The 57,671-nt window shown below is 44.8% G+C and carries 50 protein-coding genes and 1 tRNA gene (1 of these 51 running past the window's edge); 23 read left to right on the top strand and 28 right to left on the bottom strand.

The window, feature by feature from the left end:
• From QUB66_RS19115 to kaiC, 4 genes are all read left to right on the top strand, one after another.
• A protein-coding gene (locus tag QUB66_RS19115) for a circadian clock protein KaiA (protein ID WP_265233655.1) crosses the window boundary here: on the top strand, positions 1–30 show its end. The gene continues 918 nt to the left of window position 1, outside the view; only the last 30 of its 948 coding nucleotides appear in the window; its start codon lies off the left edge, out of view; its stop codon occupies positions 28–30.
• A gap of 83 nt (positions 31–113) precedes the next feature.
• Complete coding sequence (locus QUB66_RS19110; protein WP_332969246.1) at positions 114–275, top strand: hypothetical protein; 162 nt, start codon at positions 114–116, stop codon at positions 273–275.
• Positions 276–352: 77 nt separating this feature from the next.
• The gene (gene kaiB / locus QUB66_RS19105; protein WP_265233654.1) at positions 353–667 is read left to right on the top strand and encodes a circadian clock protein KaiB; all 315 of its coding nucleotides are present in this window, start codon (positions 353–355) and stop codon (positions 665–667) included.
• 144 nt (positions 668–811) lie between these two features.
• Positions 812–2,374 carry a circadian clock protein KaiC gene (gene kaiC / locus QUB66_RS19100; protein WP_332969244.1) on the top strand — a complete coding sequence of 521 codons (1,563 nt, stop codon included), beginning with the start codon at positions 812–814 and terminating at the stop codon, positions 2,372–2,374.
• Positions 2,375–2,508: 134 nt separating this feature from the next.
• Here the strand turns inward: kaiC and QUB66_RS19095 are convergent.
• Together QUB66_RS19095 and QUB66_RS19090 are read right to left on the bottom strand one after the other, a co-directional pair.
• Positions 2,509–2,581, bottom strand: a tRNA-Arg gene (locus QUB66_RS19095).
• Between the two features lie 24 nt (positions 2,582–2,605).
• A complete protein-coding gene (locus QUB66_RS19090; protein WP_332969243.1) occupies positions 2,606–2,758 on the bottom strand; it encodes a hypothetical protein in 153 nt (50 codons plus the stop codon).
• Between the two features lie 195 nt (positions 2,759–2,953).
• Here QUB66_RS19090 and QUB66_RS19085 point away from each other — a divergent pair, with 195 nt between their 5' ends.
• From QUB66_RS19085 to QUB66_RS19065, 5 genes are all read left to right on the top strand, one after another.
• Positions 2,954–5,821: an ATP-binding protein gene (locus QUB66_RS19085; protein ID WP_332969241.1), complete on the top strand. Its 2,868-nt coding sequence runs from the start codon at positions 2,954–2,956 to the stop codon at positions 5,819–5,821.
• The gene (locus QUB66_RS19080; protein WP_265233651.1) at positions 5,814–7,250 is read left to right on the top strand and encodes a hybrid sensor histidine kinase/response regulator; all 1,437 of its coding nucleotides are present in this window, start codon (positions 5,814–5,816) and stop codon (positions 7,248–7,250) included. The genes QUB66_RS19085 and QUB66_RS19080 overlap by 8 nt, the downstream gene beginning before the upstream one ends.
• 128 nt (positions 7,251–7,378) lie before the next feature.
• Positions 7,379–7,774, top strand: coding sequence for a response regulator (locus tag QUB66_RS19075; RefSeq protein ID WP_265233650.1), 396 nt, complete (start codon positions 7,379–7,381; stop codon positions 7,772–7,774).
• A complete protein-coding gene (locus tag QUB66_RS19070; RefSeq protein ID WP_332969239.1) occupies positions 7,771–10,380 on the top strand; it encodes a PAS domain S-box protein in 2,610 nt (869 codons plus the stop codon). Before QUB66_RS19075 ends, QUB66_RS19070 begins: the two co-directional genes overlap by 4 nt.
• Entirely contained in the window at positions 10,347–10,502 is a 156-nt protein-coding gene (locus tag QUB66_RS19065) for a hypothetical protein (RefSeq protein WP_332969237.1), read from the top strand. Before QUB66_RS19070 ends, QUB66_RS19065 begins: the two co-directional genes overlap by 34 nt.
• 52 nt (positions 10,503–10,554) lie before the next feature.
• Here the strand turns inward: QUB66_RS19065 and QUB66_RS19060 are convergent, their stop codons facing one another.
• The 6 genes from QUB66_RS19060 to tkt form a co-directional block, all read right to left on the bottom strand.
• Entirely contained in the window at positions 10,555–11,643 is a 1,089-nt protein-coding gene (locus tag QUB66_RS19060) for a hybrid sensor histidine kinase/response regulator (protein WP_265233647.1), read from the bottom strand.
• A 125-nt stretch (positions 11,644–11,768) separates the two neighbouring features.
• Positions 11,769–13,271: a sensor histidine kinase gene (locus tag QUB66_RS19055; protein WP_332969235.1), complete on the bottom strand. Its 1,503-nt coding sequence runs from the start codon at positions 13,269–13,271 to the stop codon at positions 11,769–11,771.
• 365 nt (positions 13,272–13,636) lie between these two features.
• On the bottom strand, positions 13,637–14,086 hold the full coding sequence (locus tag QUB66_RS19050; protein ID WP_265233645.1) for a response regulator: 450 nt from the start codon (positions 14,084–14,086) through the stop codon (positions 13,637–13,639).
• A 49-nt stretch (positions 14,087–14,135) separates the two neighbouring features.
• Entirely contained in the window at positions 14,136–16,928 is a 2,793-nt protein-coding gene (locus QUB66_RS19045; RefSeq protein WP_442923307.1) for a PAS domain-containing sensor histidine kinase, read from the bottom strand.
• Positions 16,929–17,071: 143 nt separating this feature from the next.
• The gene (locus tag QUB66_RS19040) at positions 17,072–17,419 is read right to left on the bottom strand and encodes a hypothetical protein (protein ID WP_332969233.1); all 348 of its coding nucleotides are present in this window, start codon (positions 17,417–17,419) and stop codon (positions 17,072–17,074) included.
• 19 nt (positions 17,420–17,438) lie between these two features.
• Positions 17,439–19,457 carry a transketolase gene (tkt, locus tag QUB66_RS19035; protein ID WP_332969232.1) on the bottom strand — a complete coding sequence of 673 codons (2,019 nt, stop codon included), beginning with the start codon at positions 19,455–19,457 and terminating at the stop codon, positions 17,439–17,441.
• Positions 19,458–19,482: 25 nt separating this feature from the next.
• Between tkt and QUB66_RS19030 the strand changes: the two genes are divergently transcribed.
• Together QUB66_RS19030 and lysS are read left to right on the top strand one after the other, a co-directional pair.
• The gene (locus tag QUB66_RS19030) at positions 19,483–19,899 is read left to right on the top strand and encodes a hypothetical protein (RefSeq protein ID WP_332969230.1); all 417 of its coding nucleotides are present in this window, start codon (positions 19,483–19,485) and stop codon (positions 19,897–19,899) included.
• 20 nt (positions 19,900–19,919) lie between these two features.
• Positions 19,920–21,473 carry a lysine--tRNA ligase gene (gene lysS, locus QUB66_RS19025; protein WP_332969229.1) on the top strand — a complete coding sequence of 518 codons (1,554 nt, stop codon included), beginning with the start codon at positions 19,920–19,922 and terminating at the stop codon, positions 21,471–21,473.
• Positions 21,474–21,586: 113 nt separating this feature from the next.
• On the opposite strand, the gene QUB66_RS19020 is transcribed toward lysS, so the two are convergent.
• The 6 genes from QUB66_RS19020 to QUB66_RS18995 form a co-directional block, all read right to left on the bottom strand.
• A complete protein-coding gene (locus QUB66_RS19020; protein ID WP_332969228.1) occupies positions 21,587–22,186 on the bottom strand; it encodes a TerD family protein in 600 nt (199 codons plus the stop codon).
• Between the two features lie 207 nt (positions 22,187–22,393).
• Positions 22,394–22,966, bottom strand: coding sequence for a TerD family protein (locus QUB66_RS19015; RefSeq protein WP_332969227.1), 573 nt, complete (start codon positions 22,964–22,966; stop codon positions 22,394–22,396).
• A gap of 55 nt (positions 22,967–23,021) precedes the next feature.
• A complete protein-coding gene (def, locus tag QUB66_RS19010) occupies positions 23,022–23,555 on the bottom strand; it encodes a peptide deformylase (protein ID WP_332969226.1) in 534 nt (177 codons plus the stop codon).
• Positions 23,556–23,707: 152 nt separating this feature from the next.
• Positions 23,708–23,830 carry a hypothetical protein gene (locus tag QUB66_RS19005; protein WP_332969225.1) on the bottom strand — a complete coding sequence of 41 codons (123 nt, stop codon included), beginning with the start codon at positions 23,828–23,830 and terminating at the stop codon, positions 23,708–23,710.
• A 133-nt stretch (positions 23,831–23,963) separates the two neighbouring features.
• Positions 23,964–24,338 carry a nuclear transport factor 2 family protein gene (locus tag QUB66_RS19000; RefSeq protein WP_265233637.1) on the bottom strand — a complete coding sequence of 125 codons (375 nt, stop codon included), beginning with the start codon at positions 24,336–24,338 and terminating at the stop codon, positions 23,964–23,966.
• Between the two features lie 45 nt (positions 24,339–24,383).
• The gene (locus QUB66_RS18995; RefSeq protein WP_332969224.1) at positions 24,384–25,625 is read right to left on the bottom strand and encodes an HhoA/HhoB/HtrA family serine endopeptidase; all 1,242 of its coding nucleotides are present in this window, start codon (positions 25,623–25,625) and stop codon (positions 24,384–24,386) included.
• Positions 25,626–25,916: 291 nt separating this feature from the next.
• On the opposite strand from QUB66_RS18995, the gene dnaA reads away from it, so the two are divergent.
• Positions 25,917–27,287: a chromosomal replication initiator protein DnaA gene (gene dnaA / locus QUB66_RS18990; RefSeq protein ID WP_265233635.1), complete on the top strand. Its 1,371-nt coding sequence runs from the start codon at positions 25,917–25,919 to the stop codon at positions 27,285–27,287.
• Positions 27,288–27,738: 451 nt separating this feature from the next.
• On the opposite strand, the gene QUB66_RS18985 is transcribed toward dnaA, so the two are convergent.
• Positions 27,739–27,861 carry a hypothetical protein gene (locus QUB66_RS18985; RefSeq protein ID WP_332969222.1) on the bottom strand — a complete coding sequence of 41 codons (123 nt, stop codon included), beginning with the start codon at positions 27,859–27,861 and terminating at the stop codon, positions 27,739–27,741.
• A 128-nt stretch (positions 27,862–27,989) separates the two neighbouring features.
• On the opposite strand from QUB66_RS18985, the gene dnaN reads away from it, so the two are divergent.
• Positions 27,990–29,129, top strand: coding sequence for a DNA polymerase III subunit beta (dnaN, locus tag QUB66_RS18980; RefSeq protein ID WP_265233633.1), 1,140 nt, complete (start codon positions 27,990–27,992; stop codon positions 29,127–29,129).
• Positions 29,130–29,233: 104 nt separating this feature from the next.
• Here the strand turns inward: dnaN and QUB66_RS18975 are convergent, their stop codons facing one another.
• Positions 29,234–30,670: a sensor histidine kinase gene (locus tag QUB66_RS18975; protein WP_332969221.1), complete on the bottom strand. Its 1,437-nt coding sequence runs from the start codon at positions 30,668–30,670 to the stop codon at positions 29,234–29,236.
• A gap of 816 nt (positions 30,671–31,486) precedes the next feature.
• Between QUB66_RS18975 and QUB66_RS18970 the strand changes: the two genes are divergently transcribed.
• From QUB66_RS18970 to QUB66_RS18950, 5 genes are all read left to right on the top strand, one after another.
• Positions 31,487–32,563, top strand: coding sequence for a permease (locus QUB66_RS18970; RefSeq protein ID WP_332969220.1), 1,077 nt, complete (start codon positions 31,487–31,489; stop codon positions 32,561–32,563).
• A gap of 71 nt (positions 32,564–32,634) precedes the next feature.
• The gene (locus QUB66_RS18965) at positions 32,635–33,432 is read left to right on the top strand and encodes a TIGR03943 family putative permease subunit (protein WP_332969218.1); all 798 of its coding nucleotides are present in this window, start codon (positions 32,635–32,637) and stop codon (positions 33,430–33,432) included.
• Between the two features lie 186 nt (positions 33,433–33,618).
• A complete protein-coding gene (locus QUB66_RS18960; protein ID WP_265233629.1) occupies positions 33,619–34,995 on the top strand; it encodes an oligosaccharide flippase family protein in 1,377 nt (458 codons plus the stop codon).
• A 290-nt stretch (positions 34,996–35,285) separates the two neighbouring features.
• A complete protein-coding gene (locus QUB66_RS18955) occupies positions 35,286–36,854 on the top strand; it encodes a hypothetical protein (RefSeq protein WP_265233628.1) in 1,569 nt (522 codons plus the stop codon).
• A 53-nt stretch (positions 36,855–36,907) separates the two neighbouring features.
• Entirely contained in the window at positions 36,908–37,513 is a 606-nt protein-coding gene (locus QUB66_RS18950) for a hypothetical protein (protein WP_332969217.1), read from the top strand.
• A gap of 67 nt (positions 37,514–37,580) precedes the next feature.
• On the opposite strand, the gene QUB66_RS18945 is transcribed toward QUB66_RS18950, so the two are convergent.
• Positions 37,581–39,056 (bottom strand): RNA-guided endonuclease InsQ/TnpB family protein, encoded by a 1,476-nt coding sequence (locus tag QUB66_RS18945; RefSeq protein WP_332969216.1) that lies wholly within the window; start codon positions 39,054–39,056, stop codon positions 37,581–37,583.
• Positions 39,057–39,657: 601 nt separating this feature from the next.
• Between QUB66_RS18945 and QUB66_RS18940 the strand changes: the two genes are divergently transcribed.
• Together QUB66_RS18940 and QUB66_RS18935 are read left to right on the top strand one after the other, a co-directional pair.
• Positions 39,658–41,013, top strand: coding sequence for a sensor histidine kinase (locus QUB66_RS18940; protein WP_265233625.1), 1,356 nt, complete (start codon positions 39,658–39,660; stop codon positions 41,011–41,013).
• 109 nt (positions 41,014–41,122) lie between these two features.
• On the top strand, positions 41,123–42,499 hold the full coding sequence (locus QUB66_RS18935; RefSeq protein ID WP_265233624.1) for a sensor histidine kinase: 1,377 nt from the start codon (positions 41,123–41,125) through the stop codon (positions 42,497–42,499).
• Between the two features lie 224 nt (positions 42,500–42,723).
• Here QUB66_RS18935 and QUB66_RS18925 read toward each other — a convergent pair whose 3' ends face one another.
• Positions 42,724–43,503, bottom strand: a complete 780-nt coding sequence (locus tag QUB66_RS18925) for an ion transporter (protein ID WP_265233623.1) — start codon at positions 43,501–43,503, stop codon at positions 42,724–42,726.
• A gap of 45 nt (positions 43,504–43,548) precedes the next feature.
• On the opposite strand from QUB66_RS18925, the gene QUB66_RS18920 reads away from it, so the two are divergent.
• Positions 43,549–45,123, top strand: coding sequence for a TerD family protein (locus QUB66_RS18920; RefSeq protein WP_332969212.1), 1,575 nt, complete (start codon positions 43,549–43,551; stop codon positions 45,121–45,123).
• 155 nt (positions 45,124–45,278) lie between these two features.
• Here QUB66_RS18920 and QUB66_RS18915 read toward each other — a convergent pair whose 3' ends face one another.
• Positions 45,279–45,905: a DUF4276 family protein gene (locus tag QUB66_RS18915; protein WP_332969210.1), complete on the bottom strand. Its 627-nt coding sequence runs from the start codon at positions 45,903–45,905 to the stop codon at positions 45,279–45,281.
• Positions 45,902–47,098: an AAA family ATPase gene (locus QUB66_RS18910; RefSeq protein ID WP_332969208.1), complete on the bottom strand. Its 1,197-nt coding sequence runs from the start codon at positions 47,096–47,098 to the stop codon at positions 45,902–45,904. The genes QUB66_RS18915 and QUB66_RS18910 overlap by 4 nt, the downstream gene beginning before the upstream one ends.
• A gap of 223 nt (positions 47,099–47,321) precedes the next feature.
• Here QUB66_RS18910 and QUB66_RS18905 point away from each other — a divergent pair, with 223 nt between their 5' ends.
• Complete coding sequence (locus QUB66_RS18905) at positions 47,322–47,666, top strand: NAD(P)H-quinone oxidoreductase subunit M (protein ID WP_265233619.1); 345 nt, start codon at positions 47,322–47,324, stop codon at positions 47,664–47,666.
• 121 nt (positions 47,667–47,787) lie between these two features.
• Here QUB66_RS18905 and QUB66_RS18900 read toward each other — a convergent pair whose 3' ends face one another.
• The gene (locus QUB66_RS18900; protein WP_265233618.1) at positions 47,788–48,093 is read right to left on the bottom strand and encodes a hypothetical protein; all 306 of its coding nucleotides are present in this window, start codon (positions 48,091–48,093) and stop codon (positions 47,788–47,790) included.
• A 749-nt stretch (positions 48,094–48,842) separates the two neighbouring features.
• Between QUB66_RS18900 and QUB66_RS18895 the strand changes: the two genes are divergently transcribed.
• Positions 48,843–51,146: a PP2C family protein-serine/threonine phosphatase gene (locus QUB66_RS18895; protein ID WP_265233617.1), complete on the top strand. Its 2,304-nt coding sequence runs from the start codon at positions 48,843–48,845 to the stop codon at positions 51,144–51,146.
• Positions 51,147–51,320: 174 nt separating this feature from the next.
• Here the strand turns inward: QUB66_RS18895 and QUB66_RS18890 are convergent, their stop codons facing one another.
• The 7 genes from QUB66_RS18890 to QUB66_RS18860 all read right to left on the bottom strand — a co-directional run bounded on the left by QUB66_RS18890 (position 51,321) and on the right by QUB66_RS18860 (position 57,551).
• Positions 51,321–52,016: a CsgG/HfaB family protein gene (locus QUB66_RS18890; RefSeq protein WP_265233616.1), complete on the bottom strand. Its 696-nt coding sequence runs from the start codon at positions 52,014–52,016 to the stop codon at positions 51,321–51,323.
• Positions 52,017–52,358: 342 nt separating this feature from the next.
• Positions 52,359–52,733 (bottom strand): DUF1823 family protein, encoded by a 375-nt coding sequence (locus QUB66_RS18885; RefSeq protein WP_332969206.1) that lies wholly within the window; start codon positions 52,731–52,733, stop codon positions 52,359–52,361.
• Positions 52,734–52,862: 129 nt separating this feature from the next.
• Positions 52,863–53,894, bottom strand: coding sequence for a type I glyceraldehyde-3-phosphate dehydrogenase (gene gap, locus QUB66_RS18880; protein ID WP_265233745.1), 1,032 nt, complete (start codon positions 53,892–53,894; stop codon positions 52,863–52,865).
• 680 nt (positions 53,895–54,574) lie between these two features.
• On the bottom strand, positions 54,575–54,883 hold the full coding sequence (locus tag QUB66_RS18875; protein WP_265233614.1) for a P-II family nitrogen regulator: 309 nt from the start codon (positions 54,881–54,883) through the stop codon (positions 54,575–54,577).
• Positions 54,884–54,887: 4 nt separating this feature from the next.
• Positions 54,888–55,859: a sodium-dependent bicarbonate transport family permease gene (locus QUB66_RS18870; RefSeq protein WP_265233613.1), complete on the bottom strand. Its 972-nt coding sequence runs from the start codon at positions 55,857–55,859 to the stop codon at positions 54,888–54,890.
• Positions 55,860–56,047: 188 nt separating this feature from the next.
• On the bottom strand, positions 56,048–56,782 hold the full coding sequence (locus QUB66_RS18865) for a glutathione peroxidase (protein WP_265233612.1): 735 nt from the start codon (positions 56,780–56,782) through the stop codon (positions 56,048–56,050).
• 127 nt (positions 56,783–56,909) lie between these two features.
• Positions 56,910–57,551, bottom strand: a complete 642-nt coding sequence (locus tag QUB66_RS18860) for a Uma2 family endonuclease (protein WP_332969203.1) — start codon at positions 57,549–57,551, stop codon at positions 56,910–56,912.
• Positions 57,552–57,671: the final 120 nt, after the last annotated feature.

Raw genomic sequence — 57,671 nt, 5'->3', positions numbered from 1 at the left:
TCTCAAGTTCAGTTGAAAGTTGAAAGTTGAAAGTTGAAAGTTGACAGCTTGCTCGAAGAGCGCAGTCGAAGGGATGAGGGCGACCTCTACCTGGAAGTCCCAGGATTGGAGTAATGAATAGTCTGATTTTAATTTCTCCCTACAAGGGTTCCGGCTTTAAACCAATTCTTTCTGGAAGAAGGAAGAAGGAAGAAGGAAGAAGGAAGAATTTAACAAATAAGAAAGGAGAAGAGAGCCGGCAGCGCGATCGTGATGCTGAAATTATTATAAAATAACAAAGAACAGCGGATTTAAGACAAATAACAACTACAACTAATATCTGACAACTAATACTCAACATTATAAAAAGTTCATGAGTCCTCTGAAGAAAACCTACATTCTCAAGCTGTACGTTGCCGGGAATACTCCCAACTCAGTACGAGCTTTGAAAACCCTAAAAGACATCCTAGAACAAGAATTTCAAGGAGTCTACGCGCTGAAAGTCATCGACGTTCTCAAAAATCCTCAGCTAGCAGAAGAGGACAAAATTTTGGCAACCCCGACTCTAGCGAAAATCCTGCCACCGCCGGTGCGAAAAATTATTGGCGATTTGTCCGATCGCGAGAAAGTTCTGATAGGATTAGATTTGCTCTATGAAGAACTCCGCGAAGAAGACCTGAATTCATAAGACAATCAGGTGACAGTCATTAGTCCGCAGTCCGCAGTCATTAGTTATCGAGCAACAGCCCAAACTAAAAATTGAGTACAAAGACTCATGAGCTGCGGTTAATGAGTAACAACGAAATAATACTGAAAATTGACAAAAATCGAAATGAATGAAATTAGTCAAACACTGCAACCAGAAGGATTTGTAACGGCAGGAGTTGAAAAAATTCGCACGATGATTGAGGGTTTCGATGACATCAGTCACGGCGGAATGCCCATTGGCAGAACCACTCTAGTCAGCGGCACATCAGGAACGGGAAAAACTTTATTTGCCGTACAATTCATCTATAACGGAATCACCCATTTTGACGAACCTGGAGTGCTCGTAACTTTTGAAGAATCTCCCACAGATATTATTAAAAATGCTTGCAGTTTCGGTTGGGATTTGGCACGGTTAATAGACGAAGGTAAGCTATTTATTTTGGACGCTTCACCCGATCCCGAAGGTCAAGATATCGTCGGAAATTTTGATTTATCTGCCTTAATCGAGCGAATTCAGTACGCCATTCGCAAGTACAAAGCCAAGCGCGTTTCTATAGATTCAGTGACAGCCGTATTTCAGCAGTACGAAGCTGCCTCTGTAGTGCGCCGAGAAATTTTTCGCTTAGTGGCGCGCCTCAAACAAGTAGGCGCAACTACAGTTATGACTACCGAAAGGGTGGAAGAATACGGCCCGGTGGCGCGGTTTGGAGTGGAAGAATTTGTATCGGATAATGTGGTAATTGTTCGCAACGTATTGGAAGGAGAACGCCGCCGCCGCACCATCGAAATTTTGAAGTTGCGCGGTACAACTCACATGAAGGGCGAATATCCTTTTACGATGACTAATGACGGTATTAATATTTTTCCACTGGGGGCGATGCGATTAACTCAAAAGTCTTCTAACGTGCGGGTTTCTTCCGGCGATAAAATTCTCGACGAGATGTGCGGCGGCGGGTTTTTTAAAGACTCGATTATTTTGGCTACGGGTGCGACGGGAACCGGCAAAACGCTGTTGGTAAGTAAGTTTTTGCAGAATGCTTGTATGAACGGAAATCGGGCGCTGCTGTTTGCCTATGAAGAGTCGCGAGCTCAGTTGTTCCGCAATGCTTATTCTTGGGGCATTGATTTTGAGGAAATGGAACAAAAAGGACTGCTGAAACTGCTATGCACTTACCCAGAATCTGCGGGTTTGGAAGACCATTTGCAGATGATTAAATCAGAAATTGCTGAATTCAAACCTTCTCGAATTGCCATAGACTCACTTTCGGCTTTAGCTAGAGGTGTCAGCAATAATGCTTTCCGGCAATTTGTGATTGGGGTGACTGGTTTTGCAAAGCAGGAAGAAATTACTGGCTTTTTCACGAATACCAGCGACCAGTTTATGGGTTCTAATTCGATTACGGACTCCCATATTTCTACGATTACTGACACGATTATCATGTTGCAGTATGTAGAAATTCGCGGGGAAATGTCGCGGGCACTTAATGTGTTTAAGATGCGCGGTTCGTGGCACGACAAAGGGATTCGGGAATACACAATTACTGAAAATGGCCCGCAAATTAAAGATTCGTTCCGCGGTTACGAACGGATTATCAGCGGTTCTCCGACTCGGATTACGGTTAATGAGAAGAGTGAGTTATCGCGGATTCTTCAGGGTGTGCAAGGTCAAAACGATGACGATATTTAATAGTGAACAGTATGCTTGTAGGTGGCGCGGCGCGCACCGCTGTGGTGTGAGTTCGCCCAAACAGCCATCACTTCTTAACCATTGGTCATAAAAAAAGATCGATCGTTCGCGATCGATCTTTTTATTCACTTAAATGAGCACGGAGGGACTCGAACCCCCGACCCTCAGGACCGGAACCTGATGCTCTATCCACTGAGCTACGTGCCCTCGACTTTTGCGAGTATAGTCCGACTATAACACGTCTTGCGGAAAATGGCTAGTGGATCGAGCAAATTCGATCGCCTGTCTCCAAACCACTGGGCTGATGGGGTGCAAATCGCGCTTCCAGCCTGCATCAGGCAGTTCTAACAGCCACAGACGGTCAATTTTACGTAAATTTTCCAAATAATACGACAATGGGTAAAATAATAGACTTTAACATAGCAAAATTAGGCTCACAGTCGATCGGCGTTAAGCATCTACAGTCGCTAAGTTGACCCGCATCAATGCCCTCTAGCTAGCCGGCTATAAATGCTGCTGCTGTTAAGACAAGCTCTGCAAAGACGGCTTTAAACTAAGTTCACTAAACCTGTAAATCTTATGGTCTCTAAAATTTTAGATAAATTACCGCTGCGAACAGTTCTCATAGTTCCATTTGTACTGCAAATCGTGGGAGCAGTGGGACTGGTAGGATATTTGTCTTTTAGAAACGGACAAAAAGCAGTTAATAACCTTGCCAGTCAGTTAATGAGCGAAGTAAGTTTGCGTGTCGAGCAAAACCTGCAACTTTACCTGAACACTCCCCATCAAATCAATCAAAGCAAGCTCGATACTGTCAAACTGGGCTTGTTAAAAATGGAAAATTTATCAGATTGGGAGAAATATCTTTGGCGACAAGTACAATTATATCCTTATATAAATTTTACGGCTGTTGGCAACAAGAAAGGAGATTATAGATCAGGAGAACAACTGTCTAACGGTTCCCGAACCATGAATGTGATAGAGAAATCTACCGGATTCAATTTTTATTCTTACCATACGAACGAGCGAGGCGATCGCACTACCGTAGCAACAGTTGTCAAGGCTGTTGACAATCGGCAACATCCTTCCTACAAAGCTGCCGTAAAAGCAGGCAAACCCACTTGGAGTTCGGCTTATGTTTCCTTCCTAGAACCGACATTAATTATCAGCGCTATCCAACCTGTATACAGCGACAAAAATCAGCTAAAAGGAGTATTAATTGCTGCCTTACGTCTCGACTATATTGGAAGATTTCTCAACAGTCTCAAAGTTGGCAAATCCGGTCAAACATTTATTATCGATCGCCAAGGCACTTTATTAGCAACTTCCACCCCCGAAAAACCGTTTCGCACTCGTGGCAATGAAAAACAATTATTTAAAGTCGAAGAAAGCAGCAACCCTTTTACTCAAGCAACAGGTAAATACTTGACTGCACATTTTAGGGAATTCAACAAACTTGAAAAAGCGGAGTTATTAAACTTTGAAATAGATGGCAAACGACAATTTTTAAAAGTCCTGCCGTTCCAAGATGGCAAAGGTTTAGACTGGCTAATTGTAGTAGTTGTTCCCGAAGCAGATTTTACCCAAGAAATCGATGGCAATACCCGCACGACGATTTGGCTGTGTTTCGCAGCTTTAGTAGTAGCTGTCTCTATTGGCATTCAAACTTCTCGCTGGGTAACAAATCCTATTTTGCGCTTAAATACAGCAGCAAAAAATATCGCTAAAGGTGAATGGGACACCACAGTAGAAAGTCAACGCTCCGACGAATTGGGGGAATTAGCCAAGTCATTTAACAGCATGGCTCAACAACTGCAACAATCTTTTGAAACTTTAGAACAGCGAGTGCGAGAGCGGACTGCCGAATTGGCTGTAGCTAAGGACAAAGCCGAAGTAGCAAATCAAGCTAAAAGTACGTTTCTAGCCAATATGAGTCACGAATTGCGATCGCCCCTGAATGCAATTCTCGGCTTTTCCCAACTGATGACTCGCAGCCAAACTCTATCCCCAGAACATCAAGAAAATATTAGCATAATTAACAGCAGCGGAGAACACCTGCTCACCCTGATTAATAACGTGCTCGATTTATCTAAAATTGAATCGGGGCGTACCACTCTCAATCCCAAAAAAATCGACCTCTATCGCCTGCTCAATGACTTAGACGATATGTTTCAACTTAAGGCAGATGACAAGCACTTGCAGTTAGTTTTTGACCACAGTCCAGACGTGCCACAATACATAGAAACTGACGAGTTGAAGTTACGACAAATATTGATTAATCTCCTCAATAATGCTCTTAAATTTACAAAAAATGGCGGTGTCATTGTCAGAGTCAGCAAGCAGTTAGACGGTCTAATTCAGCAAGAAGAATCAGCAAAAAAAAATACATCAAAAGACTATAAAAATACAGAAAAAATAGCAATTAATGGTGTTAAAACATCCCATTTAAGTCATTCAGAAAATGCGAGTTATGCAGCCCACAATGACCATTCAGCTTCTGCCTATTCCTTCTTCCTCCATTTTGAAGTCGAAGATACTGGGCCTGGTATTTCTGCCAATGAATTAGACAATCTTTTTGAAGCTTTCGTGCAAACCCAGACAGGCAAAGATTCGCAAGAAGGTACAGGTTTGGGATTGCCAATTAGCCGCAAGTTTGTGGAATTAATGGGGGGCGAAGTGAGCGTCAGTTCTGCTGTCGGTAAGGGGACTAATTTTAAATTTGACATTCAAGTTGTTGCAGTCGATGTGGCTGATATTGAAGTCCCAAAACTGATTCGCAATGTGATTGGCTTAGAACCAAATCAACACCCCTATCGAATTTTGATAGTAGACGATAAACCGCTCAACCGCCAACTGTTAATAAAACTTCTCAATCCTCTGGGCTTTGAACTGAAAGAAGCTACTAACGGTCAAGAAGCTATTGACATTTGGGACAGTTGGGCACCGCATTTAATTTGGATGGACATGAGAATGCCCGTGATGGACGGCTACGAAGCAACAAAACACATTAAAGGCACGATTAAAGGTCAAGCTACCGCGATTATTGCGCTGACTGCGAGCGTTTTGGAGGAAGAAAGAGCAGTTATTTTGTCGGCTGGTTGCGATGCTTTTATGCGGAAACCTTTCCGGGAAGCGGATATTTTCGATGCTATGCACAAACATATCGGAGTGCGCTATATTTATGAAGATCCGGGTCAAGCTAACTTATCGGTAATCAAAGAGCGCGATCGCGAAATGACTGCGACTGACTTCGTGAAATTGCCTGAGTCGCTGCTAGGGGAGTTAAAGCTGGCAATCCTAAATGCAGATATGGATTTGATTGAAAGTGCGATCGACCAAATTAGATTAAAGGATACAGTAACGGCTGCTGCGATCGCCAATTGTATAGAAAATTTCGAGTACGACAAAGTTTTAAAGTTAATCTCTCAAGCAACATCACATGAATAACGACATTCCTAGCACAGATCGCGGTAATATTTTAGTAGTTGACGACACCCCAGCTAATTTGCGACTGCTAGCCGGAATTTTGAATGGCAAGGGCTACAAAGTCCGCCCCGTACCTAGCGGCGAGTTAGCGCTTTCGGCAGCAAAAGGTATGCCGCCCGATTTAATTTTGCTGGATATTATGATGCCCGAAATGAATGGGTATGAAGTTTGCGAAAAAATCAAAGCTGATGAACGCACTCGCGACATTCCGGTGATTTTTATTAGCGCGATAAATGACGTACTAGATAAAGTCAAAGCCTTTGCTGTCGGCGGAGTAGATTATATTACCAAACCCTTTCAGGTGGAAGAGGTTCTAGTGAGGGTAGAAACGCATTTAGCCATGTGCCAATTGCAAAAAAAACTTAGACATAAAAACGATGAACTGACAGTCACTTTAGAGCAATTGCAAGCAACTCAGGAGCAATTAGTTCAATCAGAAAAAATGGCCGCCTTAGGGCAACTGATTGCAGGCATTGCTCACGAAATCAATACGCCACTGGGGGCGATTCGATCGTCTATTGGCAATATTACCAGCTTTTTGGATAACAATATCGAAAGTTTGCCAGTTTTTTTTAAAGAATTGTCAGCCGAACGCCAGAAGGATTTCTTGAGTTTAATGTACAGTTCCCGCCAACAAAATCACTCTTTATCTACGCGAGAAAAACGGGAATTTAAAAGAGGCGTGAAGCAGGAACTAGATTCGGCAGGGATTGATAATGCTGACAGCCTTGCTAGCATTTTAGTAAATATCGGATTGCAGGGAAACCTGCAAGAATTTTTGCCGTTGCTCAAAGACCCTGATAGCGAAAATATTATCAAAACCGCCTACGATTTTGCTAGCATTCAGAGAAGTGCCCGAACCATCGCTACCGCTACAGAACGCGCTGCAAAAGTCGTCTTTGCCCTGAAGAGTTATGCGCGTTACGATGTAAATGGCGAAAAAATAGAGGTGAATATTACTGAGGGAATTGAAACTGTATTAACTCTTTATCAGAACCAGCTAAAGCAGGGTGTGGAAATCGTCAGAAACTATCAAGATCCATTGCCTGCGGTACTGTGTTATCCCGACGAACTCAATCAAGTTTGGACAAATTTAATTCATAATGCCTTACAAGCGATGGACAATCAAGGAACTTTAACAATTGACGCCTTTCAGCAAGATACCAACGTTGTTGTAAAAATTACCGACACCGGCAATGGAATTTCACCGGAGATTTTGCCGAAAATTTTTGAACCATTTTTTACTACGAAACCAGCGGGAGAAGGCAGCGGATTAGGATTGGATATTGTCAAAAAAATAATTGGAAAACATCAGGGTAAAATTGATGTGGAGTCGGTGCTCGGTAATACTGCATTTACAGTGTCTTTGCCGATGAATTTAATTGAGTAGGTAAAGCGTCCCATACTTCAGTCTGGGGCTAAAAAATTGCAATCTACCTACGCAGAATGTAGAATTTGGAAAACGGTGTGCTTACCCATCGGGGTTCACCCTGCCAGACTAAAGGAGGAAAACTAGCGATGTCTAAACCAGCAATTTTGTGTGTTGATGATGAAGTAGCGGTGTTGGAAAGTCTGGAAATTGAACTGCAACAGGCATTTAACGGTAAATATCTTTGCGAATTTGCTGAAAGTGCTGCCGAAGCACTGGAGATTATTCAAGAGCTATGTGAAGATGAGATTAACATTCTAGTAATTGTCTCTGATTGGTTGATGCCCGGAATGAAAGGAGATGAGTTGCTGATTAAAATTCATCAAAAATATCCGCAAATTGTGACAGTGATGCTGACGGGCCAAGCAGATAAGGAAGCAATCGAACGCACAAAAGCTCACGCAAATCTTCATGCTTTTATACAAAAACCCTGGCAAAATCAAGAATTAATTGAAGCGATTAAGTCTGGTCTAGCAAAGTTATGAAAAAACCAGTTATTATTTGTGTCGATGATGAGCAGACTATACTCGATAGTCTGGAAATAGACCTGCTAAAAGCCTTTGAAGATAAATATTTAATTGAAACTGCCCAAAGCGGCGAAGAAGCTTTGGAGTTGCTGTCTGAACTTTTAGCAGAACAGTATGAAGTTCCTTTGGTTATTTCCGATCATATCATGCCGAATATGAAAGGAGACGAGCTATTGAGGAGCGTTCATGCTATCTCGCCGAACACTCTCAAGATCATGCTGACAGGGCAGGCTGATTTGGAGGCGGTAGCTAATGCTATAAACTATGCTAAATTGTACCGATATATACCTAAACCTTGGCAATCTGATGACTTAAAATTAACTGTTACTGAGGCAATATATAAATATTTTCAAGATAAACAATTAGCTGAAAAACAAGTAGAACTTCAGGAGATGAATCAGGAGTTGGCAAAATTAAGCCGCAAGCAGGCGATGCTGATTGCTAAACTCCACGAGAACGAAAGTCGGTTGACGCAATATCTGGAAGCTATGCCATTGGGTGTGTGCGTGCTGGATGCGAATGGTCAATCTTTTTACGCAAATCAGAAGGCGCGGGAGATATTTGGTAAAGGCACTGTGCCACATATTAATTCGGAGCAGAAAGCAGCAATTTATCAATTTTATAAAGCCGGAACTAATCAGAGATGTCCTGTGGAAGAGTTGCCAATTATGCAGGCGCTCCGGGGCGAAACAGTGCGGACTGAGGGTGTAGAAATTCGGACTGGGAATAAGGTTATTCCGGTGGAGAGTTGGGCGACTCCTATTTATGATTCTATCGGCGATATTTGCTACGGGATTATTGCTTTTACTGATATTACGGAACGCAAGCAAGCTGAAACCGCGCTGGTGCAAGCTGAAGAGAAGTATCGCCAGATATTTGAAAATGCTCTTGAAGGTATTTTTCAGACTGCACCTGATGGAAAGTTGCTCAGCGCTAATCCTGCTCTGGCTCAAATTTACGGCTATGATTCCCATGAAGAATTGATCGCAAGTGTTAATGATATTCAGCGGCAATTGTACGTGCAACCGCACCGCCGTCAAGAGTTTTTTGCGCTGATGGAACAGTACGGTACTGTGTCTGAGTTTGAGTCGGAAGTTTACCGCCGAGATGGTAGTATTATCTGGATTTCTGAGGACGCGCGCACTGTTTTTGATGCTAGTGGTGAACTGCTTTACTATCAGGGTTTTGCTGAGGATATTACTTTGCGAAGACTGGTTGATGTGGAACGGCTGAGGTTTACGAATGATTTGGAAAAAGCTTTGGTAGCTGAAGAAAAGTTAAATGAAGCGCTGTTAGAAAGCGAAAGTCGGCTGACTCAATTGCTGGAAGCTGTGCCTGTGGGTATATTTGTGGTAGATGGTATGGGGAAGCCTTGCTACATGAATTCTTGGGCTGATAAAATACTTGGCAAAGGCTTAGTTTCTGATGTTAATTCTACCAATTTGCCGGAAGTTTATCAAACTTACTACGCCGGAAGTAATGAGCTTTATCCGGGCGAAATGCAACCGATTAGGCGGGCGCTGCGGGGAGAAGTGGTACACGCTGATGATGCAGAAATTCACCGCCCGGAGAGGATTGTGCCGATCGAGGTTTGGGCGACTCCAATTTACGATGAACGGAAAAATATAGTTTATGCGATCGCAGCTTTTCAAGATATCACAGAGCGTCAAGAGGTAGAAACCGAGCGCCGCCAATTCACAGACGAGTTGGAAAAAGCTTTAGCAGCGGAAGAAAAATTAACAGATGCTTACGGGCGGTTTGTACCGCACCAATTTCTCCACTTTCTGGGATATGAAAGTATTCTGGATGTAAAACTAGGCGATCAGGTACAGAAAGAAATGTCGGTGCTGTTTTCAGATATTCGCGATTTTACGGCTCTTTCTGAACTGATGAATCCCGAAGAAAATTTTCAATTTATTAATGCTTATTTGTCGCGGATGGAACCCGCAATTACTGAAAATTTTGGGTTTATTGATAAATACATCGGCGATGCAATTATGGCGCTGTTTAATGGCAGTGCGGATGATGCTGTGAAAGCTGGAATTGCGATGCTAGAACAGCTTAATGATTATAATAGTAGTCGCAGTCAGCCCGATCGCCCACCGCTGCAAATTGGCATTGGGATCAATACAGGTTCTTTGATGTTAGGCACGGTTGGCGGCCAAAATCGGATGGATAGCACGGTGATTAGCGATGCAGTAAATTTAGCCTCTCGCGTGGAAAATTTGACAAAAGAGTATGGAGTTTCGATGTTAATTACTCACAATACTTTTATACAGTTGACCGATGTTTATGATTTTAGATTGATCGATCGCGTTACAGTGAAAGGCAAATCGCGCATGGTCACAATTTATGAAGTATTTGCAGCAGATCCGCCGGAGTTGCGACAGAAAAAGTTAGAGACAAAGACAATCTTTGAGCAAGGTTTGGTCTTCTACAATAGTGACAGGTTTGTCGAAGCTACAAGATTGTTTTCGGCGTGCCTGCAAGTCAATCCTAGGGATAAGGTAGCTCAAATTTATATGCAGCGATGTGTGAAACGGGCGATCGCTCCGGCACAATGAAGGAAGAAGGAAGAAGGAAGAAGGAAGAAGGAAGAAGGAAGAAGGAAGAAGGAAGAAGGAAGAAGGAAGAAGAAGGCTTTAGTTATCGTCGCGAGAGAAGGAAGAAGCAATCGATCGCATAGGGAAAGTGCAATGCCAGAAAGTCCTAAACATCGGGCGCAGTCGCTATATTATTTAGACTGGCAGGGAAACGCAAACTATTGTTTCTTGCTGCGGCAAACTTTCTATTTTAAATTTTCCTCCGTGCAATTCTGCTAGGCGTTGAACGATGGCTAAGCCCAATCCCAAACCTGCTTGTTGGTAAAGTTTGCGATCGAACTGCCTGTAAGCTTGTAGCTGTGCAATCTGATCGGCAGTCATCCCACGCCCTTGGTCTTTGACAGATAGAATAAAAGTCTGATCCTCTATAAAAGTGCTTAAAAAGACTGGCGTTCCTTCTAAAGAGAATTTGAAGGCATTGTCCAACAGTTCCTCAACAATTTTTGTGAGTCTGATAGAATCAATGGCAACGGACGAATCCTGCAAATTTAATTGTAAATCGTCTGTTCTATTCACCAGTTTTGCTTGCTGCCGCGCTTTTTGACTCAGCAAAGATTTTACGCAGCTAAATTCGCTGTTTCGCATCTCAAGAAGCAGTTCGGGATTTGTAGCTGCCATCTCCAATTCTGCATATAGCAAAAAGTTCTGAATCAGCCGATATAAACGATGACCTGAAGTATTAATTTGACCGATCATTTCTAAGATATCTGATTCCTCGAAAACCTGATATTCTGACATAATTAGCTCGGAAAAACCCAGAATAGCATTCAAAGGAGTCCGCAATTCGTGGGGGAGCGACATACTAATATTGGTGCGCAATTCGTCTAGGGTTTTTTGAGACTGTCTGCTAATTGTTTTGTGTTTCTCAAGTCGAATAGCAATTGCTTTTAGCAGTTCTTGCGGCGTACAGGGCTTAGTGATATAGTCGTCTGCGCCCAGTTCCATGCCCGTGCGAATGTCACTTTTATCGACTTTGGCTGTGAGAAAAATAAACGGAATTGTGGCAGTTAGTGGTTCGGATCGCAAAGCTTCGAGGACGCCGTGACCGTCAATTTCCGGCATCATCATGTCGCACAAAATTAAATCCGGGATTTGTGCGATCGCCAATTTGATGCCAATTTTACCATTGGTCGCTCCAATTCCTTGAAAATTCTCGGCTTCCAGCAACTCTAAAATATTTTCTCTAATTGATTCTTCGTCTTCAATTACCAAAATTTTAACCACGGTGATTGCTCCTTTTAGTTAGTAGTTTTTTGAAAAGATTTGCGTTTATACACTTGATAAACTTGTTTTTTTATGCACTTAAATTAGCGTTAAACTGCGGATATTTATAGTTGATAATTTAGTTGTTATTGGCTGGGAGCGCAAATTAAAGGCAAGGTAATCGTGAAAGTTGTGCCGTTTCCTTCTTGACTGTCGATCGCCAGTTGACCGCCGTGAAGTTCCACAGCCCTTTTGACAATTGCTAAACCGAGACCGGTACCGGAAATAGTGCCGACATTTGTAGCTCGGTAAAAAGTTTCTAAGATCCTCTCTAAATCGGCTTGGGGAATCCCAATACCCTGGTCTTGAACTTGCAAAATAGCTTCTCCGTTTTGACAGTTGAGCTGCAAGGAGACTGGACTGCCAGTGGGGGAATATTTGATGGCATTTGAGAGGACATTTCCCAACATTTGCCGCATCAGTTTTTCATCCATTTGAGCGTCGCAGTTGTCACTTTTAAGAATAAAGGCGATCGGATGTTGGTTGCTGTCGTTGAGCTGCTGTTCTTCTACCAGTTGACGGCAAAATTTTTCCAGGTTTAATGAGACGGGTTGAAACTGTAAGCTATTTGCTTCTATTTTGCCAATTACGAGGATATCTTCTAATAACTCTGTCATGCGTTTGATGGCTAATTGAATCCGCACAAAATGAGTAGATCTTTTTTCTTCTGGCCACTGAAAACTGTAATTTTGCAGTAATCCAGTTGAAAATTGGATGGTTGTCAAGGGTGTTCGGAACTCGTGGGAAACCATTGTCACAAATTTAGCTCGCAGTTCGGAAAGTTCCTTTTCTCGTGCGAGGGCTTTGAGAGTTTCGGATTCTGCACGTTTGCGATCGCTAATGTCGCGGGCTTCAGCAATCAGCAGCAAAACTTGTCCTGTCTCATTTTTAACAGGTTTCACTGAGAAATCAACTGTCACAATGTGGCCACTTTTTCCTAACAAGTCTATTTCGCGACGAAAAAACTCGCCCATACCAGCTTTGGCGATCCCTTCTTTTAATTGTTCTTTACCATTTGGTGACAGTTGCCAATTCGGCTGTTCCCAAATCAGGCGGCCGATAATATTTTGCGATCGCATTCCTGTAAACTCCAGGGCTGTCTCGTTCACTTCCAGCACGACTCCTTCGGGAGTGAGCAGCTTGGTTAGCTGAAACGAAGAGTCAAAAATCGCCCGAAAACGGCGCTCGCTTTCCCGCAGCATTTGAAATGTTTGCGATCGTTCGATCGCGTAGCGGATCGTCCGCACTAATAATTGAGTAGTAATTTGACCTTTAACAATGTAATCTTGGGCACCCAAGCGAACTGATTCAAGTGCGATCGCCTCATCATCCAAGCCGGTCATTACCACCATTGGCGTATCCGGGGCAACTTCTTGCAGGCGAGTTAGGGTTTCCAAACCGTGGCTGTCGGGCAAAGAAAGGTCTAGCAAGACTATATCAAAGGATTGTTTGCACAATTGGGCGATCGCCTCATGGAGGAACTCAACAGGCACGAGTTCCCACTGGACTGCGACAGATACTTCTAACAGTTCTGCAAGCAAATCAGCATCAGCCGGATTGTCTTCTACTAACAGAATTTTAATCCACATAGCTTTGACCTTTTTGACTATAAAATTTTTACTTTACCCATTTCAGCTTAAACTTTTTTGCTTGATCTTGCCATTTTTAACTTGAAAGTTATTATTTGGTAACAGTCAGTCGATTTTAGATTTTAGATTTTAGATTTTAGATTTACTCCACAGATAAAATCGAAAATGATATAAATTGGGGGATTGCATCCGTTTTTGATAACTTTCATTACCAAAAACAATTGGTTTAAAGCCGGAACCCTGATCGGGGAGAAATTAAAAGAAAACTATTCATTACTCCAATCCTCTTCCTTTTAGGTAGAGGTCGCACTCAAGCAGTCAACTGTCAACTGTCAACTGAATGAACGCCAGCCACAAATCATCAATTAATAATTTACTGGAAGTTTGACGACTGCGAGCCAGAATTCCTCAAGTAACCTGACTACTTTAGTAAATTGTACGAAGTCTACAGGCTTGGTTATGTAACAGTTGGCGTGGAGCGAGTAGGACTTAAAAATATCATCGGGAGCGGCTGAAGTGCTGAGAATCACTACAGGAATTAATTTTAACTTCGGGTCAGTTTTAATTTCTTCTAGCACTTCAATACCGCTTTTTTTCGGCAGATGCAAATCGAGCAAAATCAAATCGGGACGGGGTACGCCCAGATAGGGTGCTTTTTTGCGTAAAAACTTGATTGCTTCGACTCCATCCTCCACAAAATGCAAGTTATTCAATATTTTACCCTGACCGAGGACTTCTATGGCCAAATCGGCATCGCTTGGCGAATCCTCAATTAGCAGAATCTCAACTCGTCTAACAGTGCTTAGATCGCTCATAACCGGTTTATCCTTGTGATTATAAAAAAAATAAATGAAATTTAAGCCTTCAGATACTAATTATAGGAATAGTAAAGTAAAAAATCGCTCCTTTTTCTTCTTGAGATTCCACCCAGATGCGCCCGCCGTGGCGTTCCACAATGCGCTTGCACATCGCCAAACCTATGCCAGTACCGGAATATTCGCGGCGAGAGTGCAGGCGTTGAAAAATAATAAAAATGCGATCGGCATATTCCGGATCGATGCCAATGCCGTTATCGCGGACGCTCAACAGCCATTCGCCCTCTTGCCTCTGGGCAGCGATCTGAATCAACGGAATATCTTCGCGGCAAAATTTAATGCCGTTAGCGATCAAATTTTGGAATAATTGCACCAGTTGAGATTCATCTGCCATCACGGTTGGCATCGCGTCGCAGGTGATGACAGCTTTCTTTTCGGCGATCGCAATTTGCAAATTAGACAAACTTTGGTTGACAGCAGCGTTGCAATCGGCTAGCTCAAATTCTTTAGATCGGGTTCCCAGGCGCGAATAGGCCAACAAATCATTAATCAATTGTTGCATTCTGGTAGCGCCGTCAACAATATAATGAATATATTTATCTGCTTTAGCATCCAAATTTCCTTGATAGCGCTGGGCCAGCAATTGAGCGTAACTGGTAACGGCTCGGAGCGGTTCTTGCAAATCGTGGGAAGCTACATAAGCAAATTGTTCTAATTCCTCGTTGGAACGCTTCAAATCTTCTGTAAGTTGCAGCATTTGCTGCTCTGCTGCTTTGCGGTGTGTAATGTTGTAAACCAAGGCGCAACAAGACAGCAGATTCCCCTGGGAGTCCATGACTGGACTGGTAGACATATCCGTCCAAATATCTTTGCCATCCTTGCTCTTGAATTTAAATTCGTGTTGTTCACCAATACCTTGCTTGCGGCGCTCGACATGATCAAGAGCTTGTTGTTTTTCCTGTTCGTCCATGAAATCCAAAAGCGGCCGACCAAACATTTCTAATTCACTATAGCCGAGCATTCGCGCCATTGCGTGGTTCACGTAAGTCGTGAGGGCATTACCGTCAATTACCCAAATACCTTCTTCTGCTAATTCAACTATTTGCCTGTATTTGAATTCACTTTCCTGCAAAGCTGTTTCAGTTAGTTTGCGCTCGGTGATATCTTTCATAAAACAGTGGTTGCCGTTAAATATCCCTTGGGCGTCCCAAGCTTTTACCATTGTTACTTGCTTGTAAAAAAACGAGCCATTTTTCCGGACGCCTCTAGCTTCAACTTCTACTTTGCCAGAAGTTAGCATTTCCTGATAAGCACAGAGCAGCATCTCAACATCACCCGGATGTACCGTGAGCTGCCATTCCATGCCGATCATTTCTTCTGGTTTGTAACCGCATCTATGAGCGTAAGCTCGGTTAACATTCACGTAGCGTCCCTCAATGTCCACCCGCGAAATGCCTTCCACCGCATTTTGCATGGCAGCGGTGAGATCGCGCAGCTCTTTTTCGGCTTGTTTGCGATCGCTAATATCCTGACCGATCGCCAAAAAACCAGTGATATTTCCTTCAGGATCAATTAAGGCTGTCACCGACAATTGCACCGGAAATCGCGAACCATCTTTGCGAATGTAAGTCCATTCATTTTGGTCAGCTATTCCCCGGCGCGGCAAGGCAACAAAAACTTCCATTCCCGGCTCTATTTTTACTCCCAATTGTTGAGAAAGAACTTCAGCTCTTTTATCTACCTCTAGAGGATCGTGAATTATTGCTGGCGTGACTTTCCCCACCACTTCTTCGGGGGAATAACCTAAAAGTTGCTGTGCTGCCCGATTAAATGTTTTAATTGTACCGTCGGGATCTGTAGAAATAATTGTGTAGTGAGTGCTGTTAAGAATTGCATTTTGCAGTTGCGTCAATTCCAACAGAGTTATCGCAATTCTTTCTCGGTAGGCTATTTCTTCGGGCAAATTGTGGTGAGAAATTTCCATTTTAGCAATGCGCTCAGCAACTCGATGCTCCAGAGTTTCATGGAGCAGTCTATTTTCCTCTTCTACCTGCTTGCGTTCTGTAATATCAGTAATAGTACCAACATAATTAACCTCCCCATTTTCTCCAATTTTACCGACAGCTTGACCGAGTACCCAACTAATTTTAGTGCGATCGATGCCTTGAAAGCGGTACTCAGATGTAAATGGCAATTTCTGCTGCGCGGCGCTATACCATTCGGCACAAACCCGCTGGCGGTCGTCTGAATGAATGCCTTGCAACCACCCTTTGCCCAAAGCTTCATCACAGGTCATTCCCGAAATTTGACACCAGCGTTCGTTGACATACAAGCAGTCTCCTAAAGCGTCTGTATAAAATATTCCCATCGGCGAAGCTTCAGTTAAAGTGTGATAGCGAGCTTCTGTTTTTCGGCGTTCGATGATTTCTTGTTGCAGGATGCGATCGATCATCCCTAATTGAGTTGGACTGATGAGAGTTAATGCTTGGGGAACTAAAGGAATTAATGCAAAAGCGGTGTAAGCAGAAATTGCGGCGGTAATGATTTTCAGACTGCCAGAAACCCAATAAACAGGATGCCAAAGCGTCCAAACTTCCATTATATGAGTAGTGCCGCAGGAGATAATAAAAGCTGCGAACAGCCAAAAGATGTTGCGAAAGGGCAAGTCTTTTCCCTGAGTGATAAAATAAATTAGCGATAGCGGTATTGAATAGTAGGCCAGGGCAATTATAGAGTCTGACACTATATGGAGCGCGACTAGCTCTCGCTGCCAAAGGTAACAGTGCCCGTGAGGGATATAATTCCCCGTGAATAACAGGTTATTTAACAAATTCCAAATCATAAATGGAATGGGGAATGGGGAATGGGGAATGGGGAATTGGGAATTTAACCCAATAACTTATAACTTATCTCAAATCTCTGAAATATACAGAAGACCGGGCGAATGGAATTCGCGGCGACACAAACGAAACCTGCCTCCGCAGGTTAAAGATGCGCCCGTGGTTGAGATTCCCGGCGAATGGAATTCGCGTCTACACAAACGAAACCTGCCTCCGCAGGTTGCAGAAATATAAAGAAGACCGGGCGAATGGAATTCGCGGCGACACAAACGAAACCCGCCTCCGCGGGTTGAAGATGCGCCCGTGGTTGAGATTCCCGGCGAATGGAATTCGCGTCTACACAAACGAAACCTGCCTCCGCAGGTTGAAGTCTTATCTTCTTCCTTCTTCCTTCTTCCTTCTTCCTTCTTCCTTCTTCCTTCTTCCTTCTTCCTTCTTCCTTCTTCCTTCTCCTATAAAAAATGGGGCGAGCCCAAAGCCCGCCCCACCACAAATTATGCTGTTGCTATTGATTAACCCAACAGCGCCTTAGCCTTAGCTAACACATTGTCAACGGTGTAGCCAAACTTTTCTAGAACAACTGGGCCCGGTGCAGAAGCGCCGAATGTGTCGATGCTGATGCTGTCGCCTTCGGAACCCAAATAACGTCCCCAGCCGAAGCTAGAAGCTGCTTCAACTGCTAACCGCTTGGTAACAGCTTTTGGCAGTACAGATTCGCGGTAAGCGGCATCTTGCAAGTCGAACAATTCCCAGCAAGGCATCGAAACGACGCGGACTTTTTTACCTGCGGCGCGCAATTTTACAGCGGCATCAACGCAGAGGTATGTTTCGCCACCGGTGCCGATCAAAATGATGTCGGGAGTGCCGCCGTCGTCGGACAAAGTGTAAGCGCCTTTGGCTGTTCCTTCGATCGAGCTTCCGGCCAAATTCGGCAAGTTTTGACGAGACAAAGCCATTAAAGTGGGGCGTTTGGGGCTTTCAATCGCCACTTTGTAAGCGCCGGATGTTTCGTTTCCATCCGCAGGGCGCATCACCAACAAATTGGGGATAGCGCGCAGGGAAGCGATGGTTTCGACTGGTTGGTGAGTGGGGCCATCTTCGCCCAGGGCTACGGAGTCGTGAGTCATGACATAGATGACTCCGGCTTCCGAGAGTGCGGAGAGGCGAATTGCACCGCGCATATAGTCGGCAAATACCAAGAATGTGGCGCAGTAAGGAATCAAACCGCCGTGGAGTAGCAAACCATTGGCGATCGCGCCCATAGCGTGTTCCCGCACGCCAAAGCGCAGGTTGCGTCCTTCGTATTGACCTTTTTGGAAATCTTTTTCACCCTTAAGCAAGGTCATGTTAGAAGATGCCAAGTCAGCGGAACCACCGATTAATTCAGGTAGGACAGCAGCCAAAGCATTCAAACATTTTCCAGAATGATTCCGAGTCGAATCAGCCTTATCTTCTACCTTGTAAGTCGGGAGAACTTTATCCCAACCTTCGGGAAGTTTGCCAGCAACCGTGCGCTCATATTCTGCTGCTTCTGCGGGATATTTTGCTTTATAATCAGCAAAAGTTTTATTCCATTCTTGCTCGGATGCAGCACCGCGATCGACTGCTTTGCGGAAGTGTGACAAAGCATCATTAGGAATCTCAAACGGTGCGTATTCCCACTTCAAGAAATCGCGAGTTGCTTGGACTTCATCGCTACCCAAAGCAGCACCGTGAGCGCTGTAGGAATTCCGCTTGTTAGGAGAACCGTAACCAATGATGGTGCGGACTTTAATCATGGACGGTTTGTCCGTGACTTTTTTCGCTTCTGCAATAGCTTTGTCAACTGCTGCTAGATTAGTATCGTGGTCTAGAGCAGTATTATCTACTGTAATGACGTGCCAGTTGTAAGCTTCAAAACGCTTGCCGACATCTTCAGTAAAGGCCAAGTTAGTGTCGCCTTCAATGGAAATGTGATTGTCATCGTAGAGGGCAATTAATTTGCCGAGTCCGAGGTGTCCAGCCAAAGAACAAGCTTCGCCAGAAATGCCTTCCATGTGGCAGCCGTCACCCATGATGACATAGGTGTAGTGGTCAACAATCGTGTGGTCGGGCTTGTTAAATTTGGCAGCGAGGTGAGCTTCTGCCATTGCCAAACCGACGGCGTTAGCAATGCCTTGTCCCAGGGGGCCTGTGGTAACTTCTATGCCTTCGGTAACAAAGTTTTCGGGGTGTCCGGGGGTTTTGGATTCCCACTGACGAAATTGCTTGATGTCGTCGAGGCTGACGCTATCGTAGCCTGCCAAGTACATGAGGGCGTACTGTAGCATACAGCCGTGGCCGGCGGAGAGGACGAAGCGATCGCGATTGAACCACTTGGGGTTTTTGGGGTTGAACCGCATGAAGCGATCCCACAGCACGAAGGCCATAGGGGCAGCGCCCATCGGCAGTCCCGGATGTCCTGATTTTGCTTTTTCTACCGCATCGATGGCGAGAAAGCGGATAGAGTTGATGCAGAGTTCTTCAGTCTGTGATTGAGTTGCAACAGCCATAATTCTGGTTTTTATATCTAAGAGTGTGTGTGGTCGATTCTGGCAGAGGTGCGATGAGTCGAGTTCGATCGCCCGCGTCTCTGCTGTTCAGTTTCTGTGGAACTGCCGTGAGGCTGCACTACATATCATCTCACCTGTTGCGATCGACAGACAACTTAATTTTTTAATGTTTCGCCCGCTTTATGCTGTCGATAACAATTTGCGATCGCAAATATTTCAGCAGCCAGGGTACAGAAAGCAGCGTGTATCTGAATTATTTAGCAAATTGGCTCCGTCAGGCAGCTCAGTTATGATAGAGTTTGGTGTTTCTGACATCTTGCACCTGTTGCGATCGAGCTTTCGGGCGTCCGCTGTCGGCCTACCCACAAAAGAATTGAGTTGTGGAACAGACCAGAAAGCCTGTGAATGTGACAATGCAGTGCAAGATCTAAGATATTGGTAATTTTAATCAGGCAATAACTAATGACTCTGAGTGAAGCCGAAGTCCGCAGTCAAAAAGTAGACGAACTGCGATCGCAAGGCATAGAACCGTATCCCAGTCAATCCTACGCGCGATCGCACACAGCCCAACAAGTGCGCGAAATATTTAGTCAGCCGGGAAAAGAACTCGAAAACGGACAAAGTGACCCCGAAGAAATCCCCCTGCGATTAGCCGGCCGGATTATTTCCAAACGAGACAGCGGCAAAATTGGCTTCATAGATTTAAAAGACGCCACAGACAAAATTCAACTCAAAATCGAAAAAGCCATCGTCACCGGCGAAGTCGGTTTGAGCTTTGAACAAATTAAAAAATTGCTTGATGTCGGCGATTTTGTCGGCGTAGAAGGCATCGGCTGCCGCACCCCCAGGGGAGAACTTTCTATTTTAGTGCGGGAATTCACGCTTTTATCAAAAGCTACGATCCAATTTCCCGATGCTTATTACGGAGTTAATGACCCCGAAGTTTGCCGTCGCCACCGCGAAATGGACTTAGCTAGCAACCAAGAAGCCCTCAACCGTTTCATGCTACGCAGCCGCATCGTCCAAAGCATCCGTTCCTATCTTTGGAATGCGAGTTTTTATGAAATAGAAACACCGACATTGCAAGCTATTTACGGCGGTGCCGCAGCTAAACCATTCATCACGCATCACAATGCTTTAGAAGTAGATTTGTATTTGCGCGTTGCTCCAGAATTGTTCTTAAAAAGAGCAATTTGTGGCGGTTTCGAGCGAGTATTTGAACTAGGAAAAGCCTTTAGAAATGAGGGTATTGATAGCACCCACAATCCCGAATTCACATCCTTAGAAGTTTACCAAGCTTACGCAGATGTATTCGACATTTTAGGAGTTGTCGAAGACGTGATGTGTTTCGCAGCAGCAGCGGTATTTGGCGATGTCAAGGAAATTGAAAATCAGGGAGAAACGATTAGTTTAGAACGCAAATACGACTACAGCGAAAAATATCCCGGTTTTAGCGGCAAACACTGGCAAGTGAAAACGATGGTGGAAGCCGTCAGAGACGAGTTTGGGCTGGATTTTGACAGTTTGGATCTCGAAAGTGCGATCGCCTCCGTAACCAAGCTAGAACTACACCTTTCCAAGTTAGAACAACAGAGTTTAGGCTATGTGCTCTACGCAGTTTTCGACAAATTAGTTGTCCCCAAACTAATTCAACCGACATTCATCATCGACTATCCAGTCGAAGTCAGTCCCCTAGCCAAAGGACACCGCAGCAAACCCGGATTTGTCGAGCGTTTCGAGCTATTTATTAACGGTACAGAATACTCCAACGGATTCTCAGAATTGAACGATCCGAAAGAGCAAAGAAAGCGGTTTGAAGAGCAATTAGCACAGAAGAATGCAGGAGATGACGAAGCGCATCCAATGGATGAAGATTTCATCCAAGCGCTATCTTTGGGAATGCCGAATTGTGCAGGAATGGGCATCGGTGTAGACAGATTGGTGATGCTTTTAACTAACACTCAAAGCATCCGAGATGCCGTGATGTTCCCGACAATGCGGCCAGTCAAAGATTGATTCAATTTGCTTTTTTAACCGCAGATATTTGCGGATGAACACAGATGAACGCAGATAGAATTTCATCTGCGTTCATCTGCGTTCATCTGCGGTTAAAAAAATCTTCTTTCCTATCACCGCATAAACGAACCGACAACACCGTTAAAATCTTCAGTCAAAGGATTTCCCAAAGCCTTAAATTTCCATTCGCTACCTTCTCGATAAACTTCTCCCATCAACATATTTAATTTGCCTTCATAGGAAGAGTCATTTGACAAGCGATAGCGAGCAATTTCTTTCCCGGCGGCATCTACAGCCCTCACGTAAGCATTTTCTACCAGGCCAAAATGCTGTTTTCTTTCTTTGCCATTGTAAATATTTACGCCCAAGATAATTTTGTGATATTGTGCTGGCAAAGAGTTCAGTTTCACAAATATTTGTTCGTCATCGCCCTCTCCCTCCCCGGTGAGATTGTCGCCGGAGTGCACAACTGTTTTGTCCTTGGATTCTAAATGAGAGTAATAAATTACATCTTCTTTGTATTGTTTTAATTTGCCATTGTCCCCCAGCAGCAAAGCGTAGGAATCTAGGTCAAAATTTGCACCGCTACTTCTGCCGAAAAGACCTTTTTTAACTTGTGCAACATCCCAGCCCAAAGCCATTGTCACTCTGGATAAGTCGTATTCACTTTTGCTGAGTACGATTGATTGTCCTTTTGTCAAGTTGATAGCCATAGTTTTTTGATTTGGTAAGGTTTATCGTGCAATATGGGATTAATAAAAAGACCGGGCCGTTTCAACAGTACGTCCGGTTTATTCCCCGGATATCCCCCTAAATCCCCCTTAAAAAGGGGGACTTTGAGAACTCTCTTGTCCCCCCCTTTTTAAGGTAGGCTAGGGGGGATCGACTTTATCTCAACCGTATTGTTTTATATCGACCTTTTATCCGGCATACTTGTCTACAAAGCTTTGCAAGCCTGAATTGTAGCCTTGTCCGACTGCTTGGAACCTCCACTCACCGTCTTTCTTGTAAAGTTTGCCAAATTCGATCGCAGTTTCCCGAGAAAAATCCTCATCCAAATCGTACTTCAGGACTTCTTTGCTAGTAGTGGTGTCGTAAATCCTGATAAAAGCATTTTTCACTTGACCGAAGTTTTGCCTTCTGGATTCGGCTTCGTGGATGGTGACAACAAACACAATTTCTTCTACCGCAGGATCGACTTTGGTTAAATCGACTGTAACGGTTTCATCATCGCCAAATCCTTCTCCGGTTGTGCTATCTCCCAGATGTATTACAGCAGTATCGGGCGACTCTTTGTTGTTGTAGAAAACCAAGTATTTTTCGCTGGAAATTTTCCCAGTAGCCCCCAACATAAACACGGAAGCATCTAAGTCAAAGGCCCCGCCGGTGTCTGTAGCATTGGTATCCCATCCCAAACCGATCCCGGCATTTTTCAGCCCTGGTGCTTCTTTAGATAGATTGATTCTCCCGCCTTTTTCCAAGTTGATAGACATTCGCCCTCCTATTCACAACATCAATTTTAGTTACCGATCGCCATTATATCAATTATCACAGGAGCTTGACAAATTGCTGCTGGTACTCATCCTCTGTCATTAGTTCGTGGGTGCTTTCCACCCTGTCTAAAAACACGATGCCCTCTAAATGGTCGTATTCGTGTTGAAAAATCCGGGCTACAAAGTCTGTAAGTTCTTGTCGGTGGAGTTTGCCGTCTCTACAGGTGTATTCTATCTCGATCGCCCTACTTCTCGGCACCAACCCGCGAATCCCCGGAATGCTCAAACAGCCTTCCCAGTCTTTGACTGTTTCTGTGGATGCAGCGAGAATCCGGGGATTAATCATCGCCGTCGGTTCCATCTTCGGCGCTTGGGGATAGCGCAGGTTGGGGCGGGATGCGACGATGAACAGGCGATCGCACTTCGCCGCTTGGGGGGCCGCAATCCCTACTCCGTTCGCCTGTTGTACGGTAAAAATCAGGTCGTCGATTAGCTCTTGAATGCGATCGTCCTTAACATTCTCAACAACTTGCGACGGTTGGCGCAGTACGGGATTTCCTAATTGTGAAATTTGTAATATTTCTGGCATAGTTAGTTGTTATTTGTTAGTTGTTATTTGTTATTTGTTAGCTGTTATTTGTTAGTTGTTATTGGAAATTATATCCGTTAAATCCGCTACAAAATCCGTTACCTAACATCCGTTAAATCCGCTACAAAATCCGTTTTCCAACATCAGTTAAATCAGTTATAGCCCTTCTCAGATAGGTGAGGTATGTTGTTGGGCTTCAGCCCTCTTATGGCGATCGTAGAACCCATTTGATATCTTTTAGGGCGATCGCTAAAACTTGCTAAGCTGTTCGACATTTAAACTGCATTATTTGTGGTCTATACCCCATACTGTAAGGGGTTCAGGCAATAAATTTAAATGACTAACAGCTTATAAATGTAGCTGCATAACGGACTCAAGCTGTGCAACCGGAGCGCAGTGTTAGGCGACCTAGCTGGACGATGGAAGTGAACAGACCTCCATGACTTGAATCAAGCCACGATCGATGGTGAAGCGATGACCAACCCGCTCATCAGCAACCACGCTTCCAGCCAGATCGCGCACGACTTGGTGCACATCGACCAAAATCCGCCCGCCCTCCTCTGGGTGAAAGGCACTAGGCTCCACATGGGGATCGATCTCGCTCCATTGCTCCGTCCAGTAAGCGCGGACTTCTTCATGTCCACGGACAAAACCGCCTTTGAACGCTCGCGGCCAAGCCACGTCCGCAGTCATGAGGGCGAGGGCGGCGTTGATGTCTCGCGCGTTGAAAGCAGCGTAGGCCGCGCGTAACAATTCGATTTCTGATGCAGGTTGATTTAACATAAAATATCTCAAATGGATTCTATACAAAATCCGTCGCCGAACTTTTTATCGATTTTTTTGAACTGGCAAACTCCCCGGTTGTACAGTTAATTTAACTATTTGCCCGTTGCGATTAATCTCCATTTGCAACAGGCCGCCAACCTTAGCATTTTGCACGAACTCCTGAACAGCTTCCGACTGAATAATCGGCTGATTGTTAAGCTTTTGAATCACATCACCAGCCCGCAAACCTGCCGCCGCCGCCGGAGAATTAGGAACAACACTCACAATAGCCACACCCCGATCGACTGCAACTCGCAGATTACTGTTAGCATTGCCATTAATTTGCTGCTTAACTTCAGGAGTCAGCGTCGCCATTTCAATGCCCAAATAAGCGTGTTCGACTTTCCCCGTCGAAATCAGTTGCTGCGCTACCTGTTGCGCCGCCTTAATCGGAATCGCAAAGCCCAATCCTTGAGCGCCTTGAATAATCGCTGTATTCATCCCAATAACTTCCCCCGAAGCATTCAGCAGCGGGCCACCGGAATTCCCCGGATTGATCGCAGCGTCTGTTTGAATAAAACCGATGCGCTTGTCGGGTACGCCCACATCAGAGCTCGATCGCTCCGTAGCGCTAATAATCCCCGCAGTTACGGAATTGTCCAAACCCAAAGGATTGCCGATCGCGATCGCCCATTCCCCAGGCAACAGCTTATCAGAATTGCCGATCACCACCACAGGCAGAGCATTCGCCTCAATCTTCACCACAGCCACATCCGTCACCTGATCCGCCCCCAACACCCGCCCCTGATAGCTGCGGCCGTCCCTGAGAGTTACACTTACCGTATCTGCACCCTCTACAACGTGAGCATTCGTCAGAATCACGCCGTCAGCCCCGATCACAAAACCCGAACCAGTGCCCCGTTCAATCCCGCCCCGGCCGCCCGAATTCGGTTGTCCACCAAAAAAATCCTCCGGCGAAACACCTTTATTTCCCGGTCTCACCTTGCGCGAAGCATCAATCCGCACCACCGCCGGGCCAACTTTTGCCACCGCAGCCACAATAAAATTCACATTAGCCCCGTCGCCCGACAAGGGAATCGGCGGCAAGACTTTGCTAGCTTGAGGCTTAGTATTAGCAGGCACTTGCAATCTCGGTTCCAGCGCCCTTTGTCCCGAATCGCCAGAATTTGCACGTAATTGAGAAACCGACAGCCGATCGCCCAACATGGCCGCTGCTGCTCCCGTTACCAGCAGCAATATGTAAATTGCTGGTTGCTTCCAAAATTTGCCAGTAGAACTCTTCATCGCTACGTTTTAAGGCTTTCCTGCCAAATTTAAATACTTGCCTAGCAGCTCTTCGATACCTGCTATATCGCCGCAGAGCCACAAAATTTTTGGGCGATCGGCAGACTCCCTTAAACTTTAACATTCAGCTTCTCATTTTGGATTTTGGATTGCCGATTTTCGCTGATTTTGCTAAGAGATACGGTTGAAACCGCCCAATCTTGGCCGCTCTAGCTTCCCAACCACTAACTCGACTAAACTGAACAGTCTGGACATGAAAATCTCTTAAATGCCGATCGGCAAAGGTAAGCAGTGGACATTACCCTCGAAAGTCTGTGGAATCAGATACTTGAACGTCTCCAGGTACAACTGAGCAGACCTAGCTTTGAGACGTGGATCAAAACTGCCAGGGCCGAACAACTCGAAAATAACTGTTTGATTGTCAGCGCCCCCAACCCCTTTGCTCGCAATTGGTTGCAGAAATATTACAGAGAAATCCTTGCCGATGCAGTCGCAGAAATTCTCGGCTATCCCGTAGAAATCTACTTGACAGTTGCCGGGGGAAACGAAACAGGCGGCAGCAACGACTCCGCCATGATTTGGCCATCCCCGATCGCCGATCGCCCCGAAAGCCACTCGCTACACCCACCTAAACCAGCCCATTTAAACCCCAAATACGTATTTTCCCGCTTTGTCGTCGGTTCCAACAACCGCATGGCTCACGCAGCATCCCTCGCCGTAGCCGAGTCTCCGGGCCGAGAATTCAATCCCCTATTTTTGTGTGGCGGCGTTGGTTTGGGGAAAACTCATTTGATGCAGGCGATCGGTCATTATCGCTTAGAAATCGACCCCAATGCCAAGATTTTTTACGTTTCTACTGAGAAATTTACCAACGATTTAATCGCCGCCATTCGCAAAGATAGTATGCAAACTTTCCGCGATCACTATCGAGCAGCGGATGTTTTATTAATAGATGATATCCAATTTATAGAAGGCAAAGAATACACCCAAGAAGAATTTTTTCACACTTTTAACACCTTACACGAAGCCGGAAACCAAGTAGTGTTAGCTTCCGATCGCCCGCCGCAGCAAATTCCCCGCCTGCAAGAGCGTTTGTGTTCCCGATTTTCCATGGGATTAATTGCCGATATTCAATTGCCAGACTTGGAAACGCGGATGGCAATTTTGCAGAAAAAATCTGAATATGAAAATATGAGGCTGCCGCGAGATGTCATAGAATACATTGCTTCTAGTTACACTTCCAATGTGCGGGAATTAGAAGGAGCTTTGATTCGGGCAGTAGCATATCTTTCAATTACCGGTTTGCCGATGACCGTGGAGAATATCGCCCCGGTTTTGAACCCGCAAACTGAAACCGTAGAGGCGACTCCCGATGCAGTAATTGCAGTTGTGGCTGAGGTGTTTGATGTTTCTGTGGAAGACTTGAAGGGTGTTTCCCGCAGGCGAGAAATTAGCTTTGCCCGTCAAATCGGGATGTATTTAATTCGGCAGCACACTACTTTGAGTTTGCCGAAAGTTGGCGAAGTGTTCGGCGGCAAGGATCACACGACTGTGCTTTACAGTTGCGATAAAATTGCTCAGTTGCGGAACACAGATCCAACTTTAGCCCAAACTTTGCGTCAATTGAGCGATCGAATTAACGTTATTAGCCGCAAAACTTAATTTGAAGTCAGTTGTCAGTTGTCAGTTGTCAGTTGTCAGTCAGTTGTCAGTCAGTTGTCAGTCAGTTGTCACACCAATGATTCTATGCAGCGATTTCAAGATCCGAATCATCGAAGGGGTAACTCTCGCATAACCGACACTCTCTATGCGTAGCAGCTAGCCTGTGGAAAAACCTGTGGAAAATTAGCCCTCATAGTGTGGAAAACTTTACTCGATCGCCCAAAACAGTTTTTGTGGAAAAATGGAATGGCGATCGACTTTAGCCAGCTTTTCCACAAGTTTTCCACAGGCATTTATGAGCGATAACTCAAGCACAGCAAGCAATTATTTTATTTTTCCACAGTTTCCACAGGGCGATCGCACAAAAATAATTCAATAAAAAAAATAGTATCTCACCAACTGCCAACTGCCAACTGCCAACTCTCAACTGCCAACTGCCAACTCTCAACTCTCAACTGCCAACTGCCAACTGCCAACTCTCAACTGCCAACTGCCAACTCTCAACTGCCAACTGCCAACTCTCAACTGCCAACTGCCAACTGCCAACTCTCAACTGCCAACTGCCAACTGCCAACTCTCAACTGCCAACTGCCAACTCTCAACTGCCAACTGCCAACTGCCAACTGTCAACTGTCAACTGTCATCAGCTTTCTGTGATACCATTTGTTTCTGTTTCAAATCCGGTTAATTAACCTTCCTCCCATGAAATTGGTTTGCACCCAAAGTGACCTCAACGCCAACCTCTCGTTGGTAAGTCGAGCCGTTCCCTCCCGCCCGACACATCCGGTACTAGCCAACGTGCTCTTAGTAGCGGATGAGGAAAATCAGCGGGTTAGCTTGACAGCTTTCGATCTCAGTTTGGGAATTCGCACCAGCTTTGCAGCAGAAGTGACTGGCGGCGGCAGTTTTACCATACCCGCGAAATTGCTCAACGATATTGTTTCCAGACTCCCAGGCGGAGAGATTACTTTAGAAGACGAAGCCGGGGATACCGTAGCTTATCTCACTTGCAGTTCTGGCAGCTACCAAGTCAGAGGCATGGGCCCAGAAGAATTCCCAGAATTGCCCGCAATCGAAGCCGGAACAATCCTCAAATTGCCGCCCGAAGCCTTGATAGAAGGACTCAAAGGAACTTTATTTGCTACTAGCCCCGACGAAGCAAAACAGGTACTGGCAGGCGTGCATTTAAAGGTACTCAAAGATTGCCTAGAATTTGCAGCGACAGACGGCCACAGATTGGCAGTAGTTCAAACTGCAAATGAAAAAACCGAAGGTGAAGAAAGCGCAGAAGAATTTGAAGTGACAGTTCCCGCTAAAGCATTGCGGGAAGTAGAAAGAATGCTCGTGATGCGGCAGTGGACTGAACCTGTTACCCTGCATTTTGAACATGGTCAAGTAGTGTTTGAATGGGCCGACCAACGCCTGACAACTCGCACCTTAGAAGGGCAATATCCCGCCTATCGGCAGTTGATTCCGCCGTCTTTTGAGCGGCAAATTACCTTAGAAAGGCGATCGCTCTTAGCAGCAGTCGAAAGAATTGCAGTGTTTGCCGACCAAAAAAATAATATCCTCAAATGCAGCATCGACGAAGAAAATCAGGAAATCACTTTGTCGGTAGATGCTAAAGATGTCGGCTGCGGCAAAGAGTCACTTCCAGCGCAGATTTCGGGAGAAAGCATAGATATTGCTTTCAACGTGAAATACTTAATTGACATTTTGAAAACAGCTCAGTCTCCCGAAATTCAACTGCAATTAAACGGTGCTTTGGCTCCTGTAATTTTTCAACCTTTGGGCGGAGTCAATGCTACATTCTTAGTGATGCCAGTTCAGCTTCGAGCTTAATCAGTCCCGAACGCAGAACTGATATTTGTAAGGTGCGCGCGGGCGCACCTTACCGCCATAAAAAAACCCGGTTTCTGAGTCTAGAACTTCATCCCAGACAGCATTTAAATCAAGGGCAACAAAATTTCAAATTCCGTTCCCGTACCTGGCGTTGAATGCAAATTCAACTTACCTTTATGCTTCTCCGTCACAATTTGATGAGTAATTGCCAACCCCAAACCCGTACCTTTCCCAGCAGGTTTAGTGGTGAAAAATGTATCAAAAATCCTGCGCTGAATTTCTGGCTTAATTCCCGGCCCGTTATCGGCAATTCTGATTGCTATCCAAGCGTTATTTGAATTTGTCTCCGCCGCTTCCGGGCCCGATTCGCCATTTTGGCTGGCGGATGATAGCAATTTTGCATTTTGTCCTCCCAAAACATAATTTTGAAGTAATTCCGAATTCACGAAGTCTCCGTCAGAACTATCTATTACCTCAGTTTCAATCGTAATCGCAGGTACAAAACCTGTTTCTCCTTTTACCTCTTCCAAAGCATCGATCGCATTGCTGACGATATTCATAAATACCTGACTCAACTGACCAGAATAACACTTGACCAAAGGCAAATCCCCATATTTTTTAACTACTTTAAACCCGTACTTCAGACGGCTTTTCATAATTAGCAGCGTACTGTCAATACATTCGTGGAGGTTAGCTTCTTTCAAGTGAGTTTCGTCCATGTGAGAAAAGGTGTGCAGGCTGGTGACAAGTTCCCTCAATCTCTCTGATGAAGCCTTCATACTTTTGATAATTTCCAGCCAATCTTCTTGCAAAAAATCAAATTCTATGTTTGCTTTGAGTGCGTCAATTTGTTCGTTAGGGCCGACAATTTGCTCGTAAGCCGACAGCAACTCCATAATGTCTTTCGAGTAGTTAGACAAAAAGCCTAGATTTCCGCTGATGCAGGTGACAGGGTTTCTAATTTCGTGAGCGACTCCAGCTACCATTTGCCCCAAACTGGCTAATTTTTCGGTTTGAATTAGTTGAGATTGAGTTTGTTGCCTCAGCAATTTTGTCGCTAATTCGTGAATGTTTGACTGCGCCACTAACAGTTCGCGTACATCTACCAAAGTATAAGTTTGGGGCGATACTTGAACCACAATCGGCTCGTAAAGCAGTTCTTTCGAGCGCTGGAGCGATTTCCGGGCTGCATCGACAATTAAAGTATTGCTAGGAAAAATCAAAGTCTCAATTTCAGCAAAGCGGTATAAAGCCTTCACAGGTCGTTTTAAAAATAATTCTCTTCCAAAAGGACGGCTGAGAAATTCTAAAAATCTCCGCCGAGAAATCATGCCGACAAATTTACCTTGATGGGTCACAATGACTCCCGGTAACAGCGGATTAGCTTCTAACATCTGGGAAATTTTCATCCCGAAATCCGTAGCTTCTACTTGAAAATCGTAAAGCGATAATTCTTGGAGAGTAGAGTCTAAACGAAGTTCTCCAGAGTCAGCTTCGGACGCGGGTTGTACTGGTCTTTCTACGCAGGAATTATTTAACATAAATTCATCAGCACGCTTTTTTTGGTTTTTATTTGCCAGCAGACATTCAGCTACCAAAGCTCAGTCGGTGAGTAGCTGAGTGCTTTGGCCGACATCCCTCTGGCAAACAGCATTTTAAATTACACAAAAAACTTATGGTGGAAAATGGGATTTTACCACTCCAAGTATTAGGCAAGTTCGAGCATGACCGAGATAGATGCGCTCTGGCGATTATGCCTGACTTTATTTTATATCGGCTTGAGGCGTATTAACTGTTATTTGGAGTATTTAACTATTAGTTAACCTTGGGCTAAAACCTTAACCTGTTGTTAATAATAACCTAAATTTACTGAAAATTATCATTAATTGATGATACAGGAAAATCATAATTGCGCGATTTTCAAATACCCCCGCTAGGTTTCTCAATAGAGTCTAGCTGTCTAAACAAGCTTGCCACTTTCATGATTTTTTTGTTACAAAAGGTCAACTTAGCGAACTATTTGGCGACATTTGAACTAATGAAATTTTTGTGAATTTTTGTCATAATTCGCGCCAATTAAATAAAAAGTTATCCGATTGATAGGAAAAATATAAAATTAATTTTAACGACTATTATTCTCGTGTTGAAATATAGAGATTATAGGCGATCAGTGCTAGGGATCCGACATTGCCGTGTCCGGCGCTGGAATTTGCAACTTTTAATGGTTGCTATAACATTGAGGACGATCGCCAAAAAGTTTCAACGGAATTTTAAACTTAGTGCTGTGCAGCAGGTATGATCGACAGGGACTCAGCAAAATACGTGAAACTAGATAGCAATTTACCAGTAGGCGATCGATGCAACCAGCTATAACGAATCAGTTAAACAATGCTTTTACCCTTTTTCTCAGCTTGTTAGTAGAAGCAATACCTTTTCTGCTGCTGGGAGTTTTATTCTCAGGTTTGCTGCTGGGGTTTGTAGACGAACGCAAACTCGTATCCCGCATCCCGCGAAACCCGCTGCTGGCGGCTTTGATCGGTAGTTCGATCGGCTTTTTGTTTCCCGTGTGCGAGTGCGGTAACGTGCCCGTAGCCCGCAGGTTGCTGATGCAGGGAGTACCCGCACCAGCGGCGATCGGCTTTTTACTTGCGGCCCCCACCATCAATCCCGTGGTAATTTGGGCGACTTGGACGGCATTTCGCGATCAGCCAGAAATTGTAGTTTTGCGGGTAGTCTTTTCTCTGGTAATAGCCACAATTATCGGCTGGGTGTTCAGTGTTCAAGCCGACTTGCGCCCTCTGTTACACCCCTCTGTAGCCCGCGCGATTCCCCTCCCAAAACCAGAGTTTTCCGAACAAAACCTCGCCCCAGCCAACACTCCGCTACTGTTGCAGTCGGGAACATTTATGCTCGGTCAGGGGGGTGCAGTGCCGATCGAATCTTTGCTAAAAGATGACTGGAAGCCTTTACAAACAGGCAAAACAGACAAAACCTCGAAACGTTCATCTATGTTTCACCCGGTTTCTAAAGAGCGTCTGCGCCTGCTTTTAGATAGTATGGTACAGGAGTTGCGCGAATTGGGAGGAGTTTTGGTCATCGGAAGTGCGATCGCCGCTATCATTCAAGTTGGCGCACCCCGTGAACTAATTCTCAACCTCGGTCAAGGCCCCGTTTCCTCGATTATCGCTATGCTGCTATTAGCCGCGGTCGTATCGATTTGTTCTACAGTAGATGCTTTTTTTGCCCTGTCTTTTGCAGCCACATTTACCAGCGGTTCGCTGTTAGCATTTCTCGTTTTCGGGCCGATGATTGACCTCAAAGGTATCGGTTTAATGCTATCTATTTTTAAAGGTAGAGCCGTAATTTACTTAATGATTTTGGCAGCTCAGTTAACCTTTTTAATGACTCTCGCTGTCAACTTGTATCTAGGTTAAAATTAGCCCGGATGCACAACTAAGAATAGATTCCCAATGACCAATGACCAATGACCAATGACTCTTAAAAAATGAACCTTAAAAAATTTAGCCCCTGGCTGGATGCCCTAGCTATCTTAGGATGGGGAATATTACTCCTCAAATATTGGATCACCGGCAAATTAAGCATTCTGATTCACCCCAATTACTTTGGCTTGACTGTAGCCGGAGGAATCGGCTTAATGGTGATTGGTGGATTTAAAATTTGGGAACTCTTAAAGCTCGATCGCGCCAAGCAGCAATTAAAGCAATCGCGGACATCCCCAGCCAATAAATCTCCCAGAATCACAGAAGTTGAACACGTTACTTTATTTCCCCCCAGCATCGGCAGCACCTTAATGCTGAGCGTCGCATTAATCGGTTTAGTAGTAACGCCCCGCACATTTACCAGCCAGACAGCACTGGAACGAGGCCTCACCGAATCTCTGCCCATCACTAGACTGCAACCACAAGAATTTCGCAATATTACAAAGCCTGAAAGGCGATCGCTCGTGGAATGGGTGCGGCTGTTAAATTTTAATCCAGAACCAGATACATACAGAGGTCAAAAAGTCAAGGTTCAAGGATTTGTAATTCACCCGCCCAATATCGCAGAACAATATATGTGGATCGGGCGTTTCATCATTACCTGCTGCGCGGCGGATGCCTATCCGATCGGGTTGCCTGTCAAATTAGCGATCGGTCAAAGCCGCGCCTCTTTTCCCCCAGACAGTTGGCTAGAAATAGAAGGAGAAACAATCGTAGAAGAACTACAAGGTAAGCGCAAATTAATCATTCAAGCATCCTCCCTCAAACCAATTCCCGAACCGAAAAACCCTTATGATTATTAGACAAGGAGCAACTAGGGGATCAAATTGTACCTTTGAGATTACGGGATGAGCATTCCGGGCATATTCCTGTCTACGTAAATTAAGATACGGTAAATTCAACTACAACATTGGCAGCAGCATCCTGTAACAGTTGCCAATAACAAATTCAGCAACTAGACTCATAATTAGGAAATAAGCTTAGAGTATATGTCATCAGAAAAAAAATTAGCTATCAAAGGCGCATTCTGGACGATCGCCAGCTATGGAAGCAGTCAAATTATCCGATTTGCCAGCAACCTAATTTTGACCCGCCTGCTTTTGCCCGAACTATTTGGTTTGATGGGTCTAGCCTACGTTTTCATCACAGGTGTCCACCTATTCACAGACATAGGTTTGGGCCCAAGTATCATTCAAAACAAGCGCGGGAACGAGCCAGAATTTCTCAACACCGCTTGGACAATGCAAGTTCTTCGCAGCTTGTTTGTGTGGTTGTGTTTAATGATAATCACCTGGCCAGTTGCTAACTTCTATGAAGAGCCCCGTCTCCTGTGGTTGCTTCCCTGCATAAGTATAAATACCCTAATAGGAGGATTCAAATCCACTTCTGTATCCACCCTCGAACGCAAAATGAGCGTCAAGCAAGTAGTGCTTTTTGAGTTGGTCATACAGGCAATTTCTACTACAGTGATGGTTGTATGGGCTTTTTTCCATCCCACAATCTGGGCCATCCTCATCGGCGGTTTTGCTAACTCTATAATAGAGTTAGTATGGAGCCATTTTTTGATTCCCGGCAAGTCAAACCGCTTCGCTTGGGATAAAGAAGCCGCTAGAGAAATATTTTCTTATGGAAAATGGATATTTTTATCTACGATTTTATTTTTTCTGTGCTCTCAAGCCGATCGCCTAGTTCTAGGGAAAATCTTTACTTTAACAATGTTGGGCATTTACGGCATCGCTTTTACCCTCGGCGATATGCCGCGCCAAGTGATCATCGCCCTCGCAGGTAGGGTAATTTTTCCCTCTATTTCGATGCTAGCAGACTTGCCTCGTGAGGAATTGCGCGCCAAAATCATCAAAAACCGCAACTTGATTCTGATACCTTTGGCTATAGGCTTAGCAATTTTTGTGAGCTTTGGAGATCAACTAATTTTAACACTGTACAGGAAAGAGTATATCGCAGCATCTTGGATGATGCCAATCTTGGCTTTAGGTATCTGGCACACTACTCTCCACAATTTGATGGGTTCTTGTTTGTTAGCTGTCGGAAAATCTCAGTACGGAGCTATGGGCAATCTGGCAACTTTCTTGAGTATTGCTATTGGCATCCCAGTAGGATATCATTTCATGGGTAATTTAGGTGCTGTGATTGCTGTAGCTGTCGGGGATCTTCCTACTTATTTAGTAACTACCTACGGTCTTTGGAAAGAAGGGCTAACTTGTTTTTGGGAGGATATGAAGTTGACAGCACTGTTTTTAGGGGTACTAGCAATCATACTTGGTGTGAGAATGTCTCTGGGTGGCGGGCTACCGATCGATAAAATTTCACCGATGGATTTAATACCTATCAATCAACTGTTTCAGTAAACAAAAAGGAGCATCCTCAATATTAATGGAACGGCGACTTGCATTCGCAGCGCCTATCCCACCCCTAAAAGGAACGGGCTGGCTGCGCAGTTAAGAATTGTCAGTTGAATTCAGTCATGGATACACCACAACTTTCAGAAACCGGGTTGTTTGCCAAAATACAGAGGTGACAGCCTTTATCATGGTAAAAAAAAACTGGTTTCTGAGGGTCGGGAGTGCGTCCGGGACTGTAAAATTTAAGAGGGAAAATTTGGCAATTAATTTTCAGCAGCAAGAGGAGAGAAAGATTTATGAATATTTTTAACAAAAAATTTAATCCTTCATTCTTCGGTATTCTGCCATTCAAACAGCCGATCGACCGCACGGCGATTTTCCTGATCCTACTGCTGAGCGTCTTAATGGGACTGCTGCTGCTGAGTGGCGATCGCACAGCGCCCAGAGTGCGAGAATTTAGCTGGGAAAACAAACAAATCGGCGCCGCAGATACCGGCTTTATTCTCAACTTCTTTCGGCCGATGAACCACTCCACCGTCGAGGAAAACTTAAAGCTAGAACCGCCACTCCCCGGTAAATTTAGCTGGGCTGGCCGCCGTATGGCTTACACCCTCAAAGATCCCGCACCCTACGGCGTTACCTACACAGTAAAACTCGCCGGCGCAACCGACAAGTATTTCGGAGAAAACAACCAATATAAAGGCACGCCAATGCAGCCGTTTAGCAGTTCCTTTCGCAGTCGCGATCGAGCTTTTGCTTACATCGGTGTCCAAGGCGAAACAGAAAGCAGATTAATGCTAGTCAATCTCACCAGCAGCGACTCGAAACCGATACCGCTGACTCCCAAAGATTTAGTTGTCACCGATTTTAAACCGTATCCAGACAGCGATCGCATTTTATTCTCAGCCACAGATCGATCGATCGCCCGTACTGGCGGCACCCTAAATCAAGAACTATTTACAGTCACCACCGGCCTCAATCCCCAATCCCCCGGATCGGAAGCCCAACCAGCGCAACCAGCAGGTAGAATCGACAAACTCTTAGACTCCAAAGATTACCAAAACCTCAAATTCGACCTCTCAGCCGACGGAAAAATCATCATTGTCCAGCGCCTCAACCGCCGCAATCCCGGCGATTTCAGTCCTTGGATTTTGTCAGAAAAAGTGGCGCCCAAACCCTTGGAAAATCAACAAGGCGGAGATTTTATGATTCGCCCTGACAGCACATCGATGGTAATATCTCAAAAACAAGGATTAGCGATCGTCCCCCTCACACCCGAAGCAGACCCAGTAGAATTTTTGCCAAAATACGAACAAGTATTAGGCATGGCCCGCGACAACTCCGCCGCCGCCTACGTTAAATACAACAGCGACTTTACTCGATCGCTCTTTATCTTAGACAACCAAGGCGCAGAACAAGAAATATTGCGGATTCCCGGCAGCATCATCGCCGTTTATTTCGACCCCCGCAAAAACAAAGACAATCAATTCCAGCGTCTCTACTGCTTGTTAGCCCAACGCCTCGAAACAGAAAGCTACAAAGAACAGCCTTTCATCGCCGCCATCGACCTCAAAAAAGAAGGCACTCGTTTAGTAGGAACCATCAAACCGCTGCTCATTTTGCCCAACCAATTAGATACCCAAATCAGTTTATCTCCCGACGGACTGGCATTAATTTTCGATCAATCAGTCACAACAGCCAAACCCACAGCAGGAGACAGTCCCCGCAATGATAGCGGACAGTCGATCGCCACCAGCCGCCTCTGGCTGCTACCCTTATTAGAAATACCCGCAGACAGTTCTCCCGCAAAAGTACAGCCCGAAGAACTTCCCTTTGCCGGCTATCATCCTCGCTGGCTGCCGTAAATCAATTTTCAATTGATTTAATAGTAGGGGATACTGGTAAAATGTCATAAATTTTGACAATTAAAATCTCAAATCTCAAATCTAAAATTGCCATGACTCCCGAAGAAATTAGCAATACCCTTAAAGACTTATTCGGCGAAAATGTTGAGAAGCCCGCCGCTACTTCTTGGCAAGTCCAAACCCCCAAATTTCGCCTCTTAGTCCTGCTTTCAGAAGACGGAACTTGGCTGCGGATTTTGCTACCCATCGCCGATGCCGAAGAAGCTCAACCGTTTTTAGATCAACTGCTAGAAGCTAACTTTGACACCACCCTCGAAACTCGCTACGCCATACATCAAAACGTTTTGTGGGGAGTATTTCAGCACAGTTGCGCCACACTCGCCGCCCCAGATTTCTCGGCCGCCATCGCCAGACTGCTAGCTTTGCAAGAACGAGGTTTGTCCGACTTTTTCGGCGGTTTGATAGAAAGCCGCATCCGTCAAATCATCAAAGCTGCCAAGATGCAGGGACAGTCCATAGAAACTACCCTTCAGACTTTAGACCGTTTCTACGCAGAGGGATTGATGGGCGAAATGGAACTTGGGCGAGAGTCTCGCGAACAGACTCTCGCCGCTTGGCGCTATCAACTAGAACGCCTCTGGCCGGAGGTGGAACCCTGAAACGATTTTAGATGTTAGATTTTAGATGTTAGATTTTAGATGTTAGATTTTAGAATTGCAGAGTCAATTACCCGTCATCAATCGGAGTACCGATATGATGAGGGCTTGTATCTACGCTCCACCGCAATCCTGAAAACCTTTGCAGGATATCAGCTTTAGTTTCATTGCGCGACACATCGGGGGATACTGACAAGCTCCCCGTACTCGTCCAGTCTTGCCGAACGAGCAACGTTCTCATTGCAATGTTTCGCGCCCCAACCAAATCAGCGTGTAATTTATTACCACAACATTCACAGCGAAACATTAGCCCCTTGTTCGGTCGATTAGCCTTCGAGGTATGCCCACATTTGGGGCAACTTTGAGAAGTATAATGTGCTGGAATTTTGGTCGCTAAACTGCCAATCAAATTAGCTTTGTAGTCGATATAGCCGTGCAATTCGGCAAACGACCATTTAGCCTTGTTTCGATTCGCCCTGCGCTGTTTCTTGCTTGCTTTCTTGCCAGACTTGGACTTAGTTCTGTCACGGATTCCGGTCAAGTTCTCTAGTCCAATCAAGCTATTAGGTTGGGCAATATCTTTGCTTATTTGGTGGTTTACGTCAGCGATAAACCGTCTCTCCCGTCCCGACAATGCGATTAGTCGTCGCTTCGCCGAACGGGTGTCTTTACGCTGTAAACTTCTCCGAGCCTTCTGATATTGGTTAGCCTTGTGTCGAGACGCTTTACCAGAATAGAATATAGACTTATTGTTCAGGTCTGTTTCTACTGCTAGGTATCTCATCCCAACATCAACACCAGAGATTCGAGTAATAGACGTTGGCTCGATATCTGGTAGTTCAATTTCAATACTTACCATTAAGTAGTAAGTCTTGGAAGAACGCTGGTAAACTATCTTTGCTGCTCCAATATTAGGGCAGACTTTAATTAAGTTTAGGTGCTTATTCCAGCCTTCGTAAGGTACAAAAATCCGACCGTTTAGCGTTCCAATACTGACTTGCTGGTCAGATTTGAACGAGTAGTCTCGCTGATAATTCAAGGTCACAGTCCGCGATGCGTATCTAGGAGCTTTGTCAAGCCCCTTAAAACGCTTCTTGGTATGTCCTTTTTTGATCGCTTCATTGTTCTGCTTGACCTTGGTCAATAAGGATTTAAGCGTTGCCGCCACCTGTCTGGGAACGTTACACGCCATCTGTGCGCCTAACCTAAACTCGGAACGCAGGTGACTGTAGACAAGCTTCTGCAATTTAGCACCATTACTAGACTTGCTATTTTTAAAAGCGACCATAGCAGTATAGTTCAAGGCATCACGGTAAGCCAGCGCGGTATCACGCACCGCCAACTTCTGTTCGGCGGTGAGATTTAACTTTAGCTTCGCGGTGATAACTTGATTCATGGCTTCAACAAACTCTGCGACTACTATACCTGTTGAAGTTTGAAAAAGCAACCATGTTGGAAATAAATCTTGTTCGTTCGCGAGTGCCCCGCCTAGAGTGTCGGAAGCTGCGCTTGTCGATTTTATTGGCGGTGCAATCACAAGCGTCACTCGCTTGTCCGACCCGCCACCAACCGAGGCGGTATGGTGGGGGAATCCTGCTGATCTAGTTGAAAGAATTGCAGATTAAAGAATTGCAAAAAACTGACGACCATCGGAGGTTGGAAACTTGCCTGCATTTGCGTTCTTGCTTAAATGCGTAAATCTGCCGATTTTTGCCTCCGTCTTGACCGTTTGGATCTCAAGTCTCTTAGACGATCGCATCCGCGCCCTCAATCCCTCGATCAATGCCCGTATATTCACCCATCCCCGCTATCGCTGTTCTCCAATTCCCTACCAGCACCGAAAAATGATATAATAAATTACAAAAATCCCTTGATAAATTTTTAATAGTTTCGGAAAACACGCAATCGCAGGGTATATCATGGTAAAAAGCTGACAGCAGAGCTCCGTAAGTTCCACAAAAGCTTCGATTGTTTAACATTGATTTAGAAATAAAATCTTTAGCAGACAATGCCTGGGCGATCTGGATTTTCCCATTGGGTGCTGTTGTAGTTTGACCAATTAGCAATTACTTGCTACCAATTACCCTTTACCAATTAATAGCAACTTAACTTATCCATCAATACAAAATTTAACAGGGGTTTCATCTATGTTTGCTGTGCATCAGATTAGCTCGGAGTTATCAGTGTTGCATATACCTGAGATTTGTACTTGGAATATCTCGTTAGAATCAACTCTCCTCGACCTGCCGCTCTACAACTGTCAAATTGACTTAACCCAACAAGCAAAAGAAGTAGCCCAGGCTTTTGAAGGAAATTCCATGCTTCCCGGCGTCATTTTGACCGAGCGGGGTAATTTTGCCGGCATGATATCCAGGCGTTATTTTTATGAAAAAATTAACAGGCGCTACGGGTTAGAAATGTTTTTTAAGCGACCGATAGAGGTCTTGTACAGATTTTCCAAGCAAGAGCTGCTGATGCTTCCCGGCAGTAAATTAATAGTAGAAGCCGCCTCGGAATCTCTTTATAGGTTAGCAGAATTAGTCTACGAACCCGTAGTAGTGGAAGTTGCACCCCAGACTTACAAACTGTTAGACGCACACCAATTAATGGTCGCTCAATCCAGAATTCACCAAATCACAAATAAGTTGCTCCAAAAACAAACCCAAGCCAAACTCATCCAAACAGAAAAAATGGCGAGTTTAGGCAGAATTGTAGCAGAAGTAGCTCACGAAATTAGAAATCCGCTGAACTGTATTTGGGGAAATTTGACTTTTCTGCTGTCCTATTTTGAAAATTTGCTTCAACTCATGTCGGCTTATCAAGAAGAATATCCGGAACCGTGTCCTCGAATTGATGCCCTCAAAGAAGAAATAGAATTTGATTTTTTAGAAGAAGATTTGCCAGTCACCTTAGAAGGGATGAAGTTGGGAGCCTCGCAATTGCTAAACATAGTTAACGGGCTGCACCACTTCTCTCACATGGACGAGACAAAGCCCGTGGAGATAGACATTCACGAATGCTTGGATGTGACGCTGTTAATTCTGAAAAACCGATTAAAAAATGGCATAAAAGTGGTAAAAAAATACGACTATCTGCCGCTAGTTAGCGGTTACTCCGGTCAGTTGAGTCAGGTGTTTTTGAATTTGTTGGTTAACGCTCTCGACGCCCTGACAGAGTATGTAGCCGATCGCGAACTAGATACAGAGTGCGCGGACAACTGGCAGCCACAAATCCAAATTACGACTAAAGTGGTAGAAACCGCAGAGGGCCAGTGGGCGGCCATTGGGATAGCCGATAACGGGCCTGGCATTCCCCCAGAAAATCAGCAGCACATATTTGAGACATTTTTTACCACGAAACCCGCAGGCAAAGGCAGCGGTATGGGGCTGGCTATCTGCCATCAAATCGTCACAGAAAAGCACGACGGTCAACTGAATTTGCGATCGCAACTTGGCAAGAACACCGAATTTGAAATTCTCCTGCCAATAATTCGCAAAACATGATTAACTCAAGAACTGTCTCCAGGTTCGCTCAAAAAAGTGAAATGATAGGCTAGCTTAGCATTATGTTTTCATTTCAATTTCCAGCGTGTTTCGGCAACTAAAATTTCCAGTGGCAAATACATTCAGTTCCAAACTACTTAGCCCTTCTCTCTCCGAAGGCAGAAATCAAGACCTTTCCCTAGAGTCTACCCTGGGGGATTTGCCCCTGTATCACTTTCAGGTTAAATCGAGCTACTTGGCCGTCGCAGTTGCCGAAATATTTGAACAGCATCCCCTAGTGCCGGGAGCCGTCTTGCTGGAAGCAGGAGAGTTGGCTGGTATGATATCCCGCAGGCAACTGCTGGAATATTTGCTCAAACCCCAAGGCCCAGAGCTATTTTTGCACCTGCCGCTGAAAGTTCTCTACAGTTACGCTCGCGTCGAAATATTATTGCTTGCAGAGAATACAACCATTTTGACAGCAGCTCCACAAGCTCTGCGTCGATCGCCCGAATTGCAGTCAGAACCCATCGTAGTCCAAATCGACGACCAATCTTATCGGCTCTTAGACCCTCACGCATTAAACATCGCCTACTGGCAAATTCGCGGCATCGAAACCCAAGTCCGCTACGAAAGAGCCCAAACACAAATGATTCAAAGCGAAAAAATGGCTAGTTTAGGCCGTTTAGTCAACGGAGTCGCCCACGAAATTTTAGATCCAGTAGGCTTTATTTGGGGTAATTTAACCTACGTCAGTGACTACAGCAAAAACTTAATGGAGTTGCTCTCAGTTTACGACGCGCACTGTACCAATCCCCCGCCAGAAATAGCACGGCTCAAAGAAGAGATAGACTATGACTTTTTGCAAAGCGATTTCCTCAGAACAGTTGGCAGCATCAAAGCCGGAGCCGAACGTTTGAGCAAGTTAGCAAGCAGTTTGCAAAACTTCTGCCACATCGACGATGTTTATCCCAAACCGGCAGACTTGCACGCCAATATAGATAGCATACTATTGCTGCTAAAAAGTCATTTGACCAGGGAAATCAAAGTAGTGAAAAACTACGGCTATCTGCCGCCAGTACCGTGCTATGCAGGACAGCTAAACCAAGTGTTTATGAATATTTTGACCAATGCTATTAATACATTAATTAACCAAGCAGTCGGTCAAGAATTGGCGAAAGAGTTCAACGGTGGAGGAATCAGAGACTTCGATCGCCAGCCTCAGATTGACATTGTGACTCAAGTATGCTGTCCAGAATCTGCGATCGACTTGGACAAACTTCACGAGCGCTGGGTTTCGATTCGCATAGCAGATAACGGCCCAGGAATGTCACCCAACAAGTACAAAAAAATCTTAGAATCCTTCTCTACCGAAAAACGTGCCCTGAAAGAAACCAGCTTAGCCGTTAGCTATCAAATCGTGACGGGAAAACACGGCGGCGCATTCAGAATGCGATCCGAATTAGGAATTGGCACCGAATTTGAAATATTGTTACCCTTAGCTTAAAGAAGTCAGTAGTCAGTAGTCAGTAGTTATGAGTTATTGGTTATTGGTTATTGGTTATTGGTTATTGGTTATTGGTTATTGGTTATTGGTTATTGGTTATTGGTTATTGGTTATTATGAAAAATACTGCTACATCTAAATTAGAGGCAATCTTCTGTAGGGAAACGGCAATGCTGTGTCCCTACCTGAAAACTGCTGTAACAGTCAATAGTCAACAGTCAACAGTCAACCATTATCTAATTGACTGCCGCACATTTTACAAAATCTAGCATTAGCATCGTGTACACACCAACCGCAACCTGTACAAACAGTTTCTACCTGATTAGCCGTTTTAACTAATTGTTTAATCAAATCCCCCAATTGCCAAGGAATCAGAGCAATTCCTGTCAAAATCATCAAAATAGTCAGAAAACGACCAGATTCCGAAATCGGAGTAACATCACCAAATCCCACCGTCGTCATCGTGACAACTGAAAAATAAACAGCATCCAAAAAAGTTCCAAAATTTTCTGGATTTGCCGGATGTTCGACTTGATAAATCAAACCAGAATAAACAAAAATTATTGCCAGCAAAGTAAATAAAATCCGGGAAAAAATCACGCCATCTTCGCTGCTGATGCGAAAAACCGAATTTTTTAATTCCAGAAAGCGGATGAGTCGGAGAATTCTAAACCAGCGAAAAATTCTGATAAAACTGACGTTGACAAATCCCAGCAAAAATGGTAATATTGCCAGTAAATCAATAATTGAAAAAAAACTAAAAATAAATTTAACTCGATTTTCGGCACACCACAGCCGTAATAAATACTCAACTGTAAAAACGATTAAAAGAACAGTATCGAGAGCTTGGAAATTAATTCTAACAGACTCCGAAAGCGGGTAAGTTTCGGCGATGAAGCTGGCGGAAGATAAAAGAATGAGTCCGGTAAGAGTTAAATTGACGGTTCTGCCAATTGGGGTTTCGATGTCTTCGAGATAAAATCCAATTTGCGATCGGGTTAACATAGATGAGATAATTATACCATTTATGAGGTAAGGGAATTATCGCACATGAGTATTCAATTAACTAAGGGTGAAAGGTTCAATCTTTCTAAAGAAGCTCCTGATTTTAATAAAGTTGCGATCGCCCTGGGGTGGCAAGTCAGCCAAGCAGCACAAAACTACGACATTGACGCATCTGTTTTCATGTTAGGCGCTGACGGTCGAATTCCAGACGAAAAGTATTTTGTATTTTACAATAACTTGACCTCGCCAGACGGTGCGGTGCGACATTCGGGAGACAACATAACCGGACAAATCGAAGGCGATGACGAGACGGTTTATGTGGATTTGAATCGGATTGATGCCGCTGTTGAAGAAATTGTGTTTGTTGTTACTGTTCACGAAGGACAGGTTAAGAATCAAAATTTTAGTCAAGTTAGAAATGCGTTTATCCGGCTTTATAATTTGGAGACTGGGAGCGAGTTGGTTCGGTATAATTTAAAAGAGGTTTTTTCGCAAGAAACGGCTTTGGAATTTGGGCGATTGTACAGAAAGAATGGTGAATGGAGATTTCAGGCGGTAGGACAAGGATATAATGCTGGGTTGCAAAGTTTTGTGGACAGGTATCATGTTGAAAATGCGGTGAAAAGCACGGAGAATGTGGCTCAGAAGGTTGATGATGCTGAGGTTTTGAGGCGATTTAGCGATCGGGTTGACAACCAATTGCGGGAAAAATCAGCGGGAGAGTCTGTTGCTAATCCTGTGAAGGCGGATAACTTGGAAGTTGATCAGGATGTTGATGATTCTGTTTCAGAAACTCAGGAACCTGCTATCACTGCTGAGGAATTTTTGCGGCGGTATAAGGAGGGAGAACGAGATTTTACAGGGATTAACTTAGCCGGAGTGGATTTGAGCGGAAAAACTCTGGAATATCCCATTAGTTTCAGTCAAGCAAACCTGAGCAATGCCAACCTGAGTAATGCCAACCTAGTGAAGGCTAACTTGATTGGAGCTAACCTGCAAGGGGCAAACTTGAAATCCACAAACCTGCAACAAGCCGATTTGATTCAAGCTAACTTTAGTGGCGCTAACTTAACTAAGGCAAATTTGAATTATGCAAGACTGATTCAAGCGAATTTAAGTCAAGCAAAATTGAGCGAGACACAATTGAATAGTGCAAACTTGACTACAGCCAATTTAATTAGTGCCAACCTAACTCAGGCAAGTCTAAATAGCGCAAATTTGACAGGAGCAGATTTAAGTCAAGCCAAAGTAACTAAAGTTAACCTATCTTCTGCAACTCTAAGTGGGGCTAAGTTGAATGGAGTAAGTTTAGTAGGAGTAAACCTTGATGGAGCCAACCTGACAGACGTAAATTTGAAAGGGGTAAGTTTGATCGGATCGAGTCTACAGCAAGCTAATCTTAACGGTCAAAACTTAAGTGGCTTAAACCTCTCTGGAGTTAACTTTCACAATGCCAACTTGAGTGGAGCAAACTTAACTTCAGCAAACCTATGCGGAGCAAATTTGAGTTATGCAAAGCTAGAAAAAGCTAACCTGAAAGATGCCAACTGGGTTGGAGCAAATATAGCAAATGCTAAACTCGCAGGTGCAATTATGCCAGACGGGACAACTCACGAATAAATGGAAGTGCGATGTTTGTAGTAAGGACTTCAGTCCTTATATTTCTGGATTTACGCACTACGACTAAAGAAACCGGGTTTTTTGCCAAATCTGCGGACTGAAACGAAATATTTTCGCGAAAAAACCCGGTTTCTGGGCCCTCGCCGTAAGTCGTTCTAGTTGCCTTGTTCCATGAGTTCGGTGAGAGTGGTAAAAATTCGATCGCACTCTGAAGAAGCCTTGCGAACCTTATCAATATCCAACATTTCTAACAGCTTGGAAGCGTGCTGTATCTTTTGATATTCGCCTTTCGATTTTGTGTCGCGGGTAGCTGCTTTCAGACTTGGTTCTAACAAATCCTTTTCAATCTTCTCTACATTCGTATTCTTAGAAATCGCATTTTCTTTAAATCCCTGCCCGTAAAATCTTTTCAAAGTATCAATATCAGCCATCAACCAAGCTTCCATCGCTTGAACCATTAGATAGCAATGAGTGTCATCAACCCCAGGCGAATCCCAATTATCCCTCGACTTCAAATGATCCCAAGGCGACTGCTTTACCACAGGTGCTTCTGAGTCAACCAGAAGGATAACAAAGGCATTTGGGTGATCTGCCAAAGCATTCTTAAAATTCCTGAAAGCATGATTCCTAGAACCGCAGAGAATGATCTGCCACTTAATTTTCTTGCTTTTGGCAACCTCCACAAGTTGTTTGAAAAAACTGCTAAATCCTTGTCGAAGCGATGCCTTTGTATTCTTGCCATCGCCGCCACCTTCGATGTAAATGCGAACCTCCTTTATCATCGGTTTCCCCCGATTTCTCCCATCCGCCAGAGGTCTCCCAAACTGTAATTCTCAAGCCATTTTTTTAGCCGTTCTGGATCGAGGCGACTTAGGTGACTTCCTCGATTATCCCGATCGCATATTAACACAGACTCAGGACTCAGCGCCGACACCAAAGCATCCGAATGAGTTGTCACAATCAATTGTGTGCGCTGTGAGGCTTCGATCAACATTTCAGCAATCGCAGGCAAAATGTCGGGATGCAAGCCAATCTCCGGTTCTTCAATACAGATAAGTGGCGGTGGAGTTGGATCTAGGAGTAAAGCTATTAAGAATAAATAACGCAGCGTACCGTCTGATAAACGAGTTGCGGGTATTGGCTGAATCAATCCTGTTTCGCGGATAAATATCTGGACAGTGCCGCCATAAATCTTGATACTCAGTTCTTCCGCTGCATCGTAGAACAGTTGTAATTTTTCAATAATCTGCCTGCTTCCTAATTGATACTGTAAGTTGTTTAAAACCAGTCCTAAGTTGCCACCATTTTCTAGAAGTGGATGTTCTGGTAAATCAGTTTGCTGAGCCTTTCTAGGTACTGAATCTCTCCCTGTCTGCCAGTTACGATATAAACCAATGTCTGCAAATTTATTGCCCAGATATGATAGTTCTGGATATTGTTCGGGATCTTTTCTTTGAGATAAGATAGATTGATCGGGAATGATATCTTCTCGCCGCAGATTCCGCAGCTTTCTTGGTTGCTGCTCGTTGTCCTCTGTAACGTTGATAACTGGACGACCCCGATCGCTATAACGGTAATAAAAAAATGGCTCGCTTTCAGAACTATCGCGCGATTCCATATCTTCTATAGCTTCGTCCACTACCTCAAGTCTTTGACCGACTGCGGTAAAACTAATCTGATAGCGCAGTGGTATCGTTCGTTCAGGGTAATCTAAAATAGCCTCTATTTTTGCTGTGGGAATACCTTTTTCGCCTTTCCACAAAAAATCGCTGATGCCTCCCCCTTGACGAATCGGAGCAACTAAGTCGGTAGCTGTTGCCTTCAAAAGTGCGATCGCTTCAATTAAGTTAGACTTGCCAGATGCGTTACTACCGATCAACACGTTTAATGGTTGCAGTTCAATTGTTTCCCCCTCAGTTCCATAGGAAAGGAAGTTTTGCAGTTGCAGGGAGTGAATAAATCTCTTGCCTTCCACCTTGTCCTCCTATGCCAATTCTGAACTATTATACCTTGCGAAAGCTTTCGTTTTTAGTCTTGAATTAAGTAGGTCTCAAAACTACCGATCCCCAGTCTTTGCCTTGAAGTCGGAGGGGGAGTGAGATATCCCGATCGATCGCACAATAGGCGACTTACTCTCCTGCAAGGGTCTTTGACCCATTACAATAAGTTCAGGAAAAAATCTTTACAAATAAGAACTCATGCAGCTCAAGTCCACAACCCGCCATATTCGCATTTATACCGCCATCCTCGAAGACAACGAACTCGTACCCAGCAATGACCTTTTGACGATCGACATTGACCCAGACAACGAACTCAACTGGAACGACGAGTCAGTCAAACAGGTATATGCCAAATTCGACCAACTCGTAGACGCTTACGAGGGCGAAGACTTGACTGAATACAACCTCCGCCGCATCGGTTCGGAATTGGAGCATTTGGTGCGATCGTTCTTACAGAAAGGCCAAATCAGCTACAACCTCAACAGCCGCGCTGTCAACTACAGCATGGGACTTCCCCGTGTTGATGCCAAAATTAACCTCTAAGGGGAAAGGGAGAGAGGGATATGGGGAGAGGGGAGACGGGGAGATTAAGAAAATCTTCCTTCTTCCTTCAATCCGTTACATCCGTTGCTTGCATCCGCTGCCGAACTTGCTTCTTCGTCGATCAATCTTCCTCACTCCCCATCGTTTCTGCGTCTTTCCCGCTATTATTGGGAGTTGCCCCACAAGTGGAATCGCGCTCCAAAAACTGTTTTACCGCAATTTGGCGGTTGGTCATAAACTGACTCCAAGCCCCCGGAAACAGCGCATCCAAGGTTTCCACCAGCGCCCAAATTTCAATATTCATCACTTTGTAGTAGTAACCGTGAGAATGCTGAATCTTAGTCAGTATTTCGTCTACCTCGACGGTGGGCAGCAGCTTCGGATCGGGCAAATTTTCGGGAAAGGCGCTTGACTCATGTAGGGGCATGGTTTAGAAACTCAACAGCTTACAGAGGCCGATCGATTTTAGATTTGAGATTGTAGATTTTAGATTGATTCCACAGATGAATCTGGGGGCTTGAACTAATATCTAATTTTTGGTGCTGATCGCGACTCCTGTCGCGGACTTGCATCGGTATGCGGGTAAGGTTAAATTTAACTTGACTTGCGAAACTAACCCACTAGGCACGGATCGCCCTTCGCGAGCTAACCCAAAATTTATGTTTATTTATACCTACTAGCTCAGGTGATTTCTAGGTATCTGCATCCTAGCATCACAGTTCGTCTAAAATCTCGATTCGCGCTCAGGGCTAAGATTGCTGCGGAAATTGGCACTCTCAGGAATATGCTGAAAATATTTTGCTCTCTAGCTTCTTGACTTCGGTTCCGTCGGACTAGGCTCAAGCCTTGAAAGCCGATCGCCAGATTTATCCGGGCGCCAACAAAATGGTAGACTGTTTTTGTCAGTACAAGACATTAAAACCAACCGCTGGACTGGGGGAAAGTCAAAAAAAATTGTCTGGAGAAATCACGTAGCACCTAAAAGTGTAAGCGTGGTGATCCTAGGAACTTGAAAAATCACGAGATGATCACTGTAAAGTCTTAAAAATCCCCGCGTGCTGAGAAAGCGGGGGTGTAAAATAATCGCCACGTATCAACCCATCGAGGTTCAAGCGCTAAAATAGTTCAGATCAGCACTGGGACAAAAGGCGTCAGGAACCCTTAATGCAAAATTTTGTGCCAAAACACTACTTGTGGGCTGTAGGTGAAGGGATCAAAGCGTGTAAGCCAGGCGATCTGATCGCGGGTCGCTATTTGGTTAAGCGCGATCGACTTCTGGTCGATACTCAACCGGAACAGTTGCCGGAAATGCCCGAAGAGATTTCGAGTTCGATCGCTCCTTATCTGAGATTGTTTGCCTATCAGTTGCACGTACCTCAAGTATACGGACTGATATCGTCCCGGAGCAGCAAGCTATCGGGAGATATCTGGCTGCTGGAAAATGCACCTATTTTAAAGGTGACGGAATCTTTAATGCCGGAATTGGCGGACTCCTGGAAAGGGGCCGCCGCGATGCGACAGCTCAATTGGCTGTGGCAAATTGCCAAACTTTGGCAGCCGTTGATCGCTCAGGGCGTGGCTGCGACTCTGCTGACTCCTGAACTGCTGCGGGTGGAAGGGCAATTGGTTCGGTTTCTGGAATTGCAGCCCGATCGCAAACCGCCTAATTTGTCGCAATTGGGCAAATTGTGGCAGCAGTGGATCGATGATGCTCACCCGGCGATCGCCAATTTTTTGCGGCAACTTTGCCAGCAAATGGTTGCCGGTCAAGTCCGCCACGGCGAACAACTGATGGGCCAGTTGGATAAAGCTCTGGCAAAATGCGGCCGATTTTACGATCGTCATGTTGAGATTGCCACGGGCACGGATGTCGGTAGAGCAAGGGCTCATAACGAAGATGCTTGCTATCCGCCCGATGGTACGGTGTTTGCCGGAATTCCGGGATCGTCGGCTTGTGCGATCGTCTGCGACGGTATCGGAGGACAAGACGGCGGCGAAGTCGCTTCGGAATTGGCGATTACTGTGCTGCGGGACAAGTTGCTGCAAATGCCCCTGCATCAAGCTAATTGGGACCCGCCGAGCTTGACTTCCAAGCTGGAACGCGCCGCTTGTGCTGCTAACGACAAGATAGCCGGTCGCAACGACACCGAACACCGCCAAGGCCGCCAGCGCATGGGAACTACCCTGGTGATGGCTTTAGCACACATTCACGAGCTCTATGTCGCCCACGTGGGAGACAGTCGGGCTTACTGGATTACCCGCACTGGCTGCTATCAAGTTACTCTCGATGACGATGTGGCTTGCCGCGAGGTGCGTTTGGGCTACTCTCTCTATCGGGATGCTTTGGAACAAGTGGCCGCCGGAGCTCTGATTCAAGCTTTGGGCATTACTTCTTCCAATACTCTGCACCCGACTGTGCAACGCTTTCCTGTGGATGAGGATTGCGTTTTGCTGCTGTGCTCCGATGGTTTGAGCGATAAAGACCGGGTTGAGCAATGTTGGGAAGAGGAGATTTTGCCGATTCTTGACGGTAGCATTACTGTTGCTCAGGCGCGCGATCGACTGATCGAGATTGCTAATACCAGAAACGGTCACGATAACGTCACTGTTGCTTTGATTCACTGTCAAGCACATTTGAGGGAAGAAAGCAATACTTTGACGGAATTGTCTGTCGCACCTTTAGATGTGCCGATCGAATTAATTGCCGACAGCGAGGATACGCCAACCGCTGTGACGGAAAGCCCAAGCTTTGATGATGCTAATTTTCTACCGAAAACGGAGTTGGTACAGCCACCGGACAAGGGCAAAAGTCTATTTTCGCTACTGTTGAAAATTGTATTTTTGTTAGGTTTGGGGGGTGTATTTGCTTATTTTTTCATCCCTCCGGTGGGTCGGGCGATCGATACTGCCGGGGAGTCGATTTTCGGTAAACGCGCTTTAATTAACTCTAAAAGTAGACCGGAGAAGACTTTTGAATCTGTACCTTCTCCGATCAAATCTTTAGAAAAAGGCTCGTTTATAGAGATTAAAAGTTCTGTAACTGGGGAATTGGATAAAGAGGGCGATCGCCTGGATTTGCAAGTCGCAATCGGTGAGTCGCCTGTCAAGGGAACAGTCCCTGCCGGCAGCATTTTGCAGGTAATAAACAAACAGCTTACGCCTCAAGGCAATTGGCTGGAATTGAAAGTTTGTTCGATTCCTGCAATAGTGCGATCGAACTCTCCAAAGCCCAAGTTAAATAAGGATTTTTCTACTGTTTCAACACCCGCAGTCAGTCCATCTCCAACTGTGGCAAGTTCTTCGCCATCTCCGGCTGTTAAATCAACAGTCGGAGTAGAAATCGCCAAGCTACCAGCGGGGCAAATCGGATGGATTCAAGAACAAGATGCCGTTTCTAAGGTAGTCTCTAATTCGACTCCCAATCCTGATCAACAGGGGAAATGCGCTGTTGGTTCCGACTCAAATCCCAATGCTAATTAAACTGTTAATACTTGAATTGAGCAGATTTGATCTAGTTTAGTAGAATGGAAAATAATGCAGATTCCTAAATAGGACTAATGCAAGCTGGTACAATCGTCGCCAAAATAGCTGACATAATTTTAGATTTTAGATTGAATAATTCAAAATCTAAAATCTAAAAATATTTCACAATTCCTAACCTAATTTCTTAGATACTTCTGCAAGTTTAGTTACCATTTGGGCTACGGCTTTGTCAACTGCTGCGCTCAAAAGTCCATCTTCATTGCTACTGCCAGAATTGCCACCAACGCCTCTAACAGAAAAATTGGAATCGCTTTGATCGGCTTCTCCTACTGCTTTGGCGGTGGCAAGAATGTCTCCTGAATCTGTACCAATTAACCGCACGTCTATTTGGACGGTAGCTTTGGTTTTTTGGGAACCTCCGCCGATGCCCATGAAACTGCCACCGCCGGATTGTTTGTCGATATTAAACTTGGTAATGGTGCCGATGAGTACGGCGTCAACTCCTAGTTTTTTGCCAATTTCGGCGGCTGTGCCGGCATCCATTGAACCTGTGCGATTTTCTTGTTTGAGGACTTGTTCGAGTTTGCTGCGATCGACTACTGTATAAGTGCCATTGTTGACGAGTTCGTTGATTAGCAGTTCGCTGATGCCTTTGGCGGCGCCGACTCCTCTGTAGGAACTGTAATAGCTGTTGGTGGTGCCGTAGTCGAAGTCCATGACGACGAGGCGCTTTTTGGCGGTAGCTTGGGCGAGTTGGGTTGCGGGTTTGATGGTGGCTGGTGTGGCGATCGCATTGACTGAAACGCCGACTAGCATGAGGGTAGCTAGGGAAATGCTGGTTAAGCGAGATATAGTGGTTGTTTTCATGAATTTTTCCTTACAATGGTTTTGTTCCGACTCTAGAATACTTCACCCAACCGCCGGATGTCAGGTTTGCTGGTGATCATGTTGGTGTGGGCGATCGGACTTTACTTTGTTATGACGCTAAAAATCTTTAATTTTTGTTAATTAACGGCAGATAAAAATAGAAACAGACCAAGACTTTGATCAATATTTCAATGCCTAATATTCGATACTTTCTTACCATAAAGAATTAGCTTAAAGCCGGAACCCCTAAAGGCGAGAAATTAAAATCAGACGATTCATTACTACAATCCTCTTCCTTCTTTTGTCAAGTGCTGTCAACTGTCAACTGTCAACTGTCAACTGTCAATTAAATGAAGCCCCAGCTTCGACAAAACCCATCAACCAATTAGCCATCGTCGCCCTGCGAGTCTGTCTCGGCCCGAATTCTCCAATTTTATAGCCCTTAAATCCCAATTTTTCCTTCAGTAACTGCTTGTTTTCTGGAGGAGTCGATCGCGTCAATTTCACCGTCGCAGGCCTAGAATCAATAAAATCCGGCGGTTCTGGATACTCTTCGCGCCACTCGCTAGCAACATCAGCACTGTTCCATTTACCAGTCTCCGCATCAGGGCGGTAGCCCAGATACAGCCAAACTAAGCGGTTGACAGCAGCATCGTCCATTTCTTCGTTGAGGATAGCCCAAATAGTTTCGTTGTTGAGCGGTGGCAGTTCAGACATAATTGGAGTGCGATCGACAATAACAACAATTTAACCTATGGCGGTCTACCGAGATAGTAAGTTCGGCGCGGGAAAATCTGGATTTATTGGTGCTCGCATTCGATCGCCCCGCCGAACCACCCTACAATACTATTTACCCAAAATTCCGTCTTTCTCGGCCATCGAGATCATCAAATCGATCACACGGTTAGAATAACCCCACTCGTTGTCATACCAGGAAATGACTTTAAAAAACGTAGAATTCAGTTCAAGTCCCGCACCTGCATCAAAAATACTCGATCGCGCGTCGCCCTGAAAATCCGTCGAAACCACCGCATCCTCAGTATATCCAAGAATACCTTTCAGTTCACCCTCGGAAGCTTTTTTCATAGCCTCGCAAATTTCTTTGTAGCTAGTTTCCTTACTCGTTTTGAAAGTAAGATCGACTACAGAAACGTCAGGAGTTGGCACCCGCAAAGCCATTCCCGTCAATTTTCCTTTCAATTCCGGCAACACCAAAGTAACAGCTTTCGCCGCACCAGTCGAAGATGGAATAATATTTTGAGCCGCACCGCGTCCACCCCGCCAATCTTTTTGGCTGGGCCCGTCTACAGTTGGCTGAGTAGCAGTCATCGCGTGAACAGTCGTCATCAAACCTTCTTCCAAACCGAAATTATCATTGATAACTTTCGCAATTGGTGCTAAACAATTCGTGGTGCAGCTAGCATTAGAAACAACAGTATCTTTCGTCGGGTCAAATTTGTGGTGGTTGACGCCTACTAGAAAAGTTGGAACTTTTTCTGGATCTTTAGTCGGTGCGGAAAGGATGACTCGTTTTGCTCCCGCCGTCAAGTGTTTTGATGCGCCTTCAAAATCGGTAAACAATCCGGTAGATTCTACAATATAATCTGCACCGACTTTACCCCAAGGCAATTCTGTCGGATTTCTAATCGACGTGCACGGGATAAAATGTCCGTCAACGACAATCCCGTCTGGTTTCCCTTCAACTTCGCCGTCATAAATACCGTGGGTGGAGTCGTATTTAAAAAGATAGGCCAGGTTGTCTGGCGAAACTAAGTCGTTAATGCCGACAAATTCGATGTTGGGGTTTTTGATGCCGGCACGCATGACTAGCCGTCCGATGCGACCAAATCCGTTGATGCCGACTTTTAATGCAGCCATGTTTAAACTCCTATTCAAAATATCGCTAGTCGATCGCGCGTTAGCGAAGCCCGCCCCTACGGGGGCTACGCCAACGAAGAGGATCGCCTGTTGTGGGTTAGAATTTACCATGCTAACTGATTTGGGTAACAGATTCTTTTCTATATCTTAAGAATTCTGAATTATGTGGCGGCGAAGGGCAATTAATCTTGAAATGACTCCTGGCTAATGATGGGTAATAATTTTACAATTTTAAAATTGCTATAATCAACACAGATTTTTCTCGCATTATCGTTGATTAAATTACAATCAGGTTCAGTTAAGAATAATGAAGCTGCTACAGGATACCTGTGTTTCCAGTAAATTCGTGACATCAAACTCATCTTAAAGCGTTAATCCAAGCGTATTCGATTAAATTACGCTCCAATAATCAGAAAAAATTCATGCAAAAGCTCGCTCGGTTTTGATGTGCGAGAAGTCGCTGATTTTGATCATGTGAAATAGCTAGATATTCAAAAACCCGATTTATCAAATAAACCGGGTTTATAATGACAGTTGACAGTTAACAGTTGGCAGTTGACAGTTGACAGTTGGCAGTTGACAGTTGGCAATTGTTATTTGTTATTTTTGAATATCTCCCAATAATCAGTAACTACTGACTACTAACTACTGACTAATGACTACTAACTACTGACTACTGACTACCCGACGCACTTAGTCGTTAGCAATTCCACCGCATCCGAAATAAAACACGACCCGCCAAACTTATTTAACACTGGTCTAATATTTTCTGCAACTGCCGATACTCGATCGGGTTCGCAGAAAGCCAGCACATAAATATTATCCAGCATACTCATTGCTAAATCACGCGATCGATATCCCCTGGTACTTTTGCCCGCGACACCGCGAATCACCGAATAACCGGGGACACCAGCTTTGTCTAAACCGTCTAAAATCTTTGGGAGTTCCACCGAATTCGCAAAGATTTCTATCCTTTTAACTGCGTCCATAAGTTTACCTCCAAAACATATTGATTCCGTATAGATACATGGGAATCCCTACAATGATATTAAATGGAAATGTCACTGCCAAGGCTGTTGAAATGTAAAGACTTGGGTTAGCTTCGGGAACCGTCATCCGCATTGCTGCTGGTACTGCGATGTAAGAAGCACTCGCACACAATACGGCGAACAATAGGCTATCTCCCTCCGGCATTCCGATTAATTTCGCGATCACTAAACCAACTCCTGCATTGAGTATGGGAATTAGGATTGCAAAGCCGATCAGAAAAATTCCTGTTTCTTGCAAATCTTTAATTCTGCTGGCCGCAACCAACCCCATGTCTAGCAAGAAAAAAGTCAGAACGCCGTAAAACAAATCTTGAGTAAACGGACTCATAACTTCCCAACCGTGTTCTCCTGTTAGTATGCCCATAATTAGGCTACCAATTAGCAGAAATACTGAACTGTTGAGGAAGGCTTCTTGCAGCACTTCTGACCAAACTATTTCGCGTTTTCCTTCCTCTCCCCCGAACACGCTGACGAGAATTAAACCGACGATAATTGCTGGGGACTCCATTAATGCTAACGCTGCTACCATGTAACCGTCAAAGTCGATTCCTTGTTCTTTCAGGAAGGAAGTTGCGGTGATAAAGGTGACCGCGCTGATGGAACCGTAGGTGGCTGCGATCGCCGCAGCATTGTAGGAGTCGAGCTTGATTCTCAGTATGAAAAAAGTATAAACTGGTACTAGCGCTGACATCAGCATCGCTGCCAAAATTGTCAGGGCGACTTGCTGGTTGATTCCGCTTCGGGACAGTTCGACGCCGCCTTTAAATCCGATCGCAAACAGCAGGTACAGCGAAAACAGTTTCGGGATGGGTGCAGGAATTTCTAAGTCAGATTTTAGGAAAATCGCCAGCATTCCCATGAAAAAAGCTAATACTGGTGGATTTAAGATATTTGACGCTACGAGACTTAAATCCACAATCGGTCACTCCCATTTCTGATTTTTTTAATATTACTTCATGAATAATTGAAGCACGAGAATGGATCAATGGAGCGATCGAACTCTGGGAATGGCGATATATCTTCATAAAGACGGTTGCAGCTTCGCAGCGCACACCTTACAACGAGTAAGGTGTGCGCTACGCATCGGCAAGTATTTTTCCCTAACTAAGCAACTGCCAAATAAGACTCTAGCTCTTCCGAACCGCCGATCAGCTTGCCGTCGATAAACACTTGTGGCACGGTTGTAGCGCCAGTCACGGCCCGGAGCGATCGGGTTGTGATATCCCGGCCCAAGACGATTTCCTCATAATCCAAGCCCTTTGCAGTCAGCATTGCCTTAGCTTTAGCGCAGAAGGGACAGCCCATTTTTGTAAACACCGAAACTACCTTCGGCTTGGTTGCTGCGGAGTTGATGTAGTTGAGCATCGTCTCAGCATCGGACACTTTGAAAGGGTCGCCCGGTTCCTCCGGCTCAATAAACATTTTTTCCACCAAGCCATCTTTGACCACCATCGAATAGCGCCAAGACCGCTTACCAAAACCTAAATCTGTTTTATCTACCAGCATTCCCATGCCTTCAGTAAACTCACCGTTACCGTCGGGAATTAACGTCACATTGTCTGCTTCTTGGTCTTTTGCCCACTCATTCATCACAAACGTATCGTTGACGGACATACAAACGATTTCATCTACGCCATTTTCTTTGAAAACTTTTGCCAATTCGTTGTAGCCAGGGAGGTGCGTTGAGGAACAAGTGGGAGTAAAAGCTCCCGGCAGAGAAAAGACTGCTACAGTTTTGCCTGCAAACAAATCATCGGTGGTGACATCCACCCACTCGTTGTCCTTGCGAGTGCGAAACGTGACTTTGGGTACTCTTTGACCTTCGTGGTTCGTCAGCATGATTTTGAATCCTGGGGTACTTGGGTTAAATTCCTTTGCTTACTATACCGTACTCATAACGAGTATGACTTGTCAAGGGGGGGCGGGTTTTTTATTGGAAGTTGGGGGCAAATTTAAAACTTGGTGTTTAAGTAGGTTGGCAATTTCGCCTCCATTCCTTCGCTGCTGCTAACGGCTGAGGATTTTTCACACATTCTGTCAAAACTTCTATATCAATTCCCGGCAGTAATTCACTTTTTGTAATTAATTCATAACCGCAGTTCGACACAAAATCAACCGGAATTTCTTCTCGCAAATGGTATATCGAAAATCTGTCATTTCGCCAGAACCAAACCTCTCGCACCTTCAACCTTCTATACAGTTCTAGTTTATTAATGCTACCGCTAGTAACAATTACTTCTATCACCAAATCTGGAAATTCTTTATCCGTGCCAATACAGTAAGCTTCATCCGGTTCCGTACCGCCACTTTTTTCCTCTTGTCGCAGAGTTGTAGACCCAAAAGGGAAATATTCGATGTCAGCTTCTACAAAATAAATTTCTAGCAGATTTCCAATGCGAGTTTTACCATTTTCATGGCGACGAGAAGGTGACATAATTTCTAAAAGTCCATCTAAATAAGTAACTCGATATCCCGCAGCATCTCCTATCCGATTTAGCAGTGTCTCGTATTCTTCCCAGTTCACCCTATCCGTGATGTAGCGTTCTTCAGGATCTTGGCGTTGGAGTGCTTGTTCTTTAAGTAGCGTATCTAGCTCGATCGTCAGCATTGGTATTACCTCCTTACAAGTTGTTCTAATTTTAGCAGACGTACGGTTGAAAGAGACTGTTGGCGAATGTCTGAGGGGTTTCACCCCTCAGACATTCGCCGTCCTGAATAGGCAGAATGA

The sequence above is a fragment of the Microcoleus sp. A2-C3 genome (assembly GCF_036706065.1).
In the GTDB taxonomy this organism is placed as follows: Bacteria; Cyanobacteriota; Cyanobacteriia; order Cyanobacteriales; family Microcoleaceae; genus Microcoleus.
Note: the sequence above shows the minus strand (reverse complement) of the source record. Positions and strands in the feature narration are given on the sequence as shown.

Excerpts from the sequence above, each read along its gene's own strand:
- QUB66_RS18885 (WP_332969206.1), bottom strand. The coding sequence starts at position 52,733 with ATGTCTGAACTGCCACCGCTCAACAACGAAACTATTTGGGCTATCCTC.
- kaiB (WP_265233654.1), top strand. The coding sequence starts at position 353 with ATGAGTCCTCTGAAGAAAACCTACATTCTCAAGCTGTACGTTGCCGGG.
- QUB66_RS19065 (WP_332969237.1), top strand. The coding sequence starts at position 10,347 with ATGTGTGAAACGGGCGATCGCTCCGGCACAATGAAGGAAGAAGGAAGA.
- QUB66_RS18920 (WP_332969212.1), top strand. The coding sequence starts at position 43,549 with ATGAGTATTCAATTAACTAAGGGTGAAAGGTTCAATCTTTCTAAAGAA.
- QUB66_RS19050 (WP_265233645.1), bottom strand. The coding sequence starts at position 14,086 with ATGAGCGATCTAAGCACTGTTAGACGAGTTGAGATTCTGCTAATTGAG.
- QUB66_RS19080 (WP_265233651.1), top strand. The coding sequence starts at position 5,814 with ATGAATAACGACATTCCTAGCACAGATCGCGGTAATATTTTAGTAGTT.
- tkt (WP_332969232.1), bottom strand. The coding sequence starts at position 19,457 with ATGGCTGTTGCAACTCAATCACAGACTGAAGAACTCTGCATCAACTCT.
- QUB66_RS18925 (WP_265233623.1), bottom strand. The coding sequence starts at position 43,503 with ATGTTAACCCGATCGCAAATTGGATTTTATCTCGAAGACATCGAAACC.
- QUB66_RS18975 (WP_332969221.1), bottom strand. The coding sequence starts at position 30,670 with ATGTTAAATAATTCCTGCGTAGAAAGACCAGTACAACCCGCGTCCGAA.
- QUB66_RS18900 (WP_265233618.1), bottom strand. The coding sequence starts at position 48,093 with ATGCCCCTACATGAGTCAAGCGCCTTTCCCGAAAATTTGCCCGATCCG.
- QUB66_RS18955 (WP_265233628.1), top strand. The coding sequence starts at position 35,286 with ATGAATATTTTTAACAAAAAATTTAATCCTTCATTCTTCGGTATTCTG.
- QUB66_RS18865 (WP_265233612.1), bottom strand. The coding sequence starts at position 56,782 with ATGCTGACGAACCACGAAGGTCAAAGAGTACCCAAAGTCACGTTTCGC.
- QUB66_RS19000 (WP_265233637.1), bottom strand. The coding sequence starts at position 24,338 with ATGTTAAATCAACCTGCATCAGAAATCGAATTGTTACGCGCGGCCTAC.
- QUB66_RS19085 (WP_332969241.1), top strand. The coding sequence starts at position 2,954 with ATGGTCTCTAAAATTTTAGATAAATTACCGCTGCGAACAGTTCTCATA.
- QUB66_RS18860 (WP_332969203.1), bottom strand. The coding sequence starts at position 57,551 with ATGCTGACGATCGAGCTAGATACGCTACTTAAAGAACAAGCACTCCAA.
- QUB66_RS18970 (WP_332969220.1), top strand. The coding sequence starts at position 31,487 with ATGCAACCAGCTATAACGAATCAGTTAAACAATGCTTTTACCCTTTTT.
- dnaN (WP_265233633.1), top strand. The coding sequence starts at position 27,990 with ATGAAATTGGTTTGCACCCAAAGTGACCTCAACGCCAACCTCTCGTTG.
- QUB66_RS18890 (WP_265233616.1), bottom strand. The coding sequence starts at position 52,016 with ATGAAAACAACCACTATATCTCGCTTAACCAGCATTTCCCTAGCTACC.
- QUB66_RS18940 (WP_265233625.1), top strand. The coding sequence starts at position 39,658 with ATGTTTGCTGTGCATCAGATTAGCTCGGAGTTATCAGTGTTGCATATA.
- QUB66_RS19005 (WP_332969225.1), bottom strand. The coding sequence starts at position 23,830 with ATGTCGAACAGCTTAGCAAGTTTTAGCGATCGCCCTAAAAGATATCAA.
- lysS (WP_332969229.1), top strand. The coding sequence starts at position 19,920 with ATGACTCTGAGTGAAGCCGAAGTCCGCAGTCAAAAAGTAGACGAACTG.
- QUB66_RS18905 (WP_265233619.1), top strand. The coding sequence starts at position 47,322 with ATGCAGCTCAAGTCCACAACCCGCCATATTCGCATTTATACCGCCATC.
- QUB66_RS19110 (WP_332969246.1), top strand. The coding sequence starts at position 114 with ATGAATAGTCTGATTTTAATTTCTCCCTACAAGGGTTCCGGCTTTAAA.
- QUB66_RS19055 (WP_332969235.1), bottom strand. The coding sequence starts at position 13,271 with ATGTGGATTAAAATTCTGTTAGTAGAAGACAATCCGGCTGATGCTGAT.
- kaiC (WP_332969244.1), top strand. The coding sequence starts at position 812 with ATGAATGAAATTAGTCAAACACTGCAACCAGAAGGATTTGTAACGGCA.
- QUB66_RS18875 (WP_265233614.1), bottom strand. The coding sequence starts at position 54,883 with ATGGACGCAGTTAAAAGGATAGAAATCTTTGCGAATTCGGTGGAACTC.
- QUB66_RS18915 (WP_332969210.1), bottom strand. The coding sequence starts at position 45,905 with ATGATAAAGGAGGTTCGCATTTACATCGAAGGTGGCGGCGATGGCAAG.
- def (WP_332969226.1), bottom strand. The coding sequence starts at position 23,555 with ATGCCAGAAATATTACAAATTTCACAATTAGGAAATCCCGTACTGCGC.
- QUB66_RS19045 (WP_442923307.1), bottom strand. The coding sequence starts at position 16,928 with ATGATTTGGAATTTGTTAAATAACCTGTTATTCACGGGGAATTATATC.
- QUB66_RS18960 (WP_265233629.1), top strand. The coding sequence starts at position 33,619 with ATGTCATCAGAAAAAAAATTAGCTATCAAAGGCGCATTCTGGACGATC.
- QUB66_RS18965 (WP_332969218.1), top strand. The coding sequence starts at position 32,635 with ATGAACCTTAAAAAATTTAGCCCCTGGCTGGATGCCCTAGCTATCTTA.
- QUB66_RS19015 (WP_332969227.1), bottom strand. The coding sequence starts at position 22,966 with ATGTCTATCAACTTGGAAAAAGGCGGGAGAATCAATCTATCTAAAGAA.
- QUB66_RS18995 (WP_332969224.1), bottom strand. The coding sequence starts at position 25,625 with ATGAAGAGTTCTACTGGCAAATTTTGGAAGCAACCAGCAATTTACATA.
- QUB66_RS19075 (WP_265233650.1), top strand. The coding sequence starts at position 7,379 with ATGTCTAAACCAGCAATTTTGTGTGTTGATGATGAAGTAGCGGTGTTG.
- QUB66_RS19070 (WP_332969239.1), top strand. The coding sequence starts at position 7,771 with ATGAAAAAACCAGTTATTATTTGTGTCGATGATGAGCAGACTATACTC.
- QUB66_RS19020 (WP_332969228.1), bottom strand. The coding sequence starts at position 22,186 with ATGGCTATCAACTTGACAAAAGGACAATCAATCGTACTCAGCAAAAGT.
- gap (WP_265233745.1), bottom strand. The coding sequence starts at position 53,894 with ATGGCTGCATTAAAAGTCGGCATCAACGGATTTGGTCGCATCGGACGG.